The following is a 56,713-nucleotide window of genomic DNA, read 5'->3' as shown; positions in this document are numbered from 1 at the left end:
CTCATGACAGAAGTTGACCTGCAGGAGCGTGGCTTGCCCGCGATGGGCCGCGCAGCGACCCCAAAACCTGAGACTACGACGTATCAGGTATAACTCAGATTCCCCGATAACGATGGCCTCACAGCTAAACGGCCTGCGCAATCAAACGCAACGTAAAAACTGTACATCCATACAGATAAAGATTGCTCTCGCGCTCCTCTCACGCCATCCTGTGCACTTGCTCACATTGATCGACGATGGTGGTTATGCGGCTTTACCTCTGTGAAAAACCTTCCCAGGCCAAAGACATTGCGGCCGTCCTCGGCGCGCGGCGACGTGGCGACGGCTGCTGGCTGGGAACGGACGTCACAGTGACCTGGTGCATCGGCCACCTTTTGGAAACCGCGCCCCCGGATGCCTATGACGCGCGCTACAAGCGCTGGGTACTGGCAGACCTGCCGATCATTCCCGACCAATGGAAGATGACCGTAAAGCCGCGCACGGCCAGCCAATACAAGGTGGTCAAGCGCCTGCTCGGCGAAGCACGCGAACTGGTCATTGCCACCGACGCCGACCGCGAGGGCGAAATGATCGCCAGGGAACTGGTGGAGCATTGCCGCTATCGCGGCCCGATCCAGCGATTGTGGCTGTCGGCGCTGGACGATGCCTCGATCCGCAAGGCCCTCGCCGCCCTCAAGCCCGGTGCGCAGACCTTCAGTCTTTACCATTCGGCGCTGGGACGCTCCCGGGCCGACTGGCTGATCGGCATGAATATGAGTCGGCTATTCACCTTGTTGGGACGCCAGTCCGGGTACCAGGGTGTCCTGCCGGTCGGCCGGGTGCAGACGCCTACCTTGCGCCTGGTCGTGGATCGCGACCGCAGCATCGCTGCCTTCGTGCCCGTGCCCTACTGGGCTGTCGAGGTGCAGTTGTTGCACGACGGCACCGCCTTCACGGCACAATGGCGGGCCGCCTCCGAGGTGTGCGACGACCAGGATCGCTGCCTGAATCAGGCGCTGGCGCAACGAGCGGCAGCGGCCATGCTTGCCGCCGCAAGCGCCAGGGTCATCAAGCTGCGCACCGAACGGATGCGCGAAGTGGCGCCGCTGCCATTCGACCTCGGCACCTTGCAGGAAGTCTGCTCGAAAAAGCTCGGGCTCGGTGCCCAGGAAACCCTCGACATCGCCCAGGCGCTCTACGAAACCCACAAGGTCATCACCTACCCGCGTAGCGACTGCGGCTACTTGCCACTCAGCCAGCACAGCGAAGCACCGGGCATCCTGGCGGCGCTACGCCAGGCCGACCCGGCACTGAATGCCTTGCACGATTATTTGGAACCCCAGCGTCGTTCACGGGCCTGGAACGATGCCAAGGTCAGCGCGCACCACGGCATCATTCCCACCGCCGCGGCAAAAAACCTCGAACGCCTGGCAGGCAAGCAACGCGCGGTCTACACCTTGATCCGCGCCCGTTACCTGGCGCAGTTCCTGCCCAACCACGAGTTCGACCGCACCCAGGCCGACTTCGATTGCGCTGGCGAGGCCTTGCGTGCAGTCGGCAAGCAAATCGTCGAACCTGGCTGGAAACGCGCCTTGCCCGAAGCCCTTGCACCCGCCAAGGGCCGCGAAGCACCCGCGCCGCAAACCCTGCCCAACCTCAGGGAAGGCATTGATTGCGCGGTGGCTGACGTGCAACTCAAGGACCTCTGGACACAATCGCCCAAACCCTTCACCGAAGGCGACCTGATCAAGGCCATGAAGAACGTCGCCAAACTGGTGGAAGATCCATTGCTCAAGCAAAAACTCAAGGACACCACCGGCATCGGCACCGAAGCGACTCGAGCCTCGATCATCCAGGGGCTGCTCGACCGTGGTTACCTGATCAAGAACGGCAAGGCGCTTGCCGCGACCCCGGCCGCTTTCAGCCTGATCGATGCGGTACCGCGGGCCATTGCCGACCCGGGCACCACCGCCATCTGGGAACAGGCCCTGGACATGGTGCAGAGCGGGGAAATGAGCCTGGACGAGTTCGTCACCAAACAGGCTGCCTGGATGAGCAAGCAAGTCAGTCGCTGCGCCGGCCTGAGCCTCACCATCAGCGGCCCCGCCAGCCCTGCCGGGCGCGGTGCAACGCCTTGGAAAAACAAACGCAAGCCGGCCAAGCGCAAGCCTGCAGGCACCAGCAAACGTGGGACAAAAACGGCCCTGTAGGAACCGTCTCGCGGGCGATGGTGGTTCGTCATGCGCGGTTTTCATATCTGCGCCGCTTTTGCATTTCTGTGCGACAGATCCCACTTCAGGGGCTCCCCACCTCTCCCTCGCAGTGTTAGCTTGCGGATGTTTCTGATCTAACGATCAGATATTTCCTACAAGACACCTGCAAAGGAATGCCCCCAGCAATGGACTTTTCACTCAAGCACCTGGCCGCAGCTACCCTGGTGGTCGCCAGCCTGTCCTCGTTCGCCAACGCTGCACAGGCCAACATCACCCCGCAACAGAATGCGATCATCCTCAAGACGTTCAGCGATACCTCGGTAAAGGATTTCCGCCAGTTCCTGAAAAGCCTGGCCAAGCGCGATATCGCCAAGACTGACGATCTTGGCACGGCCATCAGTTCCTTCCTCGATAACAAGACACTGTCCCCTGAGCAGCAAAACCAGATCTATCGCCTGCTTGGCCTCTACACACGGGTGAAATACGGCAGCGCGGCTACGCAAACCCTGCGTGAACTGGTAGCCATCCCGACCGTGCGCGTGGACGGCGTTGCCCAACACGACAATCCCGAGTTCATCAAGATCGCCGAGAAGATCAAGGGCCTGGCCCAGGGCTTCAACCTGAGCTTTCGCAACATCGACAACCGCGTTTATGAAATTTCCCTGGAAGGCGCTGGTGATGAAGTCGTCGGCATTCACGCCCATGCCGACGTGGTGCCGGTGACGCCAGAGAATTGGGTGCTGCAGGATGGCACCCGTCTCGATCCATTCAAGGTCACCCTGGTGGGCGATCGCATGTATGGCCGGGGTACGGAAGATGACAAGAACGGCATCGTGGTCACGCTCTACGCCATGAAGGTCATCAAGGAAGAGAAGCTGCCGCTGGCCAGGAACTTCAAGCTGCTGGTAGACACCACCGAAGAAACCACGGGCGACGCCATCCCCTATTATTTCGAACGCAACCCGACGCCCAACTACAACCTGGCGCTGGATGGCGGCTACCCGGTGGTGATTGCCGAGAAAGGCTACGGCACGGTCATGGCCAGCTTCGCCAAGCGCAAGGCTCAAGGCAAGGGCGCTGAAATCACTGCGATGACAGGCGGCCTGGCGACCAACCAGATTCCGTCGACCTCGGTCGCCACCCTGGTGGCGGACAATCCCGCAGAACTGGCGGCCAGCCTGCAGAAGGCCGGTACAGAGTACGCCATGCGCAATGGTGGCAACTTCGACGTCGCCGCCAAGGTGGTCGGCAATGACGTCATGCTGACCGTCACTGGTGTGTCCGCCCACTCCTCCGAACCCGAGTCCGGCATCAACCCGGTGGCGAGGATGCTGGACTTCATCAACAGCCTCGACGGCAAGGTCGCGCTCAAGCACAACCACATCACCGACGCCGCCCGCTACGCCGCCGACAACTGGGGGCTGGATTACCTGGGGGGTAAATTGGCAGTGGGTTTCGCCGATGAGTTCATGGGCCCGCTCACCACCTCCCTGACTTATGTCGGGATGGATGACAAAACCTTCAAGCTTGCAGTCAACCTGCGAGTACCGAAGGGCAAATCCCCGCAAGTACTGAAATCCGAAATCGCCACGAAACTGGATGCCTGGAGCAAGAACAGCAACATTATACCGGCCTTCGACTTCTCCATTGCCGAGCCGATGTACCGCAATCCCGAGGGTGAATGGGTCAAGGCCCTGCTCGCCGTGGCCAGCGAAAACCTCGGCATGGAGCACAAGTTCGGCACCTCCGCCGGCGCCACCTCGGTGCACGAACTGCCCAACGGCGTGCAATTCGGCCTGGCCATGCCGGACGTCAAATACACCGGTCACAACGACAACGAGTTCAAGACCACCGAGCAGTTCCTGCTTGACCTGCAAATCGTGACCGAGATGATGAGCCGCATCGGGCAGTTGCCGAAGCTTTGATTCACCTGGCGGGGTCGCTACGTCACGGCGCCCCCACCTTCCCCATGTATAGGCCTGCTTTGCGGCGATCCGATTTGCCGGCGAACCAGGCGCCGCGGTGTAACTGTTGCACCGCGTCATCGTTCTTCGCGCTGTAGGAGCCAGGCTTGCCGGCGAACCGGGCGCTGCGGTGTACCTGTTGCACCGCGTCATCGTTCTTCGCGGGCAAGCCTCGCTCCCACAGACACATCAGGAATAACTGTTCACCAACACTATTTCCCCAACGTTCTAGCCTGAACTGACAACGCCATGATCAAGGAAGATGCACCATGCCAACCATTCACCAGGCGCATCGATTGCGCACCGGGCGCTTTTCAGCGCCGGGGCAGATCTATCTGGTCACAACCGTCGTTCAGAACCGGGACCCCGTATTCAGGGACTACATGCAAGGCCGGCTCGTGGTCGATGCATTGAAGAAGGCGCAGGAAGAAGAGCTGGTGCTTTCGCTGGCCTGGGTTGTCATGCCGGACCATCTCCATTGGCTGTTCGAGCTCAAAAACAACACGCTTACTTGCATAATGGCGAGGACAAAATCACGTATTACACTTGCATTGAATCGTTCGCTCGAGCGCGATGGTTCACTCTGGCAACATGGCTTTCATGACCGAGCGATCCGCAGGGATGAAGACCTGCCGGCGGTGGCGCGCTATATCGTGGCCAATCCGCTGCGAGCGGGATTGGTCGAGAAAATTGGGGACTATCCGTTGTGGGATGCCGTGTGGCTGTAGGCGCTAACTGCTGCGGTGTGCCTGCTCCAACGCGTTCTTCGCGGGCAATCGGATCGCCGCACCGCTGACGCCTATAGGACTTTGCACGCGCTCCCGATTTACCTGCCAAAACGTTAATTCCCCACCCTCACCGGTCTGCGGTAGCACACGTACATCGTTGTAGATCAGCACTGATATCCGCGCCCCGGCGTTCGAACGCGTGAAATGCGTGTAGCGCTAAGTCAAGCGAACAGCGTCAAGGCACAGGCCAGTGAGTTTCGGCGCAAAATTCGTATACCATATCTCTAACTCAATCCGAACGACCGCCGCCGTGAACTCACCCAAATTTAACGCACCCGACTTGGGCAATGCGCCTTCGACATCGGAAATCATCACTCGCCATCTGCGTGACGCCATCGTCGCGGGGCATTTCGCCGAAGACGAGCCTATTCGCCAGGACGACATCGCCCGGCAGTTCAACGTCAGCAAGATCCCGGTCCGCGAGGCCCTCAAGCGTCTGGAAGCCGAAGGCCTGGTGATGTTCCAGCGCAATCGCGGGGCAATGGTCACTCGGGTGTCCGATGCCGAACTGGCACAGATGTTCGAAGTGCGCATGTTGCTCGAAGACAAGGTGCTGCGCCTGGCCATTCCCAACATGACCGAAGACACATTCGCCCGCGCCGAACGCATCTGCCAGGAGTTCATCGGCGAAGATGACGTGGGACGCTGGGCTGAGCTCAACTGGGAACTCCACGCCTGTCTCTACGAACCGGCGCAACGTCCGTTTCTGGTGAGCCTGATCCGTTCGGTCAACGACAAACTGGAACGTTATCTGCGGATGCAGATGAGCCTCTCCTCCGGGAAGGAACGTGCCGACCACGAGCACCGGGAGATCGTCGAAGCCTGTCGCGCCGGTGACGTCGACCGGGCAGTGAAGCTGCTCGACGAACACATCGCCGGGGTCTGCAAAACGTTGTTCGAGCACCTGCCCCACCACCCTTGACCGTCTGCTTGATTGTGCTGATTTCGTCATCGGCGCAGGATAAAACCATCAAGCCGCCAAACCCTCGCACGGGCCACTCTTGCGTTCACTCATCTGAACGGACGTGGCCCTGTCATGAAACGCATCACCGTGATCGACTCCCACACTGGCGGCGAACCCACCCGCCTGGTGACCGGCGGTTTTCCCGACCTGGGTACCGGCAGCATGGCCGAACGGCTTCGGCGACTGGCTGAACACCATGATCAATGGCGCGCCGCCTGCGTGCTCGAACCACGGGGCAGCGACGTGCTGGTCGGCGCATTGTTGTGCGAACCGGTCGACCCCGCTGCCTGCGCCGGAGTGATTTTCTTCAACAATACCGGCTACCTTGGCATGTGCGGCCACGGCACCATTGGCTTGGTGGCGTCGCTGGCACACCTGGGCAAGATCGGTCCGGGCGTGCACAGCATCGAAACACCGGTCGGTACGGTACAGGCCACCTTGCACGACGACTACTCCGTCAGCGTGCGCAACGTGCCGGCCTATCGTTATCGCAAAGCCGTAGCCTTGCAGGTGCCGGGGATCGGCCAGGTGGTCGGCGATATCGCCTGGGGGGGCAACTGGTTTTTCCTGATCGCCGAACATGGCCTGCGGGTCGACAGTGACAACCTGGAGGCGTTGACCGCTTACACCTACGCCGTGCAGCAAGCACTGGACATTCAGGGGATACGCGGTGAAGACGGCGGGTTGATCGACCACGTCGAACTGTTCGCCGATGACGCCCAGGCCGACAGCCGCAACTTTGTGCTCTGTCCCGGCAAGGCCTACGACCGTTCGCCCTGCGGCACCGGTACCAGTGCCAAGTTGGCGTGCCTGGCGGCCGACGGCAAATTGCAACCGGGACAGATCTGGCGTCAGGCAAGCGTGATCGGCAGCGAGTTCGAGGGCTCCTACGAACGTCATGGCGAGCGCATCGTACCGACCATTCGCGGCCGCGCTTTTATCAGTGCCGAAGCCAGCCTGATCATTGAACAGGCCGACCCGTTCGCCTGGGGCATTCGCCCATGAACCAAGGCCTGGTGGCCGATGTGATCGTGATCGGTGCAGGTATCATCGGCGCCGCTTGTGCCCAGGCGCTGGCCCGGCGCGGCTTGCGCGTGCTGGTACTGGACGCTGGCCTGCACGGCGCGACAGCCGCTGGCATGGGCCATTTGCTGGTGCTCGATGACAACCCTGCCGAACTGGCCCTGAGCCAATACTCAGTGCAACGCTGGCGCGAACAGGCCCCGCAACTGCCCGAAAGCTGCTCTTATCGCAGCAATGGCACATTGTGGCTGGCGGCCAATGCCGAGGAAATGGCGGTGGCCCAAAGCAAACATATGAACCTTCAAGCCCGGGGCGTTACCTGCGAGCTGATCACCGGCAACGCCTTGCATGCCCGTGAGCCGGAATTGCGCGATGGCCTGGAGGGTGGTTTGTTGATCAACGGCGACGGCATTCTCTATGCCCCGGCGACCGCCAACTGGATGCTCGACACTCCGGGCATCGAACAACGGCGGGCACGGGTCAGCGAGGTCGATGGCAACCGCGTGCGACTCGATGATGGCCAGTGGTTGAACGCTGAAGCGGTCATTTTGGCCAACGGCATCCAGGCCAATGACTTGTGCCCCGAGTTGCCGATCGAACCGAAGAAGGGCCACCTGCTGATCACCGACCGCTACCCCGGCAAGGTCACCCACACGCTGGTGGAGCTGGGTTACGTCACCAGCGCCCACAATGCGACGGGACCGTCGACCGCCTGCAACATTCAGCCCCGCCCCACCGGGCAATTGTTCATTGGTGCTTCGCGACAATTCGGCACCACCGACCCGCAGGTCGAAGGTTGGATGCTCGCGAAAATGCTCAAGCGCACCACCGAATACATGCCGGGCCTGGCTCAACTCAACGGTATCCGCGCCTGGACCGGTTTTCGCGCCGCCAGCCCGGACGGCCTGCCGCTGATTGGCCAGCACCCCAAACGCAAAGGCCTGTGGCTGGCGGTCGGGCACGAAGGACTGGGGGTCACCACGGCGCCCGGGACTGCCGATTTACTGGTCGCGCAATTGTTCAATGAGACGCCGCCTCTGGCGGTACAACCCTATCTGCCGCAACGTTTTCTCGAAGAGGCCGCCTATGCTTGATTTGATCATGGATGGCCGCGCGCTGAAGGTGGCCGCGGGCACGACGGTGGCTGCTGCACTGGCACTGGCCGGCGACGGTTGCAGTCGCACTGCCGTCAGCGGTCAGCGCCGCGCACCGCTGTGCGGCATGGGCATCTGCCAGGAATGCCGGGTGACCATCGACGGTCGCCGCCGACTGGCCTGCCAAACGCTATGCCAGCAAGGCATGCAAGTGCAGACCCGAGCATGAACGAATACGCCGACCTGCTGATCATCGGCGCTGGCCCCGCCGGCATGAGTGCCGCCCTCGCCGCAGCGTCCAGTGGCGCGCGCATTGTGGTGCTCGACGACAACCCGCTGCCGGGCGGCCAGATCTGGCGCGACGGGCCACAGGCCAGCCTGCCGAATCAGGCCCGGCAGATGCGCGAGCGCCTGCAGGCCAACAGCAATATCCGCCACCATGCCGGCACCCGTGTAATTGCCCTCGCTGGTGCCAAGCAATTGCTGGTGGAAGACGCCGACCGAGGCTGGTTGATCGGCTATGACAAACTGATTCTATGTACCGGTGCCCGTGAATTGCTGCTGCCCTTCCCCGGCTGGACGCTGCCAGGAGTGACCGGCGCGGGCGGACTTCAGGCGCTGATCAAGGGTGGCCTGCCCGTGCAGGACGAGCGTGTGGTGATCGCCGGCAGCGGTCCGTTGCTACTGGCCAGCGCGGCCACTGCGAAACACAACGGTGCCCAGGTGCTGCGCATCGCCGAGCAGGCCTCTGCGGTCGCGGTCGCAGGATTCGCCCTGCAACTGCCGCGCTGGCCGGGCAAGCTGGTGCAATCTTTCAGTCTGTTCGACCGTCATTACCGCACCGGCAGCCATGTCGTGGCGGCCTTGGGCAACGATCGGCTGGAAGCTGTGCGATTGCGGCATCGGGGCAAAATCGTCGAATTGGCGTGTGATCGCCTGGCCTGTGGTTTCGGCCTGATTCCCAACACCCAACTCGGTCAGGCCTTGGGCTGCGCGCTCGATGGCTCGGCGCTTGCCGTGGATGCCTGGCAAACCACGAGCCACACCGACCACTACGCCGCTGGCGAATGCACCGGTTTCGGCGGCAGTGAGCTGGCACTGGTTGAAGGGGCAATCGCCGGGCATGTGGCGGTGGGTAACACCGCGGCGGCACGGGATTTGTGGCCACGTCGCGCGCGCTGGCAGGGTTTCGCCAAGGCGTTGAACAGCGCCTTCAGCCTCGACCCGCAGCTCAAGTCGCTGGCGCAACCCGACACGCTGGTCTGTCGTTGCGAAGACGTACCCTACTCGGCACTGTCCGGGCACGTTGGCTGGCGCGAGGCCAAACTGGCCAGTCGCTGCGGCATGGGCGCCTGCCAGGGCCGGGTGTGTGGCGGTGCCTTGCAGTATCTGTTCGACTGGCAACCCACGGCGCCCCGGCCGCCGTTCAACCCGGCGCGCATCGAAACCCTGATGTGCCTGGATGACACGCCACCGGTGTAAACGCTCGCTTCGGGGTTTCGGGGGCGCTGCCGAGTCTTTATAGTCCCGGTAGTCGCCACCAGGCCCCTCTTGATATGTTCCCCTCACTCAATCATTTCAAACCCTGCGACCTGCCGACGCTGCTGAACAGTTTGCAGGCCATCGCGACGCTGCTCGATACCCTGACGGACGTGGTGTTTTTCATCAAGGACTGCGAGGCCCGCTACGTTTTCGTCAACCAGACCCTGGTCCGACGCTGTAGCTTCAAGCACAGTGACCAACTGCTGGGGCTGACAGCAGAGCGTGTCTTCCCGGAGCGCTTTGGCCCGATTTACACCGAACAGGATCGACGGGTGTTGGCCACCGGACGCGAATTGGCCGACCAACTCGAACTGCACCTGTATTTCGGTAACCAGCCAGTCTGGTGCCTGACCCATAAACTCGCGCTGCGCGATGAACATGGGCAGATCGTCGGCCTGGCCGGCATTTCCCGTGACCTGCAGTTGCCCCAGGCCAACCACCCGGCGTTCCAGAAACTGGCAGCGGTGGACGCGCACATCCGTCGTCATTTTGCTCGACCTATCAGCCTTGCCGAACTGACGGCAATCGCGGGTTTTTCGGTTGCGCAACTCGAACGCCATTGCAAACGGGTGTTCCAGCTCACCCCACGGCAGATGATCCACAAGTCCCGGCTCGAAGAAGGTACGCGGTTGTTGCTGGAGAGCGACCTGCCCATCACCGAAATCGCCCTGCGCTGCGGCTACACCGACCACAGTGCTTTCAGCCGCCAGTTCCGTGCCCTCACCAGCCTTTCGCCCAGCCAGTTCCGCGATCGCGGTCGTTAAATGTTCCTTTAAGGGGCGCCCCGCACACAGGGTGCTCCCTTCTGTAACACCTGCCTGCCCGGCGACACGACGCCGCTGCCCTGCTCCCGACTTGTAAACCGCCCTGACTCAAGGGCTGGAAAATATTTGCCGGTAAAAAGGCAAATCGGCACAACCGTTGCTATTGTTAATATCGTATACGAAATCCCCAATACGATATCTAACAGCACTTCCGACAACGAGGCCTCTATGAAAAACCCCGCATTTGCCGTAGCCCTCAGCGCTGTTCTCAGTACTACCTTCATCGCCACCGCACAGGCTGACAAACTCGACGACATCATCGGTTCCGGGAAGCTGCGCTGCGCCGTGACGCTGGACTTCCCGCCCATGGGTTTTCGAGATGCCAGCAACGCCCCGGCGGGTTTTGACGTGGACTATTGCACCGACCTGGCAAAGGTCCTCGGGGTCGAGGCCGAAGTGGTCGAAACACCCTTCCCGGACCGCATTCCAGCACTGATATCCGGGCGGGCCGACGTGATTGTCGCCTCGACCTCCGACACCCTTGAGCGGGCCAAGACCGTCGGCCTGACCGTGCCGTACTTCGCCTTCCAGATGGTCGTCCTGACCCGCGATAACACCGGCATCAACAGTTTCGACGACATCAAGGGCAAGGCACTGGGCAACACCAGTGGCACCTATGAAGCCATTGCCCTGGAGAACGATGTGAAGAAATGGGGCACCGGTACCTTCCGTGCCTACCAGTCACAAAACGACACGCTGCTGGCGGTGGCCCAGGGTCATATCGACGCCACGGTGGTCACCAATACCGTCGCCGCCGCAACGATCAAGGCGGGTAAATACAAAAACCTGAAGATCGCCGGCAACGCGCCCTACACCATCGACTATGTCTCCCTGGGTACCAAGCGCAACGAGTACGGCCTGCTCAATTACCTCAACCTGTTCGTCAACCAGCAGGTACGCAACGGTCGCTACAAGGAGTTGTTCACCAAATGGGTCGGCACCGAGATTTCGCCGAGCGACCTGACCGTGCCAAAGGTCTACTACTGAGGTGCCCGGCATGCCTAGGCCCACTTCTCTGACCGGTCGCAGCCTGGTCCCGGGCGCTGCCCAGGGTGCCCTGCTGTTTGCCGATGTCGGGTTGAGCTTCTGGGGCGGAGTCGACCCCTTGCGGGGTGAAATCATCGACCGTCACCATCCCCTCAGCGGCGAATACCTGAGCGGTCGAGTGCTCGCCATTCCCAGCGGACGCGGTTCGTGTACTGGCAGCAGTGTGCTGATGGAACTGATCAGCAACGGTCATGCACCAGCCGCTCTGGTACTGGCCGAAGCCGATGAGATCCTGACCTTGGGCGTGCTGGTGGCACAGATGATTTTCGAGCGTTCGCTGCCGGTGCTCTGCATCGGCAGCGAGGCCTTCGCCGCCTTGCGCGGCAAGGCCTTTGCCCGAATCGACGGTGCCAGTCTGGCCGTGTTCGATCACATCCCCGTCGACAACTGGCAGCCATCCGAAACGCCGACGCAGGCTCGCGATACCAGCACAGCAATCGAACTCAGGGAGTTCGACCACGCGTTGCTCAACGGCGCGCATGGCAAAGCGGCGCAGATGGCCATGCAAATCGTCCTGCGCCTGGCCGAACTGCAAGGTGCCCAGCGTCTTATAGATGTTACCCAGGCGCACATCGACGGTTGCATTTACACCGGACCTGCGAGCCTGCGCTTTGCTCAACAACTGGTGCAGTGGGGCGCCAAGGTTCGGGTCCCCACTACCCTCAATTCAATATCCGTTGACCAGCGTCGTTGGCGCGAGCTGGGCATCGACCCACTGCTCGGCGAGCCGGCCAGCGCCGTGGGCGACGCCTACATGGCAATGGGTGCACAGCTCAGTTTCACCTGTGCGCCCTATTTGCTCGACAGCGCACCGAAGGCCGGCGACCAGATCGTCTGGGCCGAATCCAACGCGGTGGTCTACGCCAACAGCGTGCTTGGGGCACGCACCCTGAAGTACCCCGACTACCTGGATATCTGCATCGCCCTGACCGGCCGCGCGCCCCTGATCGGCTGCCATCTGGACGCGCCACGCAAAGCCCGCCTGCGCGTTGAATTGCCGGAATTGGCTGAACTCGACGATGCATTCTACCCCTTGCTCGGTTACCACATCGGCGCACTCGCGGGCAGCCGGATCCCGCTGATATTCGGCCTGGAACAACGCCAGCCAGACCTGGACGACTTGAAAGCCTTCGGCGCGGCGTTCGCCACCACGTCCGCCGCGCCGCTGTTCCACATCGCCGGGGTCACCCCCGAAGCACTCGACCCGGCGCAGGTGCTGGAGCCGGATACCCCGCTGCCCGTGGCAACGATCCGCCTGGAGGACCTGCTGGTCAGTTGGCGTGAGCTCAACAGCGCCAGGGACAACCACGTGGAGGTGGTCTCGCTGGGTAACCCGCACTTCTCGCTCAGCGAGTTCGCCCGCTTGGCACAGCTGTGTCGCGACCGGGTCAAGCACCCCGAGGTGGTGCTCGCCATCACTTGCGGTCGTGCGGTGCTGGAGCAGGCCCGTGACGCCGGGTACATCGATGTCATTGAAACCTTTGGCGCCACCCTGGTGACCGATACCTGCTGGTGCATGCTCGGCGAACCGGTAATCCCGCGGGCCGCCACCACCTTAATGACCAATTCGGGCAAGTACGCCCATTACGCACCCGGCCTGGTGGGGCGCAACGTGCACTTCGCCAGCCTGGCCGAATGTGTCGATGCCGCCTGCACCGCCACCGCCAGCGGGCGTCTGCCGAGCTGGTTGCAACCTGCCTTGCCGATGGAGAACCGCTCGCATGTTTGACTACACCTTCCAATGGCGCACCGCCCTGCGTGCCTTGCCGGACATGCTCACCGGCGCGTGGGTCACGTTCGAGACCGCTGCGCTGTCGATGATTTTCGGTGTACTGATTGCCCTGGTCCTGACGGTCATGCGCGAAGCCAGGCACCCGCTGCTGCGTGGCATCGGCAACGGCTGGGTATCGATTGCCCGCAACACTCCGTCGCTGTTCCAGATTTACATCCTGTACTTCGGCCTCGGCTCACTGGGCCTGCATGTCAGCTCCTGGCTCGCGCTACTGGCCGGGATCACTTTCAACAACGCCGGTTATCTCGCGGAAAACTTCCGTGGCGGGCTCAAGGCGGTGCCCCACACCCAGGTACGTGCCGCGCGCTCACTCGGCATGAGTGCCTTCCAGACCTACCGCATGATCATCGTCCCGCAACTGCTACGAATCGTCTTCTATCCGCTCACCAATCAAATGGTGTGGGCGGTGCTGATGACATCGCTGGGGGTCATCGTCGGCCTTAACAATGACCTGACCGGAGTGACTCAGGAATACAACGTCAAGACCTTCCGCACCTTCGAATACTTCGCCATCGCAGCAGTGCTGTATTACCTGATTGCCAAGGCGATCGTCGCGGCAGCCCGGCTGATGGCCTGGCGGTTGTTCCGTTACTGAGGAGCTGTCCATGTTTTCCACCGAGTTTTCCTCCAATGACCTGTTGTTCCTGCTCGACGGCGCCTGGGTCACGCTGCAATTGACGTTCTGGGCGATCATTCTCGGTTCCATTGCAGGGCTGTTGTTCGGGTTGCTGCGCGCCCTGTTCCCACGGCTCAGCCTGCCGCTGGCCTGGGTGCTGGACGTGTTTCGCAGCGTGCCGTTGCTGATCCAGTTCGTCCTGTTCAACTCGCTCAAAAGCATCGTCGGCCTGAACATCAGCGCCTTCAGCGTCGGTTGCATTGTGCTGGGGGTCTACACCGCGGCGTACTTTACCGAAATCGTGCGCGGCGGCGTGCTGTCGGTGCCGTTCACGGTGCGCCGCGCCAGTCGTTCGTTGGGCCTGAGCTTCCTGCAGGACCTGCGCTGGATCGTCCTGCCGATGGCCACTCGCGTGGCCTTTCCCGGCTGGCTGAACCTGGTGCTGGGCGTGATGAAGGACACCGCGCTGGTGATGTGGATCGGCATCGTCGAACTGCTGCGCGCCTCGCAAACCATCGTGACCCGCATCCAGGAACCGTTGGTGGTGCTATGCATCGCGGGCCTTATCTACTACGTCATGAGCCTGGTGGTCGCACGCCTGGGCGCTCGTCTGGAAAGAAGGTGGCAAGAAAATGATTGAGATCGAGAACGTACACAAATCCTTCGGCAATCTCGAAGTGATCAAGGGAGTGAACCTCACGGTGAGCAAGGGCGAGGTGGTGTCAATCATCGGTGGCTCCGGTTCTGGCAAATCGACCTTGTTGATGTGCATCAACGGCCTGGAGCCAATCCAGAAAGGCAACATCCGGGTCGACGGCGTCGAGGTCCATCACAACGCCACCGACCTGAACCGCCTGCGGCAGAAGATCGGCATCGTGTTCCAGCAATGGAACGCTTTTCCGCATTTGACTGTGCTGGAGAACGTCATGCTGGCGCCGCGCAAAGTGCTGGGTAAAAGCAAGGCCTGCGCCGAGGAACTGGCGGTACGGCAGCTGACCCACGTGGGCCTGGGCGACAAACTCAAGACCTTCCCCGGCAAGCTGTCTGGCGGTCAGCAACAACGCATGGCCATCGCCCGCGCCCTGGCCATGTCACCGGACTACATGCTGTTCGACGAAGCCACCTCGGCTCTGGACCCACAGTTGGTCGGCGAAGTGCTGGATACGATGCGCATGCTCGCCGAGGACGGCATGACCATGGTGCTGGTGACTCACGAGATCCGTTTCGCGCGGGACGTGTCCGACCGCGTGGCGTTCTTTCGCAACGGTCTGGTGCATGAGATCGGCTCACCGGATCAGGTGATCGGCAATCCGGTGCATGCGGAGACGGCGGCGTTTCTCAAATCGGTGAAATAACCGGTGGCCCCTTCGCGAGCAGGCTCGCTCCCACAGGATCTGGTGGTGTACACACAATCACGAGCCAATCCATAAACCTGTGGGAGCGGGCTTGCCCGCGAAGAGGCCCGAACAGTCAACACAAGGAGCAGAGAATGCGTTCATCGAAAGTGATTCATGTAGTCAGTTGCCACGCCGAAGGTGAAGTCGGCGACGTCATTGTCGGCGGAGTCGCACCACCGCCCGGCGCCACGGTGTGGGAACAATCGCGCTGGATTGCCAAAGACGAAAACCTGCGCAACTTCGTACTCAACGAACCCCGGGGCGGAGTGTTCCGACACGTCAATCTGTTGGTGCCGGCCAAGGACCCGCGGGCGCAGATGGCCTGGATCATCATGGAGCCAGCGGACACGCCGCCGATGTCAGGCTCCAACTCATTGTGCGTGGCCACCGTGTTGCTCGACACCGGTATCGTGCCAATGACCGAACCGCAAACCCGGCTGGTGCTCGAAGCACCCGGCGGCCTGATCGAAGCCGTCGCCGATTGCCGTGATGGCAAGGTCGAACGGGTGGAAATCAAAAACGTGCCGTCCTTCGCCGATCGTCTCGATGCGTGGATCGAAGTGCAAGGTGTCGGCACGCTCAAGGTCGATACCGCCTACGGCGGCGACAGCTTTGTGATCGCCGATGCCCAGGACCTGGGGTTTTCAATCAGCCCCGATGAAGCGGCCGACCTGGTGGCGGTTGGGTTGAAAATCACCCGGGCCGCCAATGAGCAATTGGGCTTTGTCCATCCGCTGAACCCCGATTGGTCGCACATTTCCTTTTGCCAGATCGCCGCGCCCATCGTTCGTGAGCAGGGCATTGCCACGGGTGCCAATGCGGTGGTGATTCAACCGGGCAAGATCGACCGCTCGCCTACCGGCACTGGCTGCTCCGCGCGGATGGCCGTGTTGCAGGCCAAAGGCTTGATGGGCGTTGGGGACAGATTTATCGGTCGCTCGATCATCGGCTCAGCGTTCCACTGCCGTATTGACTCGCTGACCGAAGTGGCCGGGCGCCCCGCCATCTACCCGTGCATTTCCGGGCGGGCCTGGATTACCGGTACCCATCAATTACTGCTCGACCCAAGCGATCCGTGGCCACAAGGCTATCGACTGTCAGACACCTGGCCGGGTGCCTGAATGCTCAATCGCTGATCCCCGACCAACGGCCCGAAAAAACACCCGAAAACGTAAACAAACCACTGGCTGATTTCTTTCACTTTCAATATCGTATACGAAATACAATAAACAATCTGGAGGCAACAATGAGCAAGCGTGTTAACTGGAGTGGCGTGTTCCCAGCGGTGACCACTCAATTCAACGATGACTTCTCCATCAACCTGGAAAAAACCCATGAAGTCATTTCCAACGTGATCCGCGACGGCGTATCAGGACTGGTGGTTTGCGGCTCGGTAGGCGAAAACACCTCGCTGAGTGCCGCCGAAAAAATTGCCGTGACTGAAGTCGCGGTCGCGGCCTCGGGCGGCCGTGTACCGGTGATTTGCGGCGTAGCCGAGTTCACCAGCGTGGAAGCGGCCAAGGTCGCTAACGCGGTACGCAGGGTCGGCGTCGATGGCGTGATGCTAATGCCGGCGCTGGTCTACGGTTCCAAGCCGTTCGAAACCGCCGAGCATTACCGTTACGTGGCGAAAAACGCCGACGTGCCGCTGATGGTCTACAACAACCCGCCAATCTACAAAAACGACGTGACCCCGGACATCCTCATAGCCCTCGCCGACTGCGACAACGTGGTGTGCTTCAAGGATTCCTCGGGCGACACTCGCCGCTTCATCGACATTCGCAATGAAGTGGGAGACCGTTTCGTGTTGTTCGCCGGCCTCGACGACGTGGTGCTGGAAAGCCTCGCCGTGGGCGCTGAAGGCTGGGTGTCGGGCATGTCCAACGTATTCCCCAAAGAGGGCGAAACCATCTTCCGCCTGGCCAAGGCCGGACGCTATGCCGAAGCCATGCCGATCTACGAATGGCTGATGCCGATCCTGCACCTCGACGCCCGTGCCGACCTGGTGCAGTGCATCAAGCTGTGCGAAGCCATCGCCGGTCGCGGCAGCGCCCTGACCCGTCCGCCACGCCTGGCCCTGCCGGAAGCCGATCGCGTCTTTGTCGAGCAGATCATGGCCAAGGCCCTGGCCAACCGTCCGCACTTGCCGGACGTCGGTCTCTGAGTGATTGCCGGGTGGGTCTTCGCGGACCCGTCCCGGCTGCCTGTTTTTGCGCATCTACAGGAAACGCCAGCATGTCCAACGCTCAACACCCGTCTAGCGCAACCACACCCTCGGGACTCAAACGTGTCGTGGCCGCCGCCATGGCCGGCACCGTTGCCGAATGGTATGAATTCTTCCTTTATGGCACCGCTTCGGCACTGGTCTTCGGCCAGTTGTTCTTCCGCCAGACCGACAGCCCCATCGATGGCATCATCGCTGCCTTCGCCCTGTATGCCGTGGGCTTTCTCGCCCGTCCGCTGGGCGGGCTGGTGTTCGGTCACTACGGTGACAAGTACGGCCGCAAACGCCTGCTGCAATTAAGCCTGGTGGTGGTTGGCATCACCACCTTCCTGATGGGCTGCCTGCCCGGCTTCAACCAGATCGGCTATGCCGCGCCGGTGTTGCTGGTGCTGTTGCGGTTGATCCAGGGCTTCGCCTTTGGCGGCGAATGGGGCGGTGCGATCTTGCTGGTGTCCGAGCACTGCCCGGACAACCGTCGAGGCTTCTGGGCCAGTTGGCCACAAGCCGGTGTTCCAGCCGGCAACCTGGTGGCGACGGTTGCCCTGCTGCTGTTGTCGTCGAACCTGTCCGAGGAGCAATTCCTCGCCTGGGGCTGGCGCGTAGCATTCTGGTTCTCGGCCGTGGTGGTACTGATCGGCTACTGGATTCGCACCAGTGTCGATGACGCACCGATTTTCAAGGAGGCCCAGGCTCGTCAGGCGCAGACCAGGCATCAGCAACTGGGCGTGGTCGAAGTGCTGCGCCACCACTGGCGTTCGGTGCTGGTCGGTATCGGCGCGCGGTTTGCCGAGAACATCCTCTACTACACCGTCGTGACCTTCTCGATCACTTATCTGAAACTGGTGGTGCACAAGGACACGTCAGAGATTCTGTTGCTGATGTTCGGCGCTCACTTGCTGCACTTCTTCCTGATTCCGTTGATGGGTTATCTGTCGGATCTGGTCGGGCGCAAACCGGTTTACCTGGTGGGTGCAGTACTCACCGCGTTTTGGGGATTCGTCGGCTTCCCGATGATGGACACCGGCAACAATTGGCTGATCATGGCGGCCATCACCCTGGGCCTGGCCATCGAATCGATGACCTACGCGCCCTACTCGGCGCTGATGGCCGAGATGTTTCCGACCCACGTGCGCTACACCGCACTCTCGCTGTGCTACCAGGTGGCGCCGATCTTCGCGGGCTCGCTGGCGCCACTGATCGCGATCACCCTGCTCAACAAGTACCACAGCTCGACACCGATCGCGCTCTATCTGGTCGGCGCTTCGCTGATCTCCATCGTGGCCGTCGGGCTGACCCGGGAAACCCGTGGCAAATCGTTGCACACGGTAGATGCCGAGTCTGCTGCGCGGATTGCGGCGCTGGCCTCGCCTGCGACGACCCCACGTCGCGCCGACTCACTGGCGTAAACCCTGTAGGAGCGAGCATGCTCGCGATGGACGTCAACGATGACGCGTGCATTCTGGATTCACGCGGTGCCCTTGAGTGCCTCGCGAGCATGCTCGCTCCTACAGAGGAGTTGAATTACCCCTTTTTTGACAGGAGCCTTTTAGATGCCTGAGATCCTCGGTCACAACTACATCGGCGGTACACGCAGCGCCGCCGGCAGCATCGCGCTGCGAAGCCATGACGCAAGTACTGGCGAAGCCCTGCCCTTCTCGTTCATGCAAGCCACCGCAGAAGAAGTGCACGCCGCCGCCCAGGCCGCCGCAGCCGCCTACCCGGCCTTTCGCAACCTGCCGGCCAGCCGCCGTGCGGAATTTCTCGAGGCCATCGCCACGCAACTGGACGCGCTTGACGATGAGTTTGTCGCCCTGGTCACTCGCGAGACGGCACTGCCAACCGCTCGCATACAGGGTGAGCGTGCTCGCACCAGCGGCCAGATGCGCCTGTTCGCCCAAGTCCTGCGTCGTGGTGATTTCTACGGAGCGCGCATCGACCGCGCCTTGCCCGAACGCCAACCACTGCCACGGGTAGACCTACGTCAGTATCGAATCGGTGTCGGCCCGGTCGCCGTTTTCGGCGCGAGCAATTTCCCCCTGGCGTTCTCCACCGCCGGTGGCGATACCGCTGCCGCCCTGGCCGCCGGTTGCCCGGTGGTGTTCAAGGCCCACAGTGGACATATGGCAACTGCCGAACGGGTGGCTGATGCGATCATTCGCGCCGCCGAGCAGACGGACATGCCCAAGGGCGTGTTCAACATGATCTACGGCTCCGGCGTGGGCGAAATCCTGGTCAAGCATCCGGCGATCCAGGCTGTTGGTTTCACCGGCTCACTCAAGGGCGGCCGTGCCCTGTGCGATATGGCCGCTGCAAGATCACAACCGATTCCGGTGTTCGCTGAAATGAGCAGCATCAACCCGGTCGTGGTGTTGCCTCAAGCCTTGCAAGTTCGTGGCGAAAAAATCGCCAGTGAGCTGGTGGCATCGGTGGTCCAGGGCTGCGGTCAGTTCTGTACCAATCCCGGCCTGGTCATCGGCATCTCGTCACCGCGATTCGACGCTTTCACAGCGCTGCTCAGTGGTCTGATGAGCGAGCAACCGCCCCAGACCATGCTCAACGCCGGAACCCTTGCCAGCTATAAAAAAGCTCTGCGGGCACTGCTCAGTCATCCAGGGGTGACCCACCTGGCCGGTCAAGAACAGCTGGGCAACCAGGCCCGACCACAACTGTTCAAGGCCGACGCCAGCCTGCTGCTCAAGAGTGATGCGCTGCTGCAGGAAGAGGTATTCGGCCCGACGACCGTGCTGGTTGAAGTCGCCAATGCGGGGGAACTGCAGCAAGTGTTGCAAAGCTTGCACGGTCAACTGACCGCCACGTTGATAGCAGAAACCATCGACCTGCAAATCTGCACAGGCGTCTTGCCGCTGCTGGAGCAGAAAGTCGGTCGTGTGCTCTTCAATGGCTACCCTACCGGCGTCGAAGTCTGCGATGCGATGGTACATGGCGGCCCCTACCCGGCCACTTCCGATGCTCGTGGCACCTCAGTCGGCACCCTGGCCATCGAGCGATTCCTGCGCCCGGTGTGCTACCAGAACTGCCCCGACACCTTGCTGCCCGAAGCGCTTCAGAACGCCAACCCACTGGGCCTCAATCGCCTGGTCGATGGCATCCTCCAGCGCCAGTCGCTGTAAACCGAACGGGCGCCATGGGCGCCCGTTTGCTTTTCAATCCAGCAGTGCCTTCAAATCCCTGTACAACGCCTCGGGAACCTGCACCCCCTCCACCAGGCTGCGCGCCCGCGACTCATAGCGTCGTTGCGAGGGCAAGCGCGCGCCCTGCCCTTCAATTCCCTGAAACAACGCTTCTGCCCTGGCCAGGTGCTCCTGGGTTGCATCGCCCAAAAAGCGCCGGGGATCCAGAGCGATGATCAGTTCGCCATGATAAGGCGATGACTTGCTGCCCGCGTCGTAAGCCAGTGATTCAGCGCTTGTCAGGTCACCAATCAACGGCCCGGCGATCAACTCCACCATCGCCGCAAGTGCCGATCCCTTGTGCCCGCCGAACGTCAGCATCGCGCCACTGTCGAGCACCACGCTCGCATCGTTGCTCGGATGGCCTTGCCCATCCACTCCCCACCCTTCGGGGATCGCCTTGCCGGCTCGTCGATGCAGTTCGATATCGCCGCGAGCGATGGCGCTGGTGGCAAAGTCGAATACAAAAGGCTCTTGCCCGCCGCGCGGCCAGCCAAAGGCAATGGGATTAGTGCCGAACAGTGGCAAGTGCCCCCCGGCCGGCGCCACCCAGGCATGACTAGGGTTACACGCCAGCGCGACCAGGCCGGTCCCCGTCAGTTGCTCGATCTCCACCCATAACGCGGAAAAATGCACACAGTGGTTGATCGCCAACGCGGCAATCCCGTTGGCACGGGTTTTCTCGGTCAACAGGGGGAGCCCCGCCTGAAACGCCAACTGCGAAAACCCGCCACCGGCATCCACCCGCACAATCGACGGCGCCTGGTCGATGACCCTCGGCTCGGCATCGGCCGACACCTTGCCCGCTCGCAGGGAATTGACACATCCAAGAATCCGGTACAACCCGTGAGAGGCGCAGCCATCACGCTCACCGGCCATTACCGTCGCCGCCACCGCTTGCGCATGGGCCAGATTAAAACCGTTGTGCAACAGGATCGATTCGGCCAGTTCACGGGCTTCGATCAGGGTCAGTCGAATCATGGTCATCTCCTGGGAAAGACCTGTCAGGGTGATCCGCTCGAAGCAACGAGGCTTGATGCCTTTTGATGCAGGAGGTGACGAAATCGGCATAGCCAAGGCACGCATACCCTGAGAACGGAAGGGTATCGTGCACGTCTGGAGGTCCGAGACGCGTTTCATGTGCAGGCGCGATCGCACGGCTCACGGCGGCGAGCACTGTAGGAGCGACCCCCCCAGCAAAATGCTGACGCTGAACGCCGCCATCACTCAGTGGTCACAACAATTGATGGCATCGCAACTGATGTGGCCTCAAGCCTGCTTCCTTCAGCCGCGGCGCTTACAATTCACACATTCCTGGGCGCGCCGGATAACCTTCAGTGAGTTCAGTCCTTTCGACACAGGCGCTGACTGCTGCTGCCATCCAATGCTCCCTGATCGGAGTACGCATATGACTCAATCAATACGGTTATTCCTGACAACCGTGCTCGCGGTTGCAGCATTGGCATCGGCCAGTTTCCTGAACACTGCAGGTGCCGCCACCGCCGAGGATCTCAATACCGACTCCCAGCAAGCGTTGCAGACGCTCTACAAGACCAATCCCTTTTCCGAAACCATCTCGCACAAAGCCAAGGCCGTTCTGGTCTTTCCGAAAATCATCAAGGCCGGCCTGGTATTCGGCGGCAGCTACGGCGAAGGCGTGTTGATGAAGGGCTCGAAGGTCGTGGATTACTACAACTCCGTCAGCGGCTCCTGGGGACTGCAGGCAGGCGCCCAGTCATATGGCTATGTGGTTTTCCTGATGACCGACAAAGCGGTGAAATACATCACTGAAACCAAAGGCTGGGAAATCGGCGTAGGGCCAACCGTGGTCGTGGTGGATGAAGGGGTTGCCAAGAACCTGTCCAGCTCGACGCTGAAAGACGACGCGTACGCGTTCATCTTCGACCAACAGGGTCTGATGGCCGGCATCAGTATCGAAGGCACGAAGATTTCCCTGATCAAACGCTGAAGGGTGCGCGCCCAATGAGTTTTCTTATCATTTAAAGGAGCGCAGAATGAGCTACCTGGCGTTCGAATGACGTGTCTCGCCCAGTGGGCGTGCCAGTCATATCGGGCGCCATGGCCAAGGGGACGATGAACTCGTTTGCTGTCGACTTTGGGGACTGGAGGAGGCGTTTTGAAACCATTCCCGCTCAAACCCGGCACCTCGACCCTGGACGTATTTCTTCAAGCGTGCCTGCCCCGCCGTGACGCTGTTCCGCCCACCTTGACGGAAAAAGCGGTCATCCCGGGCATTCCCGATGCTCGCTACAGGCTGGACCATGACCTGACGCCGTTCATCCAGGATGCGATTCAATCCAACAAACGTGAGAGCGAGGTGCTCGCCAAGGCCGGTAAGCCGAGCGATATCCTGCCGCCGGCCAGCATGCTGGCCGTTTCTGGTGGCGGCGATGCAGGCGCATTTGCAGCGGGACTGATTGCTGGATGGACCACCCATGGCACACGGCCAATCTTCAAGGTCGTCACGGGCATTAGTGCGGGTGCCCTGGTCGCCCCGTTCGCTTACCTGGGGCCGGAATACGACAGCGTGATCCGGCACGTCTGCAATGAAATCGGTCCAAAAGACATTTTTCATTCGCGAAACGTGCTGACCCGTCTTGCCAGCGACGGCATAGCGGACAGCAAGCCTTTGTCGCGGCTCATTACAAAATACGTCACCGAGCAGATTGTGGCGGCGATCGCCGCACAATACGCCAAGGGCAGGATCCTGCTGATCGGCACCACTGACCTTGATGCAGGCCGACCCGTCACCTGGAACATGGGCGCCATTGCTGCAAGCCAGGCACCGGGAGCGCTCGACCTGTTTCGTAACATCATGATCGCGTCGATGAGCATTCCGGGTGCTGTCTCACCCGTGATGATCGATGTGGAGGTCGATGGCAAGCAGTTTCATGAAATGCACGTGGACGGCGGGGTCATCACTCAAGTGTTTCTTTACCCACCTGGCACGCTCGTGGGGCTCAACAGGGCCGCTGGCGTACCCTTGCGTCTCGAACGTCATTTCTATGTCATTCGCAACGGGACGCTGGAGCCGCAATGGTCCGGGACCAAGCGCCGTACATTGAGCATCGGCGGCCGAGCCATCAGTGCATTGATTCAAACCCAGGGGATCAGCGACCTGGAGCGAATCTACCGCATGGCGCAGCAGGATGGAGCGCATTTCAACCTGGCGTACATCGGCTCTGACTTTAACGTAGCGCGCACTCAAAAATTCGATGGCGAGTACATGAAGCGGTTGTTCGATTACGCCTTTCAACTCAGCGCGAAGGGCTACGCGTGGCATAAATCACCGCCCTCGCAAAACCCCAGGCTACGAACCCATCGCTGAAAAGCTCTGCCAGCAACTTCGTGAAAGGAGGCGTTTGAGATGCAACTCATCACGTTGAAAATCGAAAAGCCGGAAGATACGAACTTCATCCTGGGTCAGACGCACTTCATCAAGTCGGTCGAGGATATCCACGAAGCATTGGTCAATGCCGTGCCGGGTATCCGTTTTGGCGTGGCCTTTTGCGAGGCCTCGGGCGAATGCCTGGTGCGATGGTCCGGCACCGATACCGCCATGATTGAACTTGCACAGAAAAATGCCAAGGCCATCGGCGCAGGCCATAGTTTCATCATCTTCCTGGGTGACGGTTTTTATCCGCTGAACGTATTGAACAGCGTAAAAACGGTGCCAGAGGTATGCCGCATTTTTTGTGCGACAGCCAATCCGACTGAAGTGATTCTCGCCGAGACGGATCAAGGGCGAGCAATCCTGGGCGTAGTGGATGGCTTCTGCGCCAACGACATTGAAGGCGACGCCGACATCCTGTGGCGCAAGAACCTGTTGCGGCAGATTGGCTACAAGCAGTGAATTGCACTCGGCCCCACTTTCAAGGAATTCAAATGAACTATCGAAGTGGGACACATGCCTTCCTGCACGGTGCTCACACCGCGTCCCCGTTTACTACCGGGGTCATTCCCTTCGGCCTGATCGCTGGCGTCAGCGCTGCCGGGATGGGGATGTCACTCACCAGTTCCATGGGCATGACGCTGCTTTTCTACTCCGGGTCGGCGCAGATTGCCGTGCTGCAGTTAATGCAAAATGGCGCCCTGCCAGTGACCATGGTGGTCACCGCACTGGTGATCAATCTTCGCTTCCTGATGTACAGCGCATCGTTGGCGCCCCACCTGCACCACTTGCCCCGAAGCAAGACCTGGCCCATGTCCTATCTGCTCGCCGACCAGGTGTTTGCGTTGTTCAGCCTGCGATCGGCCTGTGGCGACCTGGGACGATACGCTTTTCACTACTACACCGGGGCGGCGCTCACGATGTGGCTTGGCTGGAATCTTGCGGTGCTGACGGGCGTCATCCTGGGCGCGCGCATCCCCGAAGCGTGGTCATTGGGCTTTGCGATTCCGCTGTCATTCCTGGCGCTGCTGATCCCCAGCATCCGCAATGCTGCAACGCTCTGTGCCGCCGTGGCGGGAGGTGCGCTGGCGGTGCTGGCAGTCGATTTACCCTACAACCTGGGCATGCTGACGGCCTCCCTTGGCGGGGTCCTGGTCGGGCTGACCGTCGAGCACCTGCGAAAAGACCACGGCAGCGAACATAACAATGACGCCGAACAGGAGGCTACATGAGCGAGCTTTCCCAGTGGGGCCTGTTCCTGTTGATCGGCGCCGGCACCTTCGCTATTCGTCTTTCGTTTATCGAGTTTTATGGCAGCTTGCGCATTCCACCGCTGCTGCGCCGCGCCTTGCTGTACGTACCGGCGAGCGTGTTGGCGGCGCTGGTTGTGCCGGCGGTGGTGCTACCGGATCGACACGCGGCGTTTGACTGGAGCAATCCGCAAATTCCCGCGGCGCTACTTGCAGCCCTGGTTGCCTGGCGAACAAAAAGTACCTTGCTGACGCTGGCGGTCGGGATGGGCGCATTGTGGGCACTGAAGTATTGGGGCGTGTAGAAAACAGCGCTTTATGGATCCAATTTGCCCCGATCACTGGCGATTTCCCCGTGCATTGCTAACCTCAGTCCTACAAGACATCCCTCACAAGGAGTGGGGCCGTGGATGGACGAGTGAAATTGGCAGTCTTGAACGTAGGGCTCAGTGCAACCCTGTCGGCCGCAGAACTCCAGGTGCAGGTGCGGGTCGATGTGCAACGTGGCTGCCAACTGGTCGGGCAACAACGCACCGCGGGTGTCGAGCAATTGGGCGTGCTGGACTTCGGCAGCAGCGCACGCCTGGACGATCCTGCGGGGCCGCTCGGGGCGGCCCTGATGAACGAGCGCCTGCCAAGGCTCGAATGCAATCCCGATACCCCTTATCAACTACGCGTCGATGGCGGCCTGCACGGTGGCGTCGGCGACGTTCGTTACATGGCTGGTAGCGCCGAACACAGCAAGCCCATTCCTTATCGACTCTATCAAGACCCGGCACGGCGAATTCCGCTGGCGGTGGATGTGCCGGTGAGCGGTCGCGTGCCGGATACCGGCTCGGTGGATTTGCCGTTGTACGCCCGCATCGAACCCTTGGCACAGATACCCAGGGTCAGTCGCTATTCAGACCTGGTGAAGGTGACGCTCACCTGGTAATCGCATGAGCAATCAACAACCCAGGCGAAGTCCGGGTTGTGCAGGGAAGGAGGCGTTCGTGAGCGAACGACCGTATGTTTAATCCTGAAGGAATTGGGATCGGTGGCATGACCAGGTTCTGGAAGATTTTCGCCGGGCGCGTTGTTACTGTTGTCCGGTGTCGCACAAGCGGCCGCCAGCGGGCAGATCCAGGCGCGGCTGACCCTTATCGCCGGCTGCGAAGTGACTAACGGCGGCAATCCCGACAGCCCGGTCAGCGACTTCGGCACCCTTGATTTCGGTCAGCAAGGCCCGACCTGGAACAACCCGATCAAGGCGCGTATCGGTAACCAGGCCAGCGGCAAATTGAACGTGGCCTGCAACCCTTCCGTCACGGGCTTCACCGTCACCATCGATGGCGGCACCCATGGCGACGGCACCACCCGGCGCTTGAGCAACGGCCGCCGGACCATCGCTTACCAATTGTTCCTCGATGCCTCCGGCAACCGCAGCTACAGCATCGGCCAACAACACAATTTCGCTGTCACCAGCGGGGCGCAGATACCGATTCCGGTATTTGGCTCGGTGGTGGCGAACACCCGCGCGTTACCCGCCGGTATCTACACCGACACCCTGACGGTAACGCTCGACTGGTAACCCCGTAGAGGACGGACACCATGCGCACGCTTGCATCAAGGATAGGTTTGTCATTGCTTGGCCTGACGCTGGCGTCCGGCGCCCAGGCTGCCACCACCGTCACCGGCCAGATCACCTCCAGCCTGGTCCTGATCAGCAGTTGCCAGGTCAACGGGGGTGGCGGTTCCACCAATCTGAACTTCGGTGCCCTGAACTTCGGCACCGCCAACAGCCTGTTCACCACCGCCACCGGGCAAGTGCTGGGTGGAGGCGGCGGAGCGCTGTCGATTCTGTGCTCGGCTGGGACCACGCCAACGGTCAAGGTGCGCGCCGGGGCCCACGATGGCCAATCCGAGGGCGGGACCCGGGCGTTGTACGACGGAGTGGCCAACTATGTGCCGTACGACCTGTACACCGATGCCGGGCACTCGCAGATCCTGGCGATTGACGGGGTAATCAACCTCGCCGCCAGCACCGGCGTGGCGCAGACCGTGAACATCTACGGCCAAGCGGTGGGCAAGGCCGGTTTGCCGGCGGGCACCTACACCGACACGATTTCTGTCGAACTGACGTTCTAGCGCCATGCGCCGGTATGGCTGTGCATGGTTGCTCCTACTGGGTGCAGGTGTTTTGCCGCTGCCGCTTACGGCGGCGACCAGCCAGAGCTTCCAGGTCAGCGCCACGGTGACGGCCGGCTGCCTGATCGTCGGCGGCGTCTCCACTTACGGCAGCCTGAATTTCGGCAACCGCTCGGCGCTCGCCACGGACACGGTGCAAGTCGCACTGACCGGGGGCGTGCAGTTGCAATGCACGCCGGGCGTGACGTTGAACATGAGCGTAGATGGCGGACAGTACAACAGCGGTGGCCGCCACATGCAGTTGACCAGCGGCAGCAACCGGGTGGCGTATCAACTGTTTCGCGATGCGGCCTACAGCCAGACCCTGGGGATCGGGCAAAGCGTGGCGGTGTCGTATAGCGATGCGAACAACATCAGCCTGCCGATTTACGGCCAGGTGCAGTTACCGGGCAATCAACCCGGGGGGACGTACGGCGACGTGCTGCAAGTGCAGTTGTCGTGGTGACGGGGCCAACGGATCAAGCCGCAGGGGCAAAAAGGAGCAGGCACATGTATTCACCTTCGCGACGGCGGTTGGTCGTCAGTCATATGCTGTTGGCACTGCTGTGGTTGGGGGCAACCAAGGTGCAGGCAGCCAGTTCGGTGCTGATCTGGCCGATCGATCCGGTGCTGGAGGCCGATCAACAGGCCAGTGCCTTGTGGCTGGAAAATCGCGGCAGCGAGACCGCCAATCTGCAGATACGCGTGTTTTCCTGGAGCCAGAGCGGCTTCAGCGATCAATACCAGAACCAGCGTGACGTGATCGGCAGCCCTCCGGTGGCGAAGATCGAACCGGGCCAGAAACAACTGGTGCGCCTGACCCGCACGCGGGAAATCCCGCCGGGTCAGGAACTGGCGTACCGCATCATCATCGATGAAATTCCCTCGGCGAAACCGCCCGCGGCGGACGACGGCAAGACGGCGGCGGCGATTCGCTTTCAGATGCGCTACTCGGTGCCGTTGTTCGCCTATGGCGCGGGTCTGTGGAGCAAGGAAGACACCACCCGCCAGCGCGATCCGAAAGGCGTCGGCCTGCCGGACTTGAGCTGGCGCACGGTGGCCGTGGACGGCCGTCCTTATGTCGAGGTGCGCAACCAGGGCGCGGTTCATGCGCGCCTGACCGATGTGGCTCTCAAGCAAGGCAGCCAGACCCGGCCGTTGGTGGACGGATTGCTGGGGTATGTGTTGCCCGGGGCGATCATGCGCTGGCCCGCACCCGGCCCGATGGCTGGCGACCCGGCGTTGCAGGTGCGGGTCAATGGTGCGCCGCAGGTGCAGAGTATTGCGCCGGCACGCTGAGGTCGTAGTGCTGGTCAGTTTTTCGTGGCGAGGGGAGTAAAAGGAGACCAGGTCCATTGACGGACAGAAAGCGGTAATGAGCCAGGGGTGGGCTCGCAGTTTGCGGCGTCCGTTGAGGGCCATGGGTTGTGCGTGTTGCCTGGTTGTCATTCATCACGCGGAGGCCGCAGACCTGCCGCCTCCGCCCAGCGGCATGGAGGCTGTTGCCGATGCACAATTGTTTCTGGAACTGGTGGTCAACCAGATGAACACCGGACGGATCGTGGCGGTGGAGCAGCGCAACGGGCGATTTTTTGTGCCCGCCAGTGCGCTGCATGAAACCGGCATGAAACTGCCGCAAGACATCGGCGCTGAAGTCGGCCTCGACACCCTGCCCGGCCTGCACAGCGAGTACGACAGCAAAGCCCAACGCCTGTTGCTGGATGTGCCGCCCGACTGGCTGCCGGAGCAGTTTGTCGGCCGTAGCCAAGTCTATCCGCGTACCCCGGCCCTGAGCAGCTTCGGCGCCCTCCTCAACTATGACCTGTACCTCAACGACACCGATGATGCCGGCACTTACCTGGCCGCGTGGAACGAAGTGCGGTTGTTCGACAGTTGGGGCACGCTGTCGAATACCGGGCAATATCGCCGCACTTTGTCCGGGGACGCGATCAACACGCTGAACAATGGATACCTACGCTATGACACCACCTGGCGCTATTCCGACGATGATCGGATGCTGACCTACGAGGCGGGCGATCTGGTCAGCGGTGCCTTGCCCTGGAGCAATTCGGTGCGCCTGGGCGGCGTGCAACTGTCGCGCGACTTCGGCGTGCGCCCGGACCTGGTGACCTACCCCTTACCGCAGTTCGCCGGGGAAGCCGCGGTGCCGTCGTCGGTGGACCTGTTCATCAACGGCTACAAGTCCAGCAGTGCCGATCTGCAACCTGGCCCTTACACACTGACCAACATCCCGTTCATCAACGGTGCCGGCGAAGCCGTGGTGGTCACCACCGACGCCCTGGGACGTCAGGTCTCGACCACGGTGCCGTTCTACGTCACCAGCAGTTTGTTGCAAAAAGGCCTGTCGGACTTTTCCGTGGCGGCCGGGACCTTGCGCCAGGACTACGGCCTTCAGGATTTCAGTTATGGCCCCGGCGTCACGTCCGGCAGTTTGCGTTACGGCCTGAGTGACAACTTCACCCTGGAAAGCCACGCTGAAGCCTCGGACACGCTGGCGCTCGGCGGCGTTGGCGGCAATGTGCGGCTGGGCAATTTCGGCGTGCTCAACAGCGCCGTCAGCCAAAGCCGTTTCGACGGGCAAACCGGCCAGCAACTGAGCCTCGGTTATCAATACAGCAGCCAGCGTTACAGCTTTTCCTGGCAGCGCCTGCAACGGCGTGATCAATATGCCGACCTGACCGTGGTCGACAGTCCGTACACCACCCTCAGCAAACGCAGCGAGCAGGCAACCCTGAGCGTCAATCTCGATACCTGGGGCAGCCTTGGCGCCGGCTATTTCGACGTGCGCGCGGCGGACGACTCGCGCACCCGCCTGCTTAACCTGACCTGGAGCAAACCGTTGTGGCGCAACACCAGTTTTTACCTGTCGGCCAACCGCGAAATCGGCGACAGCAACTGGGCGGTGCAGGCGCAACTGGTGATTCCGTTCGACCTGCGTGGCAGCCTGGCCATCGGCAGTGAACGCAGCAAGACCGGCCAATCGCAGCAGCGGGTCAACTACAGCCGTGCCGTGCCGACCGAGGGCGGGGTGGGCTTCAATCTCGGTTACGCCAAGGGTGACGGACCCGATTACCGGCAGGCCGACTTGACCTGGCGTTTGCAGTCGGTGCAGTTGCAGGCCGGGGTCTATGGCACCAGCGATGCACAAACCCGTTGGGCCGATGCCAGCGGTTCACTGGTGTGGATGGACCGCCAGGTGTTTGCCGCGAACCGTATCGACGATGCGTTTGTAGTGGTCAGCACCGACGGCTACGCCGATATTCCGGTGCGCTACGAAAACCAGCAGGTGGGCCAGACCGATCGCAACGGTCATTTGTTGGTACCGTGGAGCAGCGCCTACTACCGCGGCAAATACGAGATCGATCCGCTCAACCTGCCGGCTAACGTGCGCAGCCCGAACGTCGAGCAGCGCATTGCGGTGCGGCGTGGCAGCGGCTATCTGTTGGAGTTTCCGCTAAGCCGGGTGATCGCCGCGAGCATCGTGCTGGTGGACGTGCAGCAGCAGGATTTGCCCTTGGGCAGCGGTGTGTTGCATGAGCAGAGCGGCACGCAAACTGTGGTCGGTTGGGACGGCCTGGTGTACCTGGAAAACCTGCAGGCGCAGAACGATCTGCGGGTGACGCTGGGCGATGGCAAGACCTGCCACGTGCAGTTTGCCGCCGACCTGGCGCAGGACCAGATCCCGCTGATCGGGCCGCTGGTGTGCCGATGAAGTGGTTGATGCTGCTGGCGCTCTGTCTGCCGGCCCCCGCCTGGGCCTTGTGTTCGGTGGTCGGCACTACGCCAGTGGCCTTCGGCTTATTGAGTTCGATTGCCGTGCGCACCACCTCGCAACCCGGTTCCACGCTCAACGGCGGCTTGAGTTGCACCGGCTCGCTGTTGTCCTTGCTGAGCAGCAACGATCACTTCTGGGCCACGGTCACATCGACCCAGAGCGGTTTGCTCGGCCCCACCGGCGACGTCATCGGCTACACGATCTACGCCAACAACAGCACCAGCTACCCGCTAACCCGCGGCACCGCCTACGACTTCGCGCGCAACGGCATCATCGATGCACTTGGCCTGCTCGGTGGCACGGTCCCAAGAACCGTGCCCTTGTATTTCGGCACCACCCTTGGCAGCAACGTCGCGGCCGGGATCTATAGCGAAACGCTGAGCATTTTCTGGAACTGGAACTATTGCTCGGGCATCGGCGTTGGCGGCTTATGCCTTGGACGCGACATCAATAGCGGCACCACCACGTTGACGATCAACCTGACGGTTGCCAACGACTGCACCATCACCGCCCCGAACATCACCTTCGGCAGCGCGCCGGTGGTCAGTGCTTTCGCCCCGGTCACCGGGCAGACCATCAATCTGGCTTGTACCAAAGGCAGCGCCTACACGGTGGGACTGAGCGATGGGCAAAACCCGCTGGGTGTCGGCGGGCGACGACGGATGATCTCTAGCGGCAATTACCTGGCCTATGACATTTTCAAAAGTGCCGGCACGACCCGCTGGGGGAGCGTGGGCGTTGCACGTCGGGCCAGTTCGGACGCCGAGGTCAATCCCGGAAATGGACTGGGGACGGGGAGCCAGGTCTTCAATTACAACGCGAAGATCTACACCGATCAGGCGACACCGCCAGCGGGGACTTATCTGGACAGTGTGGTGCTGGATGTGGGGTTTTGATGTGGGTCCCGGATTTCGTGGATTTCACCCCGTTTTTCTGTAGGAGCGAGCATGATTACTTGACCAGTTCAGCATGCTCGCGATGGTCTTCAACGATAACGCGGGGGGGCTTGATACCCCGTGGCGGCCTCGGGTTTTTCGCGCGCATGCTCGCTCCTGCAGGGAAGTGCTACAACAATACATAGAACCCTGAAAATCCTGACAGGAAGCGAGCGAATGTGGATGAAACACAAACTCTGCATCGCCAGGCTGGCTCGGGTCGCATCCGCATCGCTCATCATGGTAGCCACCACTGCCGTCGCAGAGGATCTTGAACCCAGGTCCTACGCCAATACGCCGGTCGGTATCAATTTCCTGCTCCTGGGCTACAGCGATCTCCATGGCAACGTGACCGCCAACCCCTCCGTCCCCTTGCAGAATGCCAAACTCCACATCAAGACGGTCGTATTTGCCTTCGCCAGGTCCCTGGACGTCTGGGGCCGCTCCGGGAAGTTCGACATCGTCGTGCCTGAAGCCAGATTGACGGGCTCGGCCCTGTTTGCCGGTGAACCCAGGGAGCGAAATGTCACTGGGCTGATTGATCCAAGATTGCGCTTCTCGGTCAACTTGTGGGGCGCCCCGGCGATGTCCCTGGCTGAGTTCCCCAGCTATCAACAAGATGTGATTATCGGCGCCAGCCTGGCAATTACGGCGCCACTTGGCCAATACGACTCCAGCAGGCTGGTCAATCTCGGCAACAACCGCTGGTCATTCAAACCCGAACTTGGGGTTTCCAAGCGCCTGGGCCCCGTGACCCTGGAATTATCCGCTGCGGGAACCTTTTACACCGACAATAACCAGTACCTTGGTGACCGTACTTTTTCCCAGAACCCGATTTACCAGGCACAGGTGCATCTTATCTATGCCTTTAGTAACGGTGTCTGGGCCTCGCTGGATGGGACCTACTTCGCTGGCGGGAGTACCTCAGTCGATGGGATCGGTAACCACGACTTTCAGGAAAATACACGCTATGGGGGTACCCTCTCGCTGCCGTTGAACCGAAATAATTCGCTAAAGCTGTTTGCGAGTGAAGGTGCGCATACCCGTACCGGCAGTGAATACGATGCCGTTGGCATCGTCTGGCAGTATCGCTTCGGTGGAGGGCTTTGAATCTCAGGATTTACATAATCCAGACTAAACCGAAGGCTGGTGACTGGTCACACAGTGGATGCCGCCACCACCTGCGGCGATTGCGTCGATGTTGAGCTGCACCACCTCGCGGTCCGGGTAAAGTTCAGACAACAGGTCAAAGGCTTTCGTATCTGCTTCCTTATCACCGAACTGGGGCGCAATGACCGCACCATTGATCACGAAGTAATTGATGTAGCCGGCGGCGAAGTCTGGATTCTTTTTGCTGAATTTGTTCTGTCGTGGATTCGTCGATGGAGAGACTGGCAACTACCGATACCTGCTTGATGAACTCGCGGCGTGTCGACATGTATGTATCTCTCAATTCTGCTTCGGCATGCATGCTACGTCTGCAAAAACAGGTAAACAAACGATGTATTTTGCAGAGAATTGATTAGAGGTACTTATCAATATGCCCAAGTGCTGGCCGCAGCCTCAGCCTATTATTTAGAGCCAGCCCCGAAGAGGAGTCCGCCATGACCGTAGTCGATCGCCTCAGTTTTTTACGCGTCGCTCTAGTTTTGGCTGGCCTCGCGTGCCTTGCTCTCTACCCACTTATGTTGTTCTGGCCGTCCGGCTGGGCTTGGCACGTCGGTCACTCGGACTACCCGATGATGATCGTTGGCATCTACGCCACACTTGGCGTCTTCTTGATCCTGGCCGCACGTGATCCATTAGCCAATCTGAGCCTCATCTGGTTCACCGTGTGGTCTAGCGCTGTACATGGAGGCATCATGGCCGTCCAGGCGGTTACCCAGCCAGGGCAAATGGGGCACTTGGCAGGTGACGTGCCGGCGCTCTTCATCGTGGCGGTTGCCTTGGCCGTCTTGACGCCCCGCTCGTAATTGACCGCTAGTCTCCCGATTGGCCCTCGAGCCCGGCGCTGATCTCAACGAAGTCATCGCCAGCAAGCCGGCTCCTGCAAAGTTAAATAGCATTTCGCCCACACAATCAATTATTTATGTTACGTTATAACAACATAACGATTATCGGTTCTTAACCGACAGCATGACCCACCCCCTGCCTGCGACTTTCAATGACAAACCTTGTTCAAACCCCGCCCACCACCAGCCTGAACCAACGCCTGATATCCATAGATGCCCTCAGAGGCTTGGTGATCCTTCTGATGCTGCTGGATCATGTGCGCGAGACGTTCTTCCTGCACCGCCAGGTCACCGACCCGATGCTTGTCGACAGCACGGAGCCAACGTTGTTTTTCAGCCGCACCCTCGCACATTTGTGTGCGCCGGTGTTCGTTCTGCTCACTGGACTGTCGGCATTCCTGTACGGTGAAAAGCACCAGGGCACGCCGTCGATGTTCCTGTTCAAGCGTGGCCTGTTCCTGGTTGTGCTGGAATTCACCCTGGTGAATTTCGCCTGGACCTTTCAGTTCCCGCCTGCTGTGATCTACCTGCAGGTGATCTGGGCGATTGGTGTCAGCATGATTGCCCTCTCTGTATTGGCCTGGCTACCTCGGCCAATATTGTGTGTCCTGGGCCTGGCCATAGTCGGTTTGCACAACCTGCTCGATCCCCTGCACTTCCCGCCCGGATCGGCGCTGCACCTGCCTTGGGCGATTTTGCATGATCGCGGCTGGATCGAATTCTCCGACCACTTGCGCCTGCGCACCTCCTACCCCGTGCTGCCGTGGATCGGCGTCATCGCCCTGGGTTACTGCATCGGTCCGTGGTTCGCACGCTCTACCTCGTTCGCAATGCGTCAGCGTTATCTGTTGCTGACAGGTGCCTGTGCATTGATCGGTTTCATCGCCCTGCGCCTGGTCAACGGTTATGGCGAAGCGCAGTGGGTGGTTCATGAAAGCACGACAGAAACCCTCATGAGTTTCTTCAACATCACCAAGTACCCCCCTTCCCTGCTGTTCCTGTGCCTGACACTGGGCGTGGGGCTTTTACTGCTGCTTGGCTTCGAGCGGGCCCGGCAGCGCCAATGGATCAGCATCCTGGCGGTATTTGGCGCGGCACCGATGTTTTTCTACCTGCTCCATCTGTATGTGCTGAAAATGCTTTATCTGCTCAGCGCGGCATTTTTCGGCCTGAACCAGGGCGACTACTTCGGCTTCGACGGCATAGGTGCCGTATGGCTGATCGCCGTGCTCCTGGCGGCAACGCTGTATCCACCGGTGCGCTGGTTCGCCGCATTGAAGGCGCGTCGTCGCGATATCGCCTGGCTCAAATACTTCTGATCAGGCGATGGGTTCGCCTCGGGCGGCATGATCGACTACCATGCCGCCGCCGGTTCCCAAACGGGATTAATAGGGAATCCGTGATGCTGCCAACGCATCAAACGGAACTGCCCCCGCAACTGTAGGTGCCGAGCCTGCTCCTGAACTGCCACTGGGATCGATTCCCGGGAAGGCTGGAGCACGCCATGACGCATCAGTCAGGAGACCTGCCGGCCAAGCAACAAATCACTAACCGGCGGGGTGTCCGGGAAGGACATCTGCGCGGGCGTCACTCAGGTGATGGGCCTTGCACTGCTGTTTTCGGCAGCGCTCGATGATGTGTTTTCCAGACCTTGCACCCTGGCTGCGTGTACGGTTCAAATGGAGATTGCATCATGCTGTTGCCGCGCTTTTTCACCCTCGTCACCGGCCTGGGACTTTCTGCCCTCGCCTGTGCCTCCCCTACTCATTACCCGCTGACGATCGAGAACTGCGGCAGCACACTGACGTTCACGCACGCCCCTGTCCGGGCGGTGACTATCGGCCAGGCCGGCACCGAAATGCTCTTCGCCCTGGGACTCGGTGACAAACTGGTCGGCACTTCGCTGTGGTTCAATGATGTGCTGGGCAAATACAAGGGGCAAAACGACAGGATCGAACGCCTGGCCGATAACGAGCCGAGTTTCGAGTCGGTCATCGGCAAGCGCCCGGAACTGGTCGCTGTCGAACTTGAGTGGATGGTCGGCCCGCAAGGCGCAGTCGCTACCCGCGAGCAGTTTCACGAACTGCAGATTCCAACCTATCTCATGCCCTCGGACTGCGAATCCAAGGACAACCTGGTGGGGGCCGACGGCACCCGCCTGCAGCCGTTTCGCATTGACAGTCTCTACAGAAGCATTACCCAACTGGCCGAGATTTTTGATGTCCAGGCGCGCGGGCAGCAACTGAACGCGCAACTGCAGGCCAGCCTGGCCAAGTCCATTGCCGCGGTGCAAGGCAAAGACCTCACGCACACCAGCGCGCTGGTCTGGTTTTCCAGTGCCAGCCTGGACATCGATCCCTATGTCGCCGGGCACAAGGGCATCCCCGACTTCATGCTGGGCACCTTGGGCGTGCGCAATGTGGTGCAGTCCGACGAAGAGTGGCCAACCGTTGGCTGGGAAACCATCGCCAAGGCCAACCCGACATTCCTGGTCATCGCCCGCATGGATCGCCGGCGTTTCCCGGCTGACGACTATCAACGGAAACTGCAATTCCTGCGCAGCGATCCCGTGACCCGCAACATGGACGCGGTGAAAAACAACCGCATCATTATCCTCGACGCCATGGCCATGCAGGCCAGCTTGAGAATGTTCGACGGTCTCGAATCGCTGGCAACGGCCATCAACCGCTACGACCTGCCAAAATGACCGCGACGCTGATTCGCACTCTGCTTGCACTGGTGATGCTGCTCGTGGCCGTGATCGCCGGCGTGGCCATCGGTGAAACCCGCATCGAACCCGGCGTGGTGTTCCAGGTGTTGGCCAACAAACTGTGGATGGCCGGGTATGCCCTCGATCCTATCGATGAGGGCATTGTCTGGAACTACCGCCTGACTCGCGCGTTGGTGGCGGCGGCTTGCGGGGCGGGCCTGGCGACCTGCGGGGTGATCCTGCAATCGCTGCTGCGCAACCCGTTGGCCGATCCCTACCTGCTTGGCATTTCCGCGGGGGCCTCGACGGGTGCGGTGCTGGTGGCGTTGCTGGGCCTGGGTGCCGGAGCAATTTCGATGTCGGCCGGGGCGTTTGCCGGCGCCGTCGCCGCCTTCACCGTCGTGGTGTTGCTGGGCCGTGCCAGCGGTTCGCCCGGCAGTACCGGCCAGATCATCCTGGCGGGCATTGCCGGTTCACAACTGTTCAATGCGCTCACCGCGTTCCTGATCACCAAGTCGGCCAGTTCCGAACAGGCTCGCGGCATCATGTTCTGGCTACTGGGCAATCTCAGTGGCGTGCGCTGGCCCTCCGTGTGGCTGGCTGTACCGGTTGCGGTGGCCGGCCTGGCGGTTTGCCTGTGGCACCGGCGGGCACTGGATGCCTTCACCTTCGGCGCCGACTCCGCGGCCTCACTCGGCATCGCGGTACGTCCCGTGCAATTTCTGTTGATCAGTTGCGCCGCCCTGGTGACGGCGGTGATGGTGTCGATTGTCGGCTCTATCGGTTTCGTTGGACTGGTCATTCCCCACGCCGCCAGGCTGTTGCTGGGCACTCGGCATACCCGCCTGTTGCCGGCGAGTGCGCTGGGCGGTGCGGTGTTTCTGGTGGCCGCCGATGTGCTGTCGCGGACCTTGATCAAGGGCCAGGTGATTCCGGTCGGCGTGATTACCGCATTGGTCGGCGCGCCGGTGTTCGCGCTGATCCTGGTCGGTCGGAGGAATGCCCGATGAATGCGCTTGCGCCGGTTACCGACGAAACCGTGCTGAGTTGTTCCAGCCTCGAATTGCATATCCGCGAAGTTGAACTATTGCACCAGATTCACCTGGACATTCGTCGTGGCGAAACCCTGGGCCTTGTCGGGCCCAACGGCTCTGGAAAATCCACCCTGCTCAAACTGCTGGCCGGCGTGCGTGCGCCCAGCCGGGGAGCGGTCCATCTCAACGGCCAAGACCTCAAGGCCCTGTCCCGGCGAACCATCGCCCAAACCCTGGCGGTGGTTGAGCAGCAGGCCGACACCCTGGATGCGATCAGTGTGTTCGATGCCGTGGCCCTGGGCCGAACGCCGTGGTTGTCGGCCTTGAGTCCATGGTCGAAGGCGGACGAAGACATCGTCCATCAAGCCTTGCGCGACGTCGATGCGACGCATCTTTGCAGGCGCACGTGGCGTAGCCTCTCTGGCGGCGAGCGTCAGCGCGTGCATATCGCTCGCGCCCTGGCCCAGCGCCCGCAGATCCTGTTGCTGGACGAACCGACCAACCACCTGGATATCCAGCACCAGCTGGCGATTCTGCACGTTGTTCACGCATTGCCCGTGACCACCGTGATTGCCCTGCACGACCTCAACCAGGCACTCACCTGCGATCGTCTGGCGGTGCTGGAAAAAGGGCGCTTGGTGGCCCTTGGCAAGCCGCTTGAGGTGTTGACCCCGCGACGCCTGCTGGAGACTTTCGGGGTGCACGCGCACTACCTCATTGACCCCTTCGACGGCGCGCACATCCTGCGCTTGCGCTCATCCTGATTTGTTTGTGGACACCCCGGAATGCATACCCGATCAGCCATTCTCTTCGCCCTGGCAAGCCCTCTCGCACTCGCCGATTCAGTTCAATCGCAAGCCAAGGGATTTATCCAGGACAGCACCTGGAGCGTGCTCAATCGCACGGTTTACGACCATCGCGAGTACCTCAATGGCGCCCGCAATGGCGCTGCGCGTAATGCCTACAAACCGCGTGACGAGCGTAATGGCTACGCCGAAGAATGGGCCTACGGGCTGATGGCGACGGTGCAATCGGGCTTCACCCAGGGCTTGATCGGGGTGGGCATGGATGTCCATGCCTACCTCGGGGCACAACTCGACAGCGGCGGTGGCCGCGCAGGGAAAGCGCGATTGCTCGGTCTCGACAACCAGGGACATCCCAAGGATGCGTTCAGCCGCGGCGGTGCGGCACTCAAACTGCGCCGGTCATCGACCGTGCTGAGCTATGGCGAGCAGCGCGTGAAAACGCCGGTATTCAGTTCGTCCGATAGCCGCCTGCTCCCGGAGACCGCCACCGGGGTGTTTCTCACAAGCAGCGAGTTCGAGGCGCTGACGCTGGTAGCTGGACATTTCAGCGAAAGTACCGATCGGAACGCCAGCAGCCATGACCAGGGCTTTGTGGTCAACTACTCCAACGCCGTGAAAGGCAATGCCTTCGATCTCGCGGGCGTGGTCTTCACACCGGCAAAGAAGCTGACCGTCAGCGCCTATACATCGCGCTATGAAGACACCTGGAACCAGCATTACCTGGGTAGCACCTTCATCCAGCCGCTGGATGAAACCCGCGCGTTGTCGATCAACCTGAACCTGTACCGCACCACGGATGAGGGCAAGTCGCTGTCCGGCAGGATCGACAGCACGACCTGGAGCCTGATGTCCACTTACACCCAAGGCCCCCATGGCTTCAGCCTCGGCTATCAGAAGGTGGACGCCAACACACCGTTTGACTACGTCACCCGTGGCGCTATCTTCATCAGCAACGCCGTCCAGCTGTCGGACTTCAACGCTCCCCATGAACAGTCCTGGCAAGCCCGCTACGATTTCGATGCCAGCCCCTGGGGGTTACCGGGCCTGTCCATGAGCGCCGCCTATGTGCGCGGAAGCCGGATCGATGGAAGCCATGTCGACCCGCAAGGCGGCTACGCCTACCTGGGTTATGGCGAAGGCGGCAAACATTGGGAGCGTGACCTGCAGGTGCGCCATGTGGTGCAAGGTGGCGCGGCGAAAGGCACCACCCTGTCGTTGCAATACAATGTGCATCGGGGCAATACCGCACAGGCAGAACTGGACACCGACCAGATACGCCTGGCTGTGGAGTATCCGCTGACGGGAAGGTTTTGACGCGTGCCGCAATGACGCAATTAATGGAGCAGTCATAACAATGATCCTGGTTGTTGAAGGTATCAGCGCCAGTGGGAAAACCACTTGGTGCGCCGAGCATGGAAAGCAGCATGTCATTCCCGAAAACGGCCGTTTTGATAACGAGCCGGACCGGATAAAGAATCCAGTCGGAGCAGCCACCTTTTGGGCAGAGCGAAACGTGGATCGCTGGCAACAAACGTTGGCCATGGAAAACACCTCTTCGTGGGCCTTATGTGACAGTGATCCTCTCAAGCTCCACTACATCTGGAGCCTTTGGCAAATCGGCGAGGCGAGCGAACCCGAGTGGCGGGTAGAGTTGGACGCTACAAGAGAAACGATCGCACAAGGACGTATTGGCTTTGCTGACTGTTATATTGTTGGCCGCATCGATCCTCAGCTCGCGCGCGCGCGTGCCAAAGCAGACACCACCCGCCGACGCAGCAAATTCGAGCTACACGTGCGCCTCCAACAAGCGCTGCTGACTTGGTACTCAGCCATGGATGAAGTGCTTCCCGGCAGAGTGTGATTCGGGTTTCCTTCAAAAATGCCCACCGTCGGCAACCTTGATGGGAGATATTCGGTAACGGCATTTGATCAAATGATCGCATCGCTCCCCGGAAAGTAATCAGTACTCCAGCGCTAAGATGGACCCTCTCCACTACAAGGAAGCAACATTCATGGAAAGCCCCTTTTCTCAAGTCACCGAACGTTTGAACAATCGCCGATTCACGGTAGCAGGCAATACCCACGGGCTGTCCGGTGCAGGCACGGTGTTTCACTACCAGGTCGAGGGAGATGCCATTTCAAGTACCTACCAGGGCGGCAAGATCCGCATGGGCCATCAGGTCGGCCGCGTGACAGGCCCCGAGACCATCGAGCTGCTTTTTCATTGCCTGACCACGGAGGGTGAGATTCTGTCCGGCTGGTCTCGTGGCACGGTAGGCGTTGATCACGAGGGGCGGACCACCCTGTCCTTCGTATGGGGTTGGTTGTCGGGTGCGACTGGAGGTGGGGAGTCGAGCTACGTCGAGCTTGTCGCTTGGCAAACGCCGTCAGACTGCAAAAAGCCGTGATCTTCACACAGTGCCCAAACCGGAGGACAAAATGAAAGGAAGCTGCGCTTGTGGGGCTGTAGGCTATGAGATCGACAGCATTGATATGCCGATCAGCCATTGTCACTGCAGCACCTGCCGCAAGACCCATGCCGCTGCTTATGTCTCCACGGCTGGCGTGTTGAAAGAGCATTTCAGGTGGACACGAGGCCTGGACGCGTTGAGGCCTTTCGAGTCAACTCCCGGGAAGATCCGACACTTCTGCTCGCACTGCGGATCGCACCTTGCGGCAGAGCGTAACGGCTCAAGCGCGATGATCGTGCGCGTGGCGACGCTGGACGAGGATCCTGGTTCCAGGCCCGAATATCACATCTGGACGGAGCAGGACGTGGCGTGGCTGAATGGGGAGGGTCTGCCAGGGTACTCACAATGGCAGCCTGGGCGATGATGGAAAGTTTGCTTGGCCCTCACCACTTCTGGAATGACAACAGCCGATTCACGACTCGCCATCAACCAGTCTCACCCTGTGGCAATCAGCGGGCCGCAGCGTCTGCCCGCTCGCTGAGCGCACCTCAATCGGCATCAACGGCTTGCCGGACGCGTTGTCCAACAGCACAGAACGGGTCTCCTGCGGCTCGAACAGGAATCGTTCGCCCCACTGCCTCATGCAGACCACCAACGGAAAGATCTCCCGTCCTTTCTCTGTCAGCACGTACTCCTTGTAGGCGCTGCCATCCGACGCCGGTCGGATGTCGAATATCCCGATCTCGACCAGAGTCTTCAGTCGCGAAGCCAGAATATTCTTGGCCACGCCCAGGCTCTTCTGAAATTCGCTGAACCGGCGAATGTCGTCAAAGGCATCGCGGATGATCATGAGCGACCAGCGATCGCCAATGGCTTCCAGTGTTCTTGCGACCGGGCATTCGTTGCCTTGTGGCGTAGCGTCGTCGAGCATTTTTTACTCCCGGGAATGTGGTTGCAATTTGAAACCTGTCATGCCAACAATAGATTCAGGTTTTAATTTGCAACCAGTTTAACGCCACGGAGGCGCACATGACAGCAGATACCGATTCAGCGGCCCAATGCCTTGTCAGGCGGCCTGGGCAAATCGGCGAATGCACCGGGTTCGAACACTCTCCAGGGCTTTCACCATCGCTGACGTTATTGTTTTCCATCACCTGCGCACTTGCAGTCGGCAACGTTTACTTCGCGCAACCGTTACTCGATTCCATGGCCCAGAGTCTGGGCGTGGACTCATCTATGATCGGGATTGTGGTGACGGCCACCCAGGTGGGTTACGCGCTGGGGCTGCTGTTCATCGTCCCGCTGGGGGATCTGGTCAATCACAAGCGGCTGATTCTGGCGCAAGTGCTGCTGTCGGCGTTGGCGCTGGCGGCGGTCGGTGCTGCCCAGCAATGGCTGGCCCTGTTGAGTGCCATGATCGTGATGGGCCTGCTGGCCGTGGTCGTACAGGTACTTGTGGCATACGCCGCCGCGCTCGCAACGCCCTCGCAACGCGGGCAAGCCGTCGGGACGGTAACCAGCGGGATTGTCCTGGGCATTCTTCTGGCGCGGTTTACCTCTGGCGTGATTGCGGACATCGCGGGCTGGCGCGCCGTGTACTTTGTGTCTTCAGGGCTGATGCTTACGCTCGCGGCGGTGCTGTGGAAAAGCGTGCCCGTAACGGCAGTGCCAAGGCATCAAGACAGCTACCTCACGCTCATCCGTTCGCTGTTCACCCTATTCATTACCGAGCCCACGTTACGCGCCAGAGGCCTGTTGGCGATGCTGATCTTTGCCGCTTTTTCCGTGTTGTGGACGTCCATGGTGCTGCCCTTGAGCGCCCCGCCGCTGTCGCTGTCACACACGGCTATCGGCCTGTTTGGCCTGGCCGGCGTCGCCGGTGCCCTGGCGGCCAGAAGAGCCGGTCGCTGGGCCGATCAAGGCCTGGGGCAACGAGTGACCGGCATTTCGCTAGGGCTCCTGACGCTGTCCTGGTTGCCCATTGCATTCGCCCAGACGTCCCTGGTCGCCCTGGTCTGCGGCGTCGTCCTGCTCGACTTTGCGGTGCAGGCAGTACACGTCAGCAACCAGAGCATCATTTTCGCCGCACGACCCGACGCGCACAGTCGCATGGTCGGCGCCTACATGTGCTTCTACTCGGTCGGCAGCGCGCTGGGAGCCGCCGCAGCGACCCAGGTTTATGCGCTTTGGGGCTGGATGGCCGTCAGCCTGCTGGGCGCCTCGATCAGTGCTGCTGCTCTGGTCTTGTGGGTTTTCTCGTCGCCAAGTCAAGACGATCTGCACTGAATGCAATACGTTCTGGCGCCACGAGCATGGCATCCAAGGCAACACTGTCCGCACTCCCAACGCACACCGCGCCGGGTTGTTGATTAGCGTTCCTCACCACTCTCCTGGAAGCCTTGATCATGAAAACCTTAAGCATCGACAACAGCAGCACCAACGTACAAAGCTCTTCCACGCTCGGGATCAAAACCATGGCGCTTGGCACCTATGGTGCCTACTTTGCACTCGCCGTCATTTACTTCTGGTTTGGCGGGATGAAGTTCACCCACTACGAAGCCACCGGTCTGGTGCCGCTGGTGAGTAACAGCCCTTTGCTGGGTTGGGTCTACGACATTTTCAGTGTCGATACCTTCTCCAGCCTGCTTGGCATCCTGGAGGTCTCGATCGGGGTCCTGATTGCAGGTCGCTTGCTGTCACCCAAGCTTTCATTGATCGGCGCAGCCCTGTCTGCCGGACTGTTCTTCACCACCTTGAGCTTCATGTTCTCGACCCCCGGCGTGATTGAACCCGGCCTCGGTTTTCCAGGCATCTCGGTGGCGCCGGGGCAGTTTCTGCTCAAGGACATCGGCTTGCTTGCCGCCTCGATATTTATCGCCGGCCACTCCCTGACTGAGCTGCAAAGCCGTTGAACCGATGATCGACCCTGCGCGATGGCCTGAAGCAGTTCGATGCTTTCAGGCCATTGCCCCATCATCGTCTCCCGCCAGGTCTTTCACCCAGTCCCGCGGGCTGCAGCCCGTCTTGCGTCGAAACGCACGTGCCAGTGCCGAAGGGCTTTCATAGCCGACCTCGGCGGCGATCAGCGTAATCGACCGCCCTTCACGCAGACGCTTCTGCGCCAGGCTGATCCGCCAACTCAACAGATATTCGGCAGGTGTCTGCCCGATGACGTCGCGAAAATGCACCGCGTAGGCCGCGCGCGACATATTCGACTCGCTCGCAAGTTGCGCAATTGACCAGGCACGCTCGGGTGCGTTGTGAATTTGCACCAGGGAGCGCGCCAACCGCGGATCGGCCAGGCCGGCCATCATTCCGGTGCGCAATTGTTGGTGATCAAGCAGATGCCGAAACAACAGGATGATCAGCAGTTCAAATAAACGCTCCAGAGCTGCCTCCCTGCCACAATGCGCGCTCGCTGCCTCGCCGAACATCCACTTCAGCGTATCGGCCAGCATGGGCAGTTCATCCAGGGACAACACCAGGTAATCGGGTAACGAAGCCGCCAACGGATTATCGATTCCGCCCTCGAACTCCATTGAGGCACACAACAGTTGAGCGCCCTCGGACTCGTTGGCAAACAACTGATGTCGGCTGGGGCGTGGCATGAAAATCAGGCTGGGCCGGGTCAGCAGTAAGTCCTTGCGATCGGCGCCCAGCAACGTGACGCTGCCCGCCTGCAGCAGATGAACATAACCACGCCCTTGCGCACCATCGTAGGACGCGAGGCCGCATAACCTGCCGTTGTAAAACAGGTTTGCGCGTACGCCGAACTGCGAAAACAAGGTAGACAGGCGATCCATGGACAATCTCTAGGCCAGGCATAGACGCTCAGATCATAGCATCAGCGGTGGGTGCTTCGACTCAAGCCCCGTGCCTGGAACCTTCGAGGCTCTCTCTTCGCGCCTGTTGCGGGCGAGGACACTGTTTCCGTCACCTGACGACGTCCGGGCCTCCCCCAAAGGAGGGGGATAAAAGCCCGGCACATCACACTATTGTGGACGCCTGTAACGGGCCGAGAATTGCTTCCATGGCCCACACTCGACACTGTTTGACGAGAGATGCCATGACTGACCTGCTGCTCAACGAACGCGAACTGCGCTTCCAGCTTTACGAGCTGCTCGATACCGAAGCGTTGTTGCAACGCCCGCGCTATGCCGAGCACGACCGCGGCGTGTTCGACGCTTCTCTCACCACCGCCCTCCAGATCGCCGCTGAGCTGTTCGCCCCGCACAATCACAAGGGCGATGCCAACGAACCGACCTTCGATGGCGAGCGGGTTCACATGATCGCCGAAACCAAAGTCGCCTGGGACGCCTTTGCCCAGGCCGGGTTCCTGGCCGCGCACCACGATTTTGCCGATGGCGGCCTGCAATTGCCAGAAGTGATCCTGCGAGCTTGCATGGCCTACTTCAACGCGGCGAATATTTCCACGGTCGCCTATTCCTTCCTGAGCATCGGCGCGACCAATCTGCTCAGGGCCTTTGCCAGTCCACCGTTGCTTGAACGCTTCCTGGCGCCCATGCTCGACGGTCGCTTCAGCGGCACGATGGCCCTCACCGAACCCGGCCAGGGCTCGGCGCTGGGCGACCTGCGCACCCTGGCACGCCCGGCTGAAAACGGCACTTACCAGATCTTCGGCCAGAAGATGTTCATCTCCGGTGGCGACCACGAACTGACCGATAACATCGTGCACATGGTGTTGGCCCGCATCGAAGGCGCGCCGGCCGGGACCAAGGGCATTTCGCTGTTCCTGGTGCCCAAGTTCCTGGTCAATGCCGATGGCAGCGTCGGTGCGCGCAACGACGTGGCGCTGGCCGGCCTGCTGCACAAGATGGGCTATCGCAACACCACGTCCACGGTGCTCAGCTTCGGCGAGCACGACGGCGCCGTGGGCTACCTGGTCGGTGTGGAACATCAGGGCCTGAGCTACATGTTCCAGATGATGAACGAGGCCCGCATCGGTGTCGGCCTCGGGGCCGCCAGCCTCGCCTACCAGAGCTACATTCACGCCCTGGACTACGCCCGCCAGCGGCCACAGGGCCGCTTGCCCGGGAACAAGAACCCGGCGGCACCCCAGGTGCGCATCATCGAGCACGCCGATGTGCGTCGGATGCTGCTGCAACAGAAGGTCTACGCCGAGGGCAGCCTGGCGCTGTGCTTGTATGCCAGCAGCCTGGTGGAAGATGCCCACACCGCGACCACTGCGCTGGCGCGCAACAATGCCGGCGAATTGCTCGACCTGCTGACGCCGGTGGTCAAGACCTACCCCTCGCGCTACGGCCTGCTCGCGTCCGAGATTGGCGTCCAGGTGCTTGGCGGCGCCGGTTATACCCGCGAATACCCGCTGGAACAGTACTACCGCGACAATCGCCTGAACCCGATTCATGAAGGCACCGAAGGCATCCAGGCCATCGACCTGCTGGGTCGAAAACTGGGGCCGCGCGGAGGTGATGGCTATCGACTGTTCACCGCCGAAGTGCTTGCCACCCTGCTCACCGCCAACAGCGACCCACACTGTGCGCCGCTCGCGGCACTGCTGGCCGATGCCTTGCGCGTACTCGAGCAAGTCACCGCCAGCCTGCAAACGCAGGTGACGGCCGATGCCAACCTCGGCATGGCCAATGCCACGCCCTATCTGGACCTGTTTGGACGCGTGGTGGTCGGGTGGATCTGGTTGCGCCAGGCCCTGCTGGCCAGCCGCGCCCTGGGTTCGGGCGCTGGCGACAGCGACGCCGATTTCTATCAAGGCAAGTTGCAGGCTGCGCATTACTACATGACCTGGGAACTGGCGTCGCTGGAGTCCCAGGGGCGGCTGCTCACTGAAGCCAACCATGTCGCCTACTACATGCAGGACCGCTGGTTCTAATGCCCCTCCCCTGTAGGAGCGAGCATGCTCCGGGCGGCGTTCCGACGATGGTCGTCAACGATAACGCGTGCTTTCAGGATTCACGCGGTGTTTGGAAGTTCATCGTCGGAACGCCGCCCGGAGCATGCTCGCTCCTACAGGGGGCCGTGATAACAATAAATTTCGGGAAATCAACATGAGCAACCTGGTCACCTACCACGTCGAAGACAACCTCGCCCTGATCGGCCTGGCATCAAAGCCGGTCAACGCACTGGGGCAACCCCTGCGTGCGGCCATTCTCGACGCCTGCGAGCGCGCCGCCAGCGATCCTGCCGTCTCGGCGATCATTGTGCACGGTGCAAACGGCTTGTTCTGCGCCGGTGCCGATATCAGCGAATTCGGCCTTCCCGGGTCTTTCGCCGCCCCTTCGCTGCCCGACTTGCTGTTGCGTCTGACCCAAATCGACAAACCACTGATTGCCAGCATCGATCGCTTCGCCCTCGGTGGTGGGCTGGAGCTGGCGCTGGCCTGCGGTTATCGCATCAGCGCTGCCGACAGCCGTCTCGGCTTGCCGGAAATCAACCTGGGCCTATTGCCCGGTGCGGGTGGGACCCAGCGTTTGCCGCGACTGATCGGCGCCGAACCGGCACTGGAAATGATGATCTCCGGCCAGCCTGTCAGCGCAGGCAGGGCCCTTGAGCTCGGCTTGATCGACCGCTTGCTCGGGGACGGCGAATGCCTGCTCGATGGCGCACGTCACTTCGCCCGGGAGTTGATCCGCGAAGGCGCACCGGCGCGCCCCGCAGAACGTCACGCCAACCCGGCCGCCGCCCTGCCCGATGGGTATTTCACAGACTATCGGGCCAGCCACGAACCGCGCTGGAAAAACCGCCTGGCGCCCCGACTGGTGCTGGCGGCCGTCGAGTCGGCCTGCGTGCTGCCGTTGCAGGCCGGCCTGCAGCGCGAAGTCGCCCTGTTCAAGGAAGCCGAAGCCTCGACGCAATCCCAGGCCTTGCGCCATGTGTTTTTCGCCGAGCGCGAGGCCGGCAAAGTGGCCGGTGTCACCGCTAACACAGCCTTGCGTCCGGTCGCCCGGGTCGCGGTGATCGGCGCCGGGACCATGGGCGGTGGCATCGCCATGAACTTCGCCAACGTGGGCATCCCCGTCACGCTGCTGGAGCTCAAACCCGAGGCGCTGGAGCGTGGGCTGGGGCAAATCCGCAGCAGCTATGAGATCAGCCGGCAACGCGGCAAGCTGACCCAGGAACAGCTCGACCAGCGCATGGCCTTGCTCACCGGCACCCTTGACTATGCCGACATTGCCGAGTGCGACCTGGTGATCGAGGCGGTGTTCGAAAGCCTGCCGATCAAGCAACAAGTGTTCCGCACCCTGGATGAGGTGTGCAAGCCAGGCGCGATTCTGGCCAGCAACACCTCCACCCTCGATGTCGACCAGATCGCCGCGGTTACGCGCCGCCCGCAAGACGTCATCGGCCTGCACTTTTTCAGTCCGGCCAATGTGATGCGCCTGCTCGAAGTTGTTCGCGGCAAACTCACCGCGCCCGAGGTGCTGGCGACCACACTGAAACTGGGCAAGACGATTGGGAAAATCCCGGTAGTGTCCGGCGTGTGCTTCGGCTTCATCGGCAATCGCATGCTCGAACCCTACTCCCGCGAAGCCCATCGCCTGGTATTGGAGGGCGCTACGCCAGCGCAGATCGACCAGGTGCTGACTGACCTCGGCCTGGCCATGGGGGTGATGGCGATGCACGACCTGGCCGGGATCGACGTCAGCTTCCTGGTGCGCGAGTCGCGTCGTGAAGCGATTGCCCATGATCCGAGCTATTGCCGCCTGGCTGACGAACTGAACGCCCTCGGCCGCTTCGGTCAGAAGACCCGGCGCGGTGCCTATATCTATGAGGGCCGCGAGCGCAAGGAGGACTTCGAGGTCATCACCCTGGCCGAACGCATCGCCGGCGAACTGGACATCCGCCGCCGGCCGATCGCCACGCAGGAGATTCATGACCGCTGCCTGTTCATGCTGATCAACGAGGGCATCCAGCTGCTCGACGAAGGCATTGCCGAGCGCAGTGGCGATATCGACCTGGTGTGGATCAACGGTTACGGCTTCCCGGCGTGGCTCGGCGGGCCGATGCACTATGCCGAGCAGATCGGCCTGGACAAGGTGCTGGACGGTATCCGCCATTACCGCAAGGCCCTCGGCGAATACGGCGAGATGTGGTTCCACCCTGCCCCGTTGCTGGAACGCCTGGTGGCTGCCGGCAAGACCCGCATCGAACGAATCTGAGTCCCGATCGGCCGCCATGGGCGGCCGATCCACTCCCCGACAGGAACAATGCGATGAATGAAAACCCCGGTTTTTCCCTGATTGGCAAGACGGTACTGGTCACCGGTGCCTCCAGCGGCATTGGCGCGCATCTGGCGCGCGTGGCCAGCGGTGCGGGTGCGCGCGTAGTGCTGGGCGCCCGGCGCGTGGAGCGCTTGCAGCAACTGGCAGACGAAATTCGCCAGACTGGCGGTGAGGCTATGGCCGTGGCCCTGGACGTTACCGATCGCGACAGCGTCGAAGCAGCGTTTGACGCCGCCCAGGTTGCTTTCGGTGTGGTGGATGTAGTGCTCAACAATGCCGGCATCGGCAACGGCCAGCGCGTGCTGGAGATCAGCGAGGCCGATTGGCGGGCGATGCTGTCGACCAACCTCGACGGCGTCTGGCGCGTTGCCCAGTGTGCAGCGCAACGCCTCGCAAAGGCACAGCGACCTGGCAGCATCGTCAACATCGCCTCGATGCTCGGGCTGCGCGTAGGCACTGGCTACAGCCACTACTGCGCGGCGAAGGCTGGCGTGGTGCAACTGAGCAAATCCCTGGCGCTGGAACTGGCGCGCTACCAGATCCGCGTGAATGCCATTGCGCCGGGTTACTTCAAGACCGAAATGAACGATGAGTATTTCGACAGCGAAAAGGGCCAGGCGTATATACGCGACACCGTGCCGATGCGTCGACTGGGAAGCCTGCAGGAACTGGAAGGCCCGTTTCTCCTGCTCGCGAGCGAGGCCGGCGCCTTCATGACAGGCGCGGTCCTGGCAGTGGACGGCGGCCATCTGGTCGGCAGCCTGTAAACGCTAGCTCCCGCGAATGAACGGATATCTCTGTAGGAGCGAGCATGCTCCGGGCGGCGTTCCGACGATGGAGGTCAACGATGTTGCGAGGAGCCTGACACGCCGCGGTGCTCTCAGGTTTTTCGCGAGCATGCTCGCTCCTACAGACTGGACGCCCCCTACCCCTGCGCTTTTCTCAGGCTTTCGCCTCGTCAGCCCGAGTGCCATCAGGATCGACGGCATGGTGCGTGGCCAGTACCTTGCCGTCTCGGACCTCGAGAATCTGATCCGCAATGCGGATCACGGCAGGCCTGTGCGACACTGCGATGACAGTGATGCCAGGCGTGAGGTTCTTCAGCACCTGGCATATTTCCGCCTCCGACTCCGGATCGAGTGCGCTGGTGGCTTCGTCCAGGATCAGCAGCCTGGGGCGATGGGCCAGGGCACGCGCGATGACGATACGCTGCCTTTGCCCTCCTGAGAGTTTGGCCCCGCGCTCGCCGACGATCGATTGCAGTCCGCCAGGGCATTCCTGCACAAACTGCCATGCACCGGCTTGACGCAGCGCGCGCTCTGCGTCGGTGGCGTTCAAGGCCCTGTCTCCCAAGGTGACATTCGCCAGGATGCTATCGTGCAGCAGTAGGGTTTCCTGGGTGACGTAGCCGATCATTCGGCGCCAGGCCTTCCTGTCCAAGGCATGCAAGTCACAGTCGTCGACCCTGATGCGTCCGGACTGTGGCGCGAGCAGCGCACAGATCAGGTCGAGCACGGTGGTCTTGCCGGAGCCGGACGGACCGATCATGGTGGTGAATGAACCGACCGGGAAATTCATCGACACGTTGTTAAGAACCTGCCGCCCGCCGTAGCCAAAACTGATATTTTCAAAAGCGATATGCCGCTGCAAGGAAGGCGTGCAAGTCCCTCCGACAGGCTCGGCATCGGCAATAGCGTTGTCGATCGACTCGTTAATGGCCCAATAGGCGCTCTCTTGCGCGGCCATCCGGTGATAGCGCTGCTGTGCCTTGTGCAGCAACCCCAGCATGCGCACTACCACGAAGATCAACACCATCACCGAAGACAGCGGCATGCCGCCGATGACCAGCCCCGCGTAGAGGCCCGCCGCGGCAAGGATCGCCAGCATGGGCTCCTGCAAGGCCCTCAGCGTTTCGCGGCTCATCACTTCGCGTTCCAATGCGGTATTGAGTTCGCCGGCGTGACGACGCAGCAAGGAATCGGCGATGTCATCGCGTGCCATGGCTTTGAGCGGTTTCACCGAGCCAAGGGTGTCCGTCAGGTGGACCAGCAACTCGCGCATCAGGCGGGTCTGGCTTTTCCCGACACGCCGCGATGTCTTGACCAGACCTCGCACGGCAGCCAGCAGGACGAAGCCGATCACCAGTGACAGGATCGCGGCCTGCCACGAGACAAAAAGCGCGATTAGTGCATAGGCCGCCGCCTGGATACCCAGCGCCAGCATATTGGCCGCATGCTCATAAGCCGTGGAAGCACGGAAGGCTTCGGTTGCAACGGCATTGGCCAGTGCTCCGGAGGGTTGGCGCAGGTAATATTCCCAGCGGCTACCCAGCAATGCCTTGATGAGGCTCACACGCAGGTCGGTTGCCACGTGTGCCACGGTATAGCCCACTTGACGGTTGCCCAACAATATCAGCAGGTTGCTCAGCGTCATGCCCACGACAATGACCACCAGCATGTTCGCGATCGTCGGCTGCAGGCCGATCGAGTTCATTGCCCCGAAGACGTAGACCGCCAGCTTCGAATGAGGCTGGTCTTCAAGCATGGCCGATATCAAGGGCAGCATCGTGCTCAAACTGACGCTTTCAACCACCCCTGCCAGCAGCAGGCTCAGGAGCATCAGCACGGTGCGGGCCGGGTAGGAGCGGCCAAAGGCAAAAATAATCCGCATGACTGTGGTTCACTATGACGTAGGTAAAGATTAGCTCACCGACAGCTCACGACACTCATCAAGCGCCCGCCGTGACCTGGCCCATCGCGCCACGCAATGAAGCGAAGGCCTCGATGATCCGGTCAATTTGTTCAGGTGTATGGGCCGCACTGACGCTGCAACGCACCAGGGTGACGGCGCCGGGGGTCGCGGGAGGAAGGACCAGATTGACATAGACGCCCCTCTCTATCAGCGCCCGCCAAACGGTCAGGCCCTCTTGAGGCGACTCCAGCATGACGGCAATCACTGGACTGGCCTGCGGTCCCAACTGGTAGCCTGACTCTGCCAAACCTTGATACAGCCGTCGGGCGTTCGACCACAGCTGATGCCGCAGCTCCGGGCGTTCCTTGATGGCCGCCAGCGCCGTCCTTACCGAGGCAATCGCCGAGGGGGCTGGTGAAGCGGTAAAAATATAAGGTCTGCTGGCGTAGCGAAGCAGGTCCATTTGCGCGTCGTGACAGGCGGCGAATCCGCCGACGGCGCCCAGACTCTTGCTGAACGTTCCCAACAGGATGTCCACCTCCGAGTCCACACCCAGCTCCTCGGCCAGGCCTCGCCCGTTGGCCCCCAGGACGCCAAAGGAATGCGCCTCGTCAACCAACAGGTAACCTCCAAGGCGGCGCTTGACCTCGACTATTTCTCTGAGCGGAGCCTGGTCGCCCAGCATGCTGTAGATCCCTTCCACCAGGATAATCGCTTCCCGCGCGCGTTCGCCGAGCCGGACCATGCGCCGCTCCAGATCAGCGACATCGTTATGGCGAAAACGGATGATCTCCGCGCCTCCCAGCTTGCAAGCGTCGTAGATGCTCGCGTGGCAGTCAGCGTCAAGCAACACGACCTCGCGCGACCCTGCCAACGTCCCGATGACAGCCAGGTTGGCGACATAGCCTGTCGAGAACACGATGACGGAACTTCGCCCCAGGAAATCAACCAGTTCCTCTTCCAGCGCGCTGTGTCCGGCGTAACTGCCGTTGGCCATGCGAGAACCGGTAGTGCCGGTGCCCTCTAGCGCCAGTGAGCGCTGCGCCGCCTTGATGCTGGCGGGGTCGAAGGTGAGTCCAAGATAATTATTGGTGCCGGCGAGAATGACCCTTTGCCCCTCAATACAGCCCTCGGTGGGGGAATACATCTCATCGATGCGAATTCCAAAAGGATGGATCTGTGTGCCACAGAGACTGGCGCGCTCAGCTGCCAGCTTGCCGAACTTGTCAAACAGTCCCATTTTTACGCTCCGTCAGGGTAAGAATGGCATGAGCCAACTGGTCGGGAGTGTGCACGTCCATCAGGATATTGAGAGGGATCGACATTTTGAGCTCGTCCTCCAATACCCACAGCATGTCCATCACCTTTATCGACTCCATCCCCAAGTCTCCGGTCAGATCGGAATTCGGTTTGATTACCATTCCAGATGGTGCAAACGGCTCGATGATCTCCATGACCTTTTCGAGTATCGCTTCTTCTGTGATCATCGTGGATCTCCTGGGGTTCAGTCGTTCTTCGCCGCTCAGTACAGATGATTGCGCAATGCTTGCCCTAACAGAATCTGCGGCTCCCAACCCAATACCGCGCTGATGCGGGCATTGCTGCAAGTCCAGTCAGGGTGCATCAGCTCATTGACTTTACCGGGGGTCAGCATGGGCGCCTGGCGGGTGAAGCGCGACAGCACCAGGTTCGCTCGTGCGATCCCCTTCAACACCTTGGCAGGCACTACCGCGTGCCGTACCGGCGCATTGCGGATATCGGTGGCGATGCTGGCCAGGCTTGCCCAGTCGTACCCTTGCGCCTGGCCATCACATAATTCAAAGGTCTGCGATTGCATGACAGGCGCATCCAACCACTGCATGACGGCACTGACCAGATCGTCGACATGCAGAAAGCTAAGCAGTGAATCGCCTTTACCGGGCGTGACCAGCCAGCCCCGCAGGAGCCACTCGAACACCGGGCGCAACTCGCGGTCGCCTGGTCCATATACGGCGGTTGGCCTGAAAATGCACACGGGTATCGTCCCGGCCGCCTCCCTGACCTGGCATTCCCCTTCGAATTTGGAAGCGGCGTACCAGGACAATGTCGGATAGCGAGCGGCAAGGGACGAGATCAGCAAAAAACGCTCGCAACTCCCACTCATCCGCGCCGCCTCCATCAAGCGCTTGCTGCCCTGCACATTGACCTCGTCGAAGTCTCGGGCATTCCTGCCCCTGACCTTCCCTGCGCAATGAATGACTGTATCTGCCCCCCTGGTGAGCTCGGCCAGGGCCTGTTCATCTTCCAGTGTTCCGCTGATCCACTTTGTTCCATCCGCTGTCATTGCGCTCCTGGAGCGAGCCAGGGCACGGACCTCCACGCCACGGGTGATGAGCCGTTCGCGTAGGACACTGCCTATGAAGCCAGTCGCGCCAGTGAGCGAAACAACGCGAGCACTCACGTCACCTCCAGCGCTAGATAAGGAAGGTCGGTGTTCGCCTGGGCCAAAAATCGTTCAAGGGCTTCGGCACGGGAAGGCTTGCCCGAGGAGGTTCGCGGCAACGAGTGAGGAGGCACAAGGTGCACGTCAGCAGTGAGACCGAACTCACTGGTGATCTTCGCTACCAGGGTACGGACCAGGCGTTCACGACCTTCTGGCTCACGGATGCGGCATTGAATCTGGACCACGACCTGGGGCTCATCATCGACGGGAACGACGAACACAATCGCATCGCCGGGCCTCAGTTCAGGTTCGGATTCCACCAGGTATTCAATATCCTGCGGCCAGATGTTGCGACCGCGCACAATCAGCAAATCCTTGCTCCGACCGGTGATATGCAGTTCACCCTGGGACAGGTAGCCCAGGTCACCGGTGTTCAGCCAGCCATCTTCCAGGACTGCCCAGGTGCTCTGTGGGTCATTGAAATAACCTGACATTACGCTGGGTCCCTGGACGAATATCTGCCCTACCTCACGCTCCGCAACCTGCCGCCCCGCAGCGTTGCGGATTTCCACGCGATGGCCGGGCAAAGGGGCGCCACAGTTGGTGAAGGCGCAGCTTGCCGGATCATCGGCGGCGCTCGCCTGCGCCCTGAACTGATGCTCCAATACCGAGCGCGCGACATGGTCCACTTGCACCCCCACCCCGCGACGGGCGAAGCTGACGGCCAGCGTGCTTTCCGCCAGACCATAGCAAGGCGTGAAGGCAGCCGGATCGAATCCGGTGTCGAGAAAACACTCGGCGAAGCGGCTTAACACCGATGCCCGAATCGGTTCTGCCCCGATCCCCGCCACGCGCCAGCAGGAGAGATCCAGCGGCGTTTTTTCCAGGTCCCGGACTCGCCGGGTACAAAGGTCATAGCCAAAGGGCGGCGCCACCGAGACAGTGACTCGATTCTGGCTGATAAGCTTGAGCCATTGCCCGGGCCGAGTGGCGAAATCCCGGGTGTGCAAGTAGTCGACAGTCAATTGCGCCGCCATGGGCGCCAGGACAAAACCCACCAGCCCCATGTCATGATAAAAGGGCAACCATGAGGCGCACCGATCCCCTGCGCGAACGCCAACACCGTCCACGACGATGCCTCTGATGTTGGCCATCACCGCACGCTGGGTAATGATCACGCCACGCGGGAAGCGGGTACTGCCGGACGTGTATTGCAGGTAGGCGATGTCCTCCGGCGAGACCGTGGGTAGCGTCTGCGACGCGGGCAATTGGCCCAATGTCTCAAGCGACCCGACGAACACCTGCCGGGTGTCCCCCAGTGCTTCGCGGATATAGGGCAGCCATTCCTCCACCCCCAAAACGGCCGCCGGCGTGCAATTGGCGAACAGCCCCTTCAACTTGTCCACATAGGAACGATGGCTTCCCAGGCTGGCAGGAACCAGCAGAGGAACGGCGATCAAGCCAGCGTACTGGCAGGCGAAAAACGACTCGATAAAGCTTGGGTGCGTATCGGCGATGAGCGCAACCCGATCGCCTTTGTTCAACTTGAGCCCAAGTAGGCGCTGGGCAATCGAGACAGCATTACTTCTGAGCGTTGAGTATTCGAGCGCTGCATTCAAGCGGCAATGTCTGTCATAGAAGTTCATCCCGCCCTGGCCTGAAGCGGCATAATCGAGTGCTTCCACCAGCGTGGGAAAGTCCGCTAGACGTTGGGTAAGTGCCTGGTTTGAAAAGGTCGCAGACATAAGAAGACACCCATCCATTTAGCCAAGTAAGGACAAGTCAAATAGCGTATTTATCACCTGCGCCAGTAAAACACGTGCCGTTCTACTGCCCTCAAGACCGATTCCATGGAGTCGTGGCCCCAAGGATATCCGGCTCAGCCTTTTCAATTATTTACAGAGCCTAACGCAATACTAATCGGCATCTGGATGAGCGCAAATTTTTTCCCGGATGAGCGACGACCGGCGAGTAATAATCGCGATGAAAGCTTCTCGTTCTCAAGCGTGATGTTTATCACAAAGTGCGCTGATTACTGTAATACAGCTCACTTAAGCGTGGGGTTGTAGATAAGAATTGGACGGGGTGTATATCCATTGCTGCGGTAACGGCGGCTTATGGTTTCGCTTTTACAGCGACTCCCTTTTTCAAACGCCGGAGTGCCGGCCCAGCAAAAAGGAAGCAAAAGGCT

53 protein-coding genes, 2 pseudogenes and 1 riboswitch are annotated in these 56,713 nt (G+C 61.0%); of the genes and pseudogenes, 45 read left to right on the top strand and 10 right to left on the bottom strand.

What is annotated here, in order from left to right; all coding sequences use genetic code 11:
• The first annotated feature begins 245 nt into the window (after positions 1 to 245).
• Entirely contained in the window at positions 246 to 2,189 is a 1,944-nt protein-coding gene (locus tag AC1Q8Q_RS17935; RefSeq protein ID WP_492615309.1) for a DNA topoisomerase III, read from the top strand.
• A 188-nt stretch (positions 2,190 to 2,377) separates the two neighbouring features.
• A complete protein-coding gene (locus AC1Q8Q_RS17930) occupies positions 2,378 to 4,117 on the top strand; it encodes a dipeptidase (protein WP_492615308.1) in 1,740 nt (579 codons plus the stop codon).
• A 22-nt stretch (positions 4,118 to 4,139) separates the two neighbouring features.
• Here the strand turns inward: AC1Q8Q_RS17930 and AC1Q8Q_RS17925 are convergent, their stop codons facing one another.
• Positions 4,140 to 4,325, bottom strand: coding sequence for a hypothetical protein (locus tag AC1Q8Q_RS17925; RefSeq protein WP_492615307.1), 186 nt, complete (start codon positions 4,323 to 4,325; stop codon positions 4,140 to 4,142).
• A gap of 100 nt (positions 4,326 to 4,425) precedes the next feature.
• On the opposite strand from AC1Q8Q_RS17925, the gene AC1Q8Q_RS17920 reads away from it, so the two are divergent.
• From AC1Q8Q_RS17920 to AC1Q8Q_RS17845, 16 genes are all read left to right on the top strand, one after another.
• Positions 4,426 to 4,884 carry an REP-associated tyrosine transposase gene (locus AC1Q8Q_RS17920; RefSeq protein ID WP_492615306.1) on the top strand — a complete coding sequence of 153 codons (459 nt, stop codon included), beginning with the start codon at positions 4,426 to 4,428 and terminating at the stop codon, positions 4,882 to 4,884.
• 310 nt (positions 4,885 to 5,194) lie between these two features.
• Entirely contained in the window at positions 5,195 to 5,866 is a 672-nt protein-coding gene (locus AC1Q8Q_RS17915; protein ID WP_020797791.1) for a GntR family transcriptional regulator, read from the top strand.
• Between the two features lie 114 nt (positions 5,867 to 5,980).
• A complete protein-coding gene (locus AC1Q8Q_RS17910) occupies positions 5,981 to 6,913 on the top strand; it encodes a 4-hydroxyproline epimerase (protein WP_033043150.1) in 933 nt (310 codons plus the stop codon).
• Complete coding sequence (locus AC1Q8Q_RS17905; RefSeq protein ID WP_492615305.1) at positions 6,910 to 8,025, top strand: NAD(P)/FAD-dependent oxidoreductase; 1,116 nt, start codon at positions 6,910 to 6,912, stop codon at positions 8,023 to 8,025. The genes AC1Q8Q_RS17910 and AC1Q8Q_RS17905 overlap by 4 nt, the downstream gene beginning before the upstream one ends.
• The gene (locus tag AC1Q8Q_RS17900) at positions 8,018 to 8,254 is read left to right on the top strand and encodes a 2Fe-2S iron-sulfur cluster-binding protein (RefSeq protein WP_083348931.1); all 237 of its coding nucleotides are present in this window, start codon (positions 8,018 to 8,020) and stop codon (positions 8,252 to 8,254) included. Before AC1Q8Q_RS17905 ends, AC1Q8Q_RS17900 begins: the two co-directional genes overlap by 8 nt.
• Positions 8,251 to 9,507: an NAD(P)/FAD-dependent oxidoreductase gene (locus AC1Q8Q_RS17895; protein ID WP_168757972.1), complete on the top strand. Its 1,257-nt coding sequence runs from the start codon at positions 8,251 to 8,253 to the stop codon at positions 9,505 to 9,507. Before AC1Q8Q_RS17900 ends, AC1Q8Q_RS17895 begins: the two co-directional genes overlap by 4 nt.
• Positions 9,508 to 9,581: 74 nt before the next feature.
• Positions 9,582 to 10,331, top strand: coding sequence for a helix-turn-helix domain-containing protein (locus AC1Q8Q_RS17890; RefSeq protein WP_492615304.1), 750 nt, complete (start codon positions 9,582 to 9,584; stop codon positions 10,329 to 10,331).
• 228 nt (positions 10,332 to 10,559) lie between these two features.
• Positions 10,560 to 11,378 carry an ABC transporter substrate-binding protein gene (locus AC1Q8Q_RS17885; RefSeq protein WP_492615303.1) on the top strand — a complete coding sequence of 273 codons (819 nt, stop codon included), beginning with the start codon at positions 10,560 to 10,562 and terminating at the stop codon, positions 11,376 to 11,378.
• 10 nt (positions 11,379 to 11,388) lie between these two features.
• Entirely contained in the window at positions 11,389 to 13,167 is a 1,779-nt protein-coding gene (gene lhpI, locus AC1Q8Q_RS17880; protein ID WP_492615302.1) for a cis-3-hydroxy-L-proline dehydratase, read from the top strand.
• Complete coding sequence (locus AC1Q8Q_RS17875) at positions 13,160 to 13,825, top strand: amino acid ABC transporter permease (RefSeq protein WP_020797783.1); 666 nt, start codon at positions 13,160 to 13,162, stop codon at positions 13,823 to 13,825. The genes lhpI and AC1Q8Q_RS17875 overlap by 8 nt, the downstream gene beginning before the upstream one ends.
• Positions 13,826 to 13,835: 10 nt before the next feature.
• The gene (locus AC1Q8Q_RS17870; RefSeq protein ID WP_020797782.1) at positions 13,836 to 14,486 is read left to right on the top strand and encodes an amino acid ABC transporter permease; all 651 of its coding nucleotides are present in this window, start codon (positions 13,836 to 13,838) and stop codon (positions 14,484 to 14,486) included.
• Positions 14,479 to 15,201, top strand: a complete 723-nt coding sequence (locus AC1Q8Q_RS17865) for an amino acid ABC transporter ATP-binding protein (RefSeq protein WP_492615301.1) — start codon at positions 14,479 to 14,481, stop codon at positions 15,199 to 15,201. Before AC1Q8Q_RS17870 ends, AC1Q8Q_RS17865 begins: the two co-directional genes overlap by 8 nt.
• Before the next feature lie 134 nt (positions 15,202 to 15,335).
• On the top strand, positions 15,336 to 16,364 hold the full coding sequence (locus AC1Q8Q_RS17860; RefSeq protein ID WP_020797780.1) for a trans-3-hydroxy-L-proline dehydratase: 1,029 nt from the start codon (positions 15,336 to 15,338) through the stop codon (positions 16,362 to 16,364).
• A gap of 125 nt (positions 16,365 to 16,489) precedes the next feature.
• Complete coding sequence (locus AC1Q8Q_RS17855) at positions 16,490 to 17,407, top strand: dihydrodipicolinate synthase family protein (protein WP_020797778.1); 918 nt, start codon at positions 16,490 to 16,492, stop codon at positions 17,405 to 17,407.
• Positions 17,408 to 17,478: 71 nt separating this feature from the next.
• Positions 17,479 to 18,873 carry a fosfomycin efflux MFS transporter AbaF gene (abaF, locus tag AC1Q8Q_RS17850; protein ID WP_033043156.1) on the top strand — a complete coding sequence of 465 codons (1,395 nt, stop codon included), beginning with the start codon at positions 17,479 to 17,481 and terminating at the stop codon, positions 18,871 to 18,873.
• A 144-nt stretch (positions 18,874 to 19,017) separates the two neighbouring features.
• On the top strand, positions 19,018 to 20,598 hold the full coding sequence (locus AC1Q8Q_RS17845; RefSeq protein ID WP_492615300.1) for an aldehyde dehydrogenase (NADP(+)): 1,581 nt from the start codon (positions 19,018 to 19,020) through the stop codon (positions 20,596 to 20,598).
• Positions 20,599 to 20,631: 33 nt separating this feature from the next.
• On the opposite strand, the gene AC1Q8Q_RS17840 is transcribed toward AC1Q8Q_RS17845, so the two are convergent.
• Positions 20,632 to 21,639, bottom strand: coding sequence for an Ldh family oxidoreductase (locus AC1Q8Q_RS17840; RefSeq protein ID WP_033045571.1), 1,008 nt, complete (start codon positions 21,637 to 21,639; stop codon positions 20,632 to 20,634).
• A 427-nt stretch (positions 21,640 to 22,066) separates the two neighbouring features.
• On the opposite strand from AC1Q8Q_RS17840, the gene AC1Q8Q_RS17835 reads away from it, so the two are divergent.
• The 13 genes from AC1Q8Q_RS17835 (at position 22,067) to AC1Q8Q_RS17775 (ending at position 33,327) form a co-directional block, all read left to right on the top strand.
• Complete coding sequence (locus AC1Q8Q_RS17835; protein WP_492615299.1) at positions 22,067 to 22,627, top strand: lipid-binding SYLF domain-containing protein; 561 nt, start codon at positions 22,067 to 22,069, stop codon at positions 22,625 to 22,627.
• Positions 22,628 to 22,795: 168 nt separating this feature from the next.
• Positions 22,796 to 24,007 (top strand): patatin-like phospholipase family protein, encoded by a 1,212-nt coding sequence (locus AC1Q8Q_RS17830; RefSeq protein WP_020797772.1) that lies wholly within the window; start codon positions 22,796 to 22,798, stop codon positions 24,005 to 24,007.
• Between the two features lie 39 nt (positions 24,008 to 24,046).
• Positions 24,047 to 24,532, top strand: a complete 486-nt coding sequence (locus AC1Q8Q_RS17825) for an adenosine-specific kinase (RefSeq protein WP_168757967.1) — start codon at positions 24,047 to 24,049, stop codon at positions 24,530 to 24,532.
• A 32-nt stretch (positions 24,533 to 24,564) separates the two neighbouring features.
• Positions 24,565 to 25,302: an AzlC family ABC transporter permease gene (locus AC1Q8Q_RS17820; RefSeq protein ID WP_033043420.1), complete on the top strand. Its 738-nt coding sequence runs from the start codon at positions 24,565 to 24,567 to the stop codon at positions 25,300 to 25,302.
• On the top strand, positions 25,299 to 25,625 hold the full coding sequence (locus tag AC1Q8Q_RS17815) for an AzlD domain-containing protein (protein ID WP_168757966.1): 327 nt from the start codon (positions 25,299 to 25,301) through the stop codon (positions 25,623 to 25,625). The genes AC1Q8Q_RS17820 and AC1Q8Q_RS17815 overlap by 4 nt, the downstream gene beginning before the upstream one ends.
• Positions 25,626 to 25,726: 101 nt before the next feature.
• A complete protein-coding gene (locus AC1Q8Q_RS17810) occupies positions 25,727 to 26,254 on the top strand; it encodes a Csu type fimbrial protein (protein WP_492615298.1) in 528 nt (175 codons plus the stop codon).
• A 141-nt stretch (positions 26,255 to 26,395) separates the two neighbouring features.
• Positions 26,396 to 26,890 carry a Csu type fimbrial protein gene (locus tag AC1Q8Q_RS17805; RefSeq protein ID WP_492615297.1) on the top strand — a complete coding sequence of 165 codons (495 nt, stop codon included), beginning with the start codon at positions 26,396 to 26,398 and terminating at the stop codon, positions 26,888 to 26,890.
• 20 nt (positions 26,891 to 26,910) lie between these two features.
• On the top strand, positions 26,911 to 27,447 hold the full coding sequence (locus tag AC1Q8Q_RS17800) for a Csu type fimbrial protein (RefSeq protein ID WP_168757963.1): 537 nt from the start codon (positions 26,911 to 26,913) through the stop codon (positions 27,445 to 27,447).
• A 4-nt stretch (positions 27,448 to 27,451) separates the two neighbouring features.
• The gene (locus AC1Q8Q_RS17795; protein WP_168757962.1) at positions 27,452 to 27,952 is read left to right on the top strand and encodes a Csu type fimbrial protein; all 501 of its coding nucleotides are present in this window, start codon (positions 27,452 to 27,454) and stop codon (positions 27,950 to 27,952) included.
• A gap of 44 nt (positions 27,953 to 27,996) precedes the next feature.
• The gene (locus AC1Q8Q_RS17790; RefSeq protein WP_168757961.1) at positions 27,997 to 28,785 is read left to right on the top strand and encodes a fimbrial biogenesis chaperone; all 789 of its coding nucleotides are present in this window, start codon (positions 27,997 to 27,999) and stop codon (positions 28,783 to 28,785) included.
• A gap of 76 nt (positions 28,786 to 28,861) precedes the next feature.
• Complete coding sequence (locus tag AC1Q8Q_RS17785) at positions 28,862 to 31,219, top strand: fimbria/pilus outer membrane usher protein (protein WP_492615296.1); 2,358 nt, start codon at positions 28,862 to 28,864, stop codon at positions 31,217 to 31,219.
• Positions 31,216 to 32,178: a Csu type fimbrial protein gene (locus AC1Q8Q_RS17780; RefSeq protein ID WP_492615295.1), complete on the top strand. Its 963-nt coding sequence runs from the start codon at positions 31,216 to 31,218 to the stop codon at positions 32,176 to 32,178. The genes AC1Q8Q_RS17785 and AC1Q8Q_RS17780 overlap by 4 nt, the downstream gene beginning before the upstream one ends.
• A 222-nt stretch (positions 32,179 to 32,400) precedes the next feature.
• Complete coding sequence (locus AC1Q8Q_RS17775) at positions 32,401 to 33,327, top strand: transporter (protein WP_240963547.1); 927 nt, start codon at positions 32,401 to 32,403, stop codon at positions 33,325 to 33,327.
• Between the two features lie 24 nt (positions 33,328 to 33,351).
• Here AC1Q8Q_RS17775 and AC1Q8Q_RS17770 read toward each other — a convergent pair.
• Positions 33,352 to 33,609: pseudogene (locus AC1Q8Q_RS17770) on the bottom strand (agmatine deiminase family protein); the annotation flags it as partial.
• Positions 33,610 to 33,821: 212 nt separating this feature from the next.
• On the opposite strand from AC1Q8Q_RS17770, the gene AC1Q8Q_RS17765 reads away from it, so the two are divergent.
• The 9 genes and pseudogenes from AC1Q8Q_RS17765 to AC1Q8Q_RS17725 all read left to right on the top strand — a co-directional run bounded on the left by AC1Q8Q_RS17765 (position 33,822) and on the right by AC1Q8Q_RS17725 (position 41,614).
• The gene (locus tag AC1Q8Q_RS17765; RefSeq protein WP_489325344.1) at positions 33,822 to 34,190 is read left to right on the top strand and encodes a DUF6632 domain-containing protein; all 369 of its coding nucleotides are present in this window, start codon (positions 33,822 to 33,824) and stop codon (positions 34,188 to 34,190) included.
• A 191-nt stretch (positions 34,191 to 34,381) separates the two neighbouring features.
• Positions 34,382 to 35,548 carry an acetyltransferase domain-containing protein gene (locus tag AC1Q8Q_RS17760; RefSeq protein WP_168757956.1) on the top strand — a complete coding sequence of 389 codons (1,167 nt, stop codon included), beginning with the start codon at positions 34,382 to 34,384 and terminating at the stop codon, positions 35,546 to 35,548.
• A gap of 33 nt (positions 35,549 to 35,581) precedes the next feature.
• Positions 35,582 to 35,776, top strand: a riboswitch (cobalamin riboswitch).
• Positions 35,777 to 35,922: 146 nt separating this feature from the next.
• Complete coding sequence (locus AC1Q8Q_RS17755; RefSeq protein WP_168757955.1) at positions 35,923 to 36,936, top strand: ABC transporter substrate-binding protein; 1,014 nt, start codon at positions 35,923 to 35,925, stop codon at positions 36,934 to 36,936.
• Complete coding sequence (locus AC1Q8Q_RS17750; RefSeq protein ID WP_492615294.1) at positions 36,933 to 37,949, top strand: FecCD family ABC transporter permease; 1,017 nt, start codon at positions 36,933 to 36,935, stop codon at positions 37,947 to 37,949. Before AC1Q8Q_RS17755 ends, AC1Q8Q_RS17750 begins: the two co-directional genes overlap by 4 nt.
• Entirely contained in the window at positions 37,946 to 38,737 is a 792-nt protein-coding gene (locus tag AC1Q8Q_RS17745) for an ABC transporter ATP-binding protein (protein WP_454865761.1), read from the top strand. The genes AC1Q8Q_RS17750 and AC1Q8Q_RS17745 overlap by 4 nt, the downstream gene beginning before the upstream one ends.
• A gap of 21 nt (positions 38,738 to 38,758) precedes the next feature.
• Positions 38,759 to 40,093 carry an OprD family porin gene (locus tag AC1Q8Q_RS17740; RefSeq protein ID WP_492615293.1) on the top strand — a complete coding sequence of 445 codons (1,335 nt, stop codon included), beginning with the start codon at positions 38,759 to 38,761 and terminating at the stop codon, positions 40,091 to 40,093.
• A gap of 40 nt (positions 40,094 to 40,133) precedes the next feature.
• Positions 40,134 to 40,739 (top strand): annotated as a pseudogene (locus tag AC1Q8Q_RS17735) (hypothetical protein).
• A gap of 52 nt (positions 40,740 to 40,791) precedes the next feature.
• Positions 40,792 to 41,187, top strand: coding sequence for an avidin-fold protein (locus AC1Q8Q_RS17730; RefSeq protein WP_020797743.1), 396 nt, complete (start codon positions 40,792 to 40,794; stop codon positions 41,185 to 41,187).
• 31 nt (positions 41,188 to 41,218) lie between these two features.
• Complete coding sequence (locus AC1Q8Q_RS17725) at positions 41,219 to 41,614, top strand: GFA family protein (protein WP_033043439.1); 396 nt, start codon at positions 41,219 to 41,221, stop codon at positions 41,612 to 41,614.
• Between the two features lie 48 nt (positions 41,615 to 41,662).
• Here AC1Q8Q_RS17725 and AC1Q8Q_RS17720 read toward each other — a convergent pair whose 3' ends face one another.
• Entirely contained in the window at positions 41,663 to 42,121 is a 459-nt protein-coding gene (locus AC1Q8Q_RS17720; protein ID WP_168757952.1) for a winged helix-turn-helix transcriptional regulator, read from the bottom strand.
• Between the two features lie 98 nt (positions 42,122 to 42,219).
• On the opposite strand from AC1Q8Q_RS17720, the gene AC1Q8Q_RS17715 reads away from it, so the two are divergent.
• Together AC1Q8Q_RS17715 and AC1Q8Q_RS17710 are read left to right on the top strand one after the other, a co-directional pair.
• Complete coding sequence (locus AC1Q8Q_RS17715) at positions 42,220 to 43,476, top strand: MFS transporter (RefSeq protein WP_492615292.1); 1,257 nt, start codon at positions 42,220 to 42,222, stop codon at positions 43,474 to 43,476.
• Positions 43,477 to 43,595: 119 nt separating this feature from the next.
• A complete protein-coding gene (locus AC1Q8Q_RS17710) occupies positions 43,596 to 44,102 on the top strand; it encodes a YkgB family protein (protein WP_020797738.1) in 507 nt (168 codons plus the stop codon).
• 45 nt (positions 44,103 to 44,147) lie between these two features.
• Here the strand turns inward: AC1Q8Q_RS17710 and AC1Q8Q_RS17705 are convergent, their stop codons facing one another.
• A complete protein-coding gene (locus AC1Q8Q_RS17705; RefSeq protein ID WP_083348917.1) occupies positions 44,148 to 44,993 on the bottom strand; it encodes an AraC family transcriptional regulator in 846 nt (281 codons plus the stop codon).
• A 263-nt stretch (positions 44,994 to 45,256) separates the two neighbouring features.
• Here AC1Q8Q_RS17705 and AC1Q8Q_RS17700 point away from each other — a divergent pair, with 263 nt between their 5' ends.
• From AC1Q8Q_RS17700 to AC1Q8Q_RS17690, 3 genes are all read left to right on the top strand, one after another.
• Entirely contained in the window at positions 45,257 to 47,059 is a 1,803-nt protein-coding gene (locus tag AC1Q8Q_RS17700; RefSeq protein ID WP_492615291.1) for an acyl-CoA dehydrogenase, read from the top strand.
• 175 nt (positions 47,060 to 47,234) lie between these two features.
• Positions 47,235 to 49,346, top strand: a complete 2,112-nt coding sequence (locus tag AC1Q8Q_RS17695; protein ID WP_020797734.1) for a 3-hydroxyacyl-CoA dehydrogenase NAD-binding domain-containing protein — start codon at positions 47,235 to 47,237, stop codon at positions 49,344 to 49,346.
• 53 nt (positions 49,347 to 49,399) lie between these two features.
• Entirely contained in the window at positions 49,400 to 50,176 is a 777-nt protein-coding gene (locus AC1Q8Q_RS17690) for an SDR family NAD(P)-dependent oxidoreductase (protein WP_492615290.1), read from the top strand.
• Between the two features lie 175 nt (positions 50,177 to 50,351).
• Here AC1Q8Q_RS17690 and AC1Q8Q_RS17685 read toward each other — a convergent pair whose 3' ends face one another.
• The 5 genes from AC1Q8Q_RS17685 to AC1Q8Q_RS17665 are packed head-to-tail and all read right to left on the bottom strand — an operon-like array spanning position 50,352 to position 56,267.
• On the bottom strand, positions 50,352 to 52,079 hold the full coding sequence (locus AC1Q8Q_RS17685; RefSeq protein ID WP_492615289.1) for an ABC transporter ATP-binding protein: 1,728 nt from the start codon (positions 52,077 to 52,079) through the stop codon (positions 50,352 to 50,354).
• Positions 52,080 to 52,137: 58 nt separating this feature from the next.
• Positions 52,138 to 53,340, bottom strand: a complete 1,203-nt coding sequence (gene spt, locus AC1Q8Q_RS17680) for a serine palmitoyltransferase (RefSeq protein ID WP_083348912.1) — start codon at positions 53,338 to 53,340, stop codon at positions 52,138 to 52,140.
• Positions 53,327 to 53,587 carry an acyl carrier protein gene (locus AC1Q8Q_RS17675; protein WP_033044595.1) on the bottom strand — a complete coding sequence of 87 codons (261 nt, stop codon included), beginning with the start codon at positions 53,585 to 53,587 and terminating at the stop codon, positions 53,327 to 53,329. The genes spt and AC1Q8Q_RS17675 overlap by 14 nt, the downstream gene beginning before the upstream one ends.
• A gap of 35 nt (positions 53,588 to 53,622) precedes the next feature.
• Positions 53,623 to 54,540, bottom strand: a complete 918-nt coding sequence (locus AC1Q8Q_RS17670; RefSeq protein ID WP_033044596.1) for an NAD-dependent epimerase/dehydratase family protein — start codon at positions 54,538 to 54,540, stop codon at positions 53,623 to 53,625.
• Entirely contained in the window at positions 54,537 to 56,267 is a 1,731-nt protein-coding gene (locus AC1Q8Q_RS17665) for a fatty acyl-AMP ligase (RefSeq protein WP_492615288.1), read from the bottom strand. Before AC1Q8Q_RS17665 ends, AC1Q8Q_RS17670 begins: the two co-directional genes overlap by 4 nt.
• Between the last annotated feature and the right edge of the window lie 446 nt (positions 56,268 to 56,713).

This window comes from Pseudomonas sp. GW823-FHT06B06 (assembly GCF_058795195.1).
Note: the sequence above shows the minus strand (reverse complement) of the source record. Positions and strands in the feature narration are given on the sequence as shown.

Bases quoted from the DNA above. Each gene is read 5' to 3' on its own strand.
- AC1Q8Q_RS17935 (WP_492615309.1), top strand. From the start codon at position 246: ATGCGGCTTTACCTCTGTGAAAAACCTTCCCAGGCCAAAGACATTGCG.
- AC1Q8Q_RS17930 (WP_492615308.1), top strand. From the start codon at position 2,378: ATGGACTTTTCACTCAAGCACCTGGCCGCAGCTACCCTGGTGGTCGCC.
- AC1Q8Q_RS17920 (WP_492615306.1), top strand. From the start codon at position 4,426: ATGCCAACCATTCACCAGGCGCATCGATTGCGCACCGGGCGCTTTTCA.
- AC1Q8Q_RS17910 (WP_033043150.1), top strand. From the start codon at position 5,981: ATGAAACGCATCACCGTGATCGACTCCCACACTGGCGGCGAACCCACC.
- AC1Q8Q_RS17905 (WP_492615305.1), top strand. From the start codon at position 6,910: ATGAACCAAGGCCTGGTGGCCGATGTGATCGTGATCGGTGCAGGTATC.
- AC1Q8Q_RS17900 (WP_083348931.1), top strand. From the start codon at position 8,018: ATGCTTGATTTGATCATGGATGGCCGCGCGCTGAAGGTGGCCGCGGGC.
- AC1Q8Q_RS17895 (WP_168757972.1), top strand. From the start codon at position 8,251: ATGAACGAATACGCCGACCTGCTGATCATCGGCGCTGGCCCCGCCGGC.
- AC1Q8Q_RS17890 (WP_492615304.1), top strand. From the start codon at position 9,582: ATGTTCCCCTCACTCAATCATTTCAAACCCTGCGACCTGCCGACGCTG.
- AC1Q8Q_RS17885 (WP_492615303.1), top strand. From the start codon at position 10,560: ATGAAAAACCCCGCATTTGCCGTAGCCCTCAGCGCTGTTCTCAGTACT.
- lhpI (WP_492615302.1), top strand. From the start codon at position 11,389: ATGCCTAGGCCCACTTCTCTGACCGGTCGCAGCCTGGTCCCGGGCGCT.
- AC1Q8Q_RS17875 (WP_020797783.1), top strand. From the start codon at position 13,160: ATGTTTGACTACACCTTCCAATGGCGCACCGCCCTGCGTGCCTTGCCG.
- AC1Q8Q_RS17870 (WP_020797782.1), top strand. From the start codon at position 13,836: ATGTTTTCCACCGAGTTTTCCTCCAATGACCTGTTGTTCCTGCTCGAC.
- AC1Q8Q_RS17865 (WP_492615301.1), top strand. From the start codon at position 14,479: ATGATTGAGATCGAGAACGTACACAAATCCTTCGGCAATCTCGAAGTG.
- AC1Q8Q_RS17860 (WP_020797780.1), top strand. From the start codon at position 15,336: ATGCGTTCATCGAAAGTGATTCATGTAGTCAGTTGCCACGCCGAAGGT.
- AC1Q8Q_RS17855 (WP_020797778.1), top strand. From the start codon at position 16,490: ATGAGCAAGCGTGTTAACTGGAGTGGCGTGTTCCCAGCGGTGACCACT.
- abaF (WP_033043156.1), top strand. From the start codon at position 17,479: ATGTCCAACGCTCAACACCCGTCTAGCGCAACCACACCCTCGGGACTC.
- AC1Q8Q_RS17845 (WP_492615300.1), top strand. From the start codon at position 19,018: ATGCCTGAGATCCTCGGTCACAACTACATCGGCGGTACACGCAGCGCC.
- AC1Q8Q_RS17840 (WP_033045571.1), bottom strand. From the start codon at position 21,639: ATGATTCGACTGACCCTGATCGAAGCCCGTGAACTGGCCGAATCGATC.
- AC1Q8Q_RS17835 (WP_492615299.1), top strand. From the start codon at position 22,067: ATGACTCAATCAATACGGTTATTCCTGACAACCGTGCTCGCGGTTGCA.
- AC1Q8Q_RS17825 (WP_168757967.1), top strand. From the start codon at position 24,047: ATGCAACTCATCACGTTGAAAATCGAAAAGCCGGAAGATACGAACTTC.
- AC1Q8Q_RS17820 (WP_033043420.1), top strand. From the start codon at position 24,565: ATGAACTATCGAAGTGGGACACATGCCTTCCTGCACGGTGCTCACACC.
- AC1Q8Q_RS17815 (WP_168757966.1), top strand. From the start codon at position 25,299: ATGAGCGAGCTTTCCCAGTGGGGCCTGTTCCTGTTGATCGGCGCCGGC.
- AC1Q8Q_RS17800 (WP_168757963.1), top strand. From the start codon at position 26,911: ATGCGCACGCTTGCATCAAGGATAGGTTTGTCATTGCTTGGCCTGACG.
- AC1Q8Q_RS17795 (WP_168757962.1), top strand. From the start codon at position 27,452: ATGCGCCGGTATGGCTGTGCATGGTTGCTCCTACTGGGTGCAGGTGTT.
- AC1Q8Q_RS17790 (WP_168757961.1), top strand. From the start codon at position 27,997: ATGTATTCACCTTCGCGACGGCGGTTGGTCGTCAGTCATATGCTGTTG.
- AC1Q8Q_RS17785 (WP_492615296.1), top strand. From the start codon at position 28,862: ATGAGCCAGGGGTGGGCTCGCAGTTTGCGGCGTCCGTTGAGGGCCATG.
- AC1Q8Q_RS17780 (WP_492615295.1), top strand. From the start codon at position 31,216: ATGAAGTGGTTGATGCTGCTGGCGCTCTGTCTGCCGGCCCCCGCCTGG.
- AC1Q8Q_RS17775 (WP_240963547.1), top strand. From the start codon at position 32,401: ATGAAACACAAACTCTGCATCGCCAGGCTGGCTCGGGTCGCATCCGCA.
- AC1Q8Q_RS17765 (WP_489325344.1), top strand. From the start codon at position 33,822: ATGACCGTAGTCGATCGCCTCAGTTTTTTACGCGTCGCTCTAGTTTTG.
- AC1Q8Q_RS17760 (WP_168757956.1), top strand. From the start codon at position 34,382: ATGACAAACCTTGTTCAAACCCCGCCCACCACCAGCCTGAACCAACGC.
- AC1Q8Q_RS17755 (WP_168757955.1), top strand. From the start codon at position 35,923: ATGCTGTTGCCGCGCTTTTTCACCCTCGTCACCGGCCTGGGACTTTCT.
- AC1Q8Q_RS17750 (WP_492615294.1), top strand. From the start codon at position 36,933: ATGACCGCGACGCTGATTCGCACTCTGCTTGCACTGGTGATGCTGCTC.
- AC1Q8Q_RS17745 (WP_454865761.1), top strand. From the start codon at position 37,946: ATGAATGCGCTTGCGCCGGTTACCGACGAAACCGTGCTGAGTTGTTCC.
- AC1Q8Q_RS17740 (WP_492615293.1), top strand. From the start codon at position 38,759: ATGCATACCCGATCAGCCATTCTCTTCGCCCTGGCAAGCCCTCTCGCA.
- AC1Q8Q_RS17730 (WP_020797743.1), top strand. From the start codon at position 40,792: ATGGAAAGCCCCTTTTCTCAAGTCACCGAACGTTTGAACAATCGCCGA.
- AC1Q8Q_RS17725 (WP_033043439.1), top strand. From the start codon at position 41,219: ATGAAAGGAAGCTGCGCTTGTGGGGCTGTAGGCTATGAGATCGACAGC.
- AC1Q8Q_RS17720 (WP_168757952.1), bottom strand. From the start codon at position 42,121: ATGCTCGACGACGCTACGCCACAAGGCAACGAATGCCCGGTCGCAAGA.
- AC1Q8Q_RS17715 (WP_492615292.1), top strand. From the start codon at position 42,220: ATGACAGCAGATACCGATTCAGCGGCCCAATGCCTTGTCAGGCGGCCT.
- AC1Q8Q_RS17710 (WP_020797738.1), top strand. From the start codon at position 43,596: ATGAAAACCTTAAGCATCGACAACAGCAGCACCAACGTACAAAGCTCT.
- AC1Q8Q_RS17705 (WP_083348917.1), bottom strand. From the start codon at position 44,993: ATGGATCGCCTGTCTACCTTGTTTTCGCAGTTCGGCGTACGCGCAAAC.
- AC1Q8Q_RS17700 (WP_492615291.1), top strand. From the start codon at position 45,257: ATGACTGACCTGCTGCTCAACGAACGCGAACTGCGCTTCCAGCTTTAC.
- AC1Q8Q_RS17695 (WP_020797734.1), top strand. From the start codon at position 47,235: ATGAGCAACCTGGTCACCTACCACGTCGAAGACAACCTCGCCCTGATC.
- AC1Q8Q_RS17690 (WP_492615290.1), top strand. From the start codon at position 49,400: ATGAATGAAAACCCCGGTTTTTCCCTGATTGGCAAGACGGTACTGGTC.
- AC1Q8Q_RS17685 (WP_492615289.1), bottom strand. From the start codon at position 52,079: ATGCGGATTATTTTTGCCTTTGGCCGCTCCTACCCGGCCCGCACCGTG.
- spt (WP_083348912.1), bottom strand. From the start codon at position 53,340: ATGGGACTGTTTGACAAGTTCGGCAAGCTGGCAGCTGAGCGCGCCAGT.
- AC1Q8Q_RS17675 (WP_033044595.1), bottom strand. From the start codon at position 53,587: ATGATCACAGAAGAAGCGATACTCGAAAAGGTCATGGAGATCATCGAG.
- AC1Q8Q_RS17665 (WP_492615288.1), bottom strand. From the start codon at position 56,267: ATGTCTGCGACCTTTTCAAACCAGGCACTTACCCAACGTCTAGCGGAC.